This window comes from Qipengyuania sp. MTN3-11, from assembly GCF_042851825.1.
GTDB lineage: Bacteria > Pseudomonadota > Alphaproteobacteria > Sphingomonadales > Sphingomonadaceae > Qipengyuania.
The window spans coordinates 618431-672930 of record NZ_BTGM01000001.1 but is presented as its reverse complement, the minus strand read 5'-3'; the positions used below and the strand labels follow the sequence as shown (position 1 = coordinate 672930).

Genomic DNA, 54500 nt, shown 5'->3' with positions numbered 1-54500 from the left:
AGAAGGTGCTGGAGAGGCCGAGGGGGCGGTAATCCGTGCCCACTTGCGAGACGGATGACGGACTTCGCAAGTATCGACGGGACGACCTCTAGGTCGCCTGGGAGATGACCAGTCGCAGCGGCCCATTGAAAAAGGGCTGCGAACGCAGATGGCCAAATTTCCGATCCCAGCGACCGCTTTCCAGATCGTCCGACAAATGCCGGACGAAACGCTCGACCGCGGCTTCGGGCACAAGGCTCCAACTCGAACATGCCAATCGCGCGTCCGCATCCAGAAACGCTTCGGGTCGGCCGTAATAGGCCTCATTGAAGCCGTCCTTGCAATCCAGGGGAACCGGTACGGGGTCGACCGTGACCGACCCGCCCAGCGCCGCCGTGATGCGCTCGATCGGGGGGAAGCGCTTCGCCTCCATTTCCCTTACCTCGGGGATGTAGTCGCTGAGCCAGTAGTCCATCATCGACGCCGGATCGCAGACAAGCAGAACGACGGGACCGCGCGTAACCCTTCGCATCTCGGCCAGCCCTCTCTCGAGGTCCGACCACTGATGAACCGTGACCGATGCCATTGAGGCGTCAAAACTGTCGTCTTCGAAAGGCAGATCCTCGGCTACCGCGTCGATCGCGACAGCGAGATGAGGCGGACGTTGGGCCCGCATGGAGGCCGATGGTTCCACTGCCGTAACATCCCGGTCCGCCGGTTCGTAGGACCCTGCTCCCGCACCGACGTTCAACACGGCTCTCGCATTGCCCAAGGCGCGGTTGATCTGCGCCGCGATGGCGGGATCGGGCTGACGGAAGCGGCTGTAGGTGCCACCGATCTTGGCGTAGTCGACATCCCCCGCGCTGCCATCGGCGCGCCGTGTTTGGTTCACGGTTCGTCCCTCCGCGCCGACATCGCCTCCCCCTCCTCCGCCATTTCCGGCGACAGCGTCGAGATCGTCTGCGCCGCCACCAAGTCGCCGACCACGTTGAGCGTCGTGCGGCACATGTCGAGGAAGCGGTCGACGCCGAGGATCAGGCCGATGCCTGCCGGATCGACACCCACGCCCACCAGGATCAGCGCGATCACCGGGAGCGAGCCGCCGGGGACGCCTGCGGTGCCGATGCCGGCGAGGATGCAGATCAGCATCACGAAGGCTTGGTCCATCAGCGACAGCTCGATGCCGAAGAACTGGGCGAGGAACAGCACCGTCACCCCTTCGAACATGGCGGTGCCGTTCTGGTTGGCGGTCGCGCCGATGGTGAGGACGAAGCGGGCGATGCGGCGGGGCAGGCCGAGTTCGTTGTCGGCAACTCGCAGCGCGGTGGGCAAGGTGGCGTTGGAGCTGGCGGTGGAGAACGCCATCACGCTCGCCTCGCGCGTCTGGCGGAAGAAGGCGAGCGGGCTCTTCTTCGCGACGAATTTCAGGATCATCGGGAAGACGCCGAACATCTGGATGCCGAGCGCCAGCAGCACCACGCCGACGAAGGCCGCGAGCTTGAAGAGCAAGTCCCAGCCGAACTGCGCGGTGAGATTGAACATGAAGCAGAAGATCGCGATCGGGGCGAGCTGGATGACGAAGCCGATCAGCTTCATCGCCACTTCGAACACGCCCTCGATCGCATCCTTGAGCACGCCGCTCTTGGGGGTCTTCACCAGCAGCAGGCCGATCCCGAAGAACAGCGCGAAGAACATCACCGCGAGGATGTCGTTCGAAGACATCGCCTCGACGATGTTGTTCGGCACGATCGCCACGACCTGGTTGACCCCGGCCTCGCTCTCGGCGCTCGCCGCGACGATGCTCGAAGCGCCTTCCGCGCCCTGTTCGAGCAGTTCCTGCGCGGCGGCAGGATCGATGCCGTCGCCGGGGCGGATGAGGTTCACCAGCGCCAGCGAGATCACCACGGCGATCGACGAGACGACAACGGTGTAACCCAGCGTCTTGAGACCCACCCGGCCCAGCGAGCGCGCCTCGCCCATTTCGGCGATGCCGACCACCAGCGCGCTGAAGAGGAGCGGGATCACCAGCATGAACAGCAGGCGCAGGAAGATCTGCCCGATCGGGTTGGTAACGTAGGCCACCACGCTCTCGACCCAGGCGGCATCGCGGGCGAAGGTGTAGACCAGCAGGCCCGATGCGAGGCCGAGCACGAAGCCCAGCAGGATGCGCCACTGGAGCTTGCCGTAGTCGGCGGAGCTACCTTCTGCGGCGATTTCCGCGGTGTCCTGGCTGGTCATTGGTGTTCCCGTCCCCCCTTTCTGTGCGCCTAGACTTGCGCCAATGCCGCCCGGGCGACGTGTGCGTAGATGCGGCTTAGCGCATAAAGGTCAGCCACCGCCACCGCCTCGTCGGTCTTGTGCATGGTGGCGTTGACCAGGCCGAATTCGATCACCGGGCACAGGCTGCGCAGGAAGCGCGCGTCCGACGTGCCGCCGGTGGTCGAGGGTTCGGGATCGATCCCGGTCTCGGCCTTGACCGCCTCGGCGATGATGGCGCTGAAGGTGCCCGGCGGGGTCAGGAAGGGTTCGCCACTGACGATCGGCAGCGCCGTGCCGCCGTGCTTTTCGGCGATGGCGACGACCCTCTCGGACAGCGAGGCACCGGAATGCGTGTCGTTGAAGCGGATCGAGATGCGCGCCCGGGCGGTGGCGGGAATGACGTTGTGCGCGCGGTTTGGAATGTCGATCTCGGTCATCTCGAGATTGCTCGGCTGGAACCAGTCCGTGCCCCGGTCCAGCTCCAGCGCGTCGAGTTCGGCGAGGATGCGCACCAGCGCGGGGATCGGATTGTCGGCGAGGTGCGGATAGGCGACGTGGCCCTGCGTCCCCTGCACTTCCAGCCAGATGTTGACCGAACCGCGCCGGCCGATCTTCATCATGTCGCCCAGCCGGTTCACCGACGTGGGCTCGCCCACCAGGCACAGGTCGGGTCTCTCGCCGTGCTCGCGCATCCAGTCGATCAAGGCGCGGGTGCCGTGGAGCGCGGGGCCTTCCTCGTCGCCGGTGATGATGAGGCTCACCGTTCCGGCCTCGGCCGGCACTTCGGCAACGGCAGCGACCATGCAAGCGATCGCCCCCTTCATGTCGACCGCGCCGCGGCCGTAGAGCAGATCGCCCCCGGGACTCGCGCGCACTTCGGGATCGAACGCCTCGCTGCTCCAACCGGCACCCGGCGGCACCACGTCGAGATGGCCGGCGAAGGCGAAGTGCCGCGATCCTGGCGGGCCGCTGCGGATGGCGAAGAGGTTCTCGACCGGCTCCTCGTCGCTGCCCTCCTCGCCGTCACCGCGGGTGAAGCGAGTCACTTCGAAGCCGAGCGGGGCCAGCATCGCCTCCATCGCATCGAACACCGCACCCCTGGCCGGAGTGACGCTGGGCGCGGCGATCAGTCGCTTGGCGAGGTCGAGAACGTCGGTCATACAGCGCGCGCTAGCAGGAGAGTTCGCCGATGCCCAAGCTCGATCTCGATGCCATTCCGCAGACCAACGCCACCGGCTATCCCCCGCCCTACGACGCGGACGTTCAGGGGCGCTGGTATCGCCGCCTCGCGCCGGTCGCCGGATTGACGAAGCTCGGCGCGAGCCACGTCACGCTGGAGCCCGGAGCCTATTCCTCGCAGCGTCACTGGCACCGCGAGGAGGACGAGCTGGTGGTGATGATCGCCGGCGAGGCGGTGCTGATCGAGGATGCCGGCGAGACCGCGGTGCGCCCCGGCGACGTCCTCGCCTGGCCCGCGGGGGTTCGGAACGGCCACCGGCTGCACAACCGCTCGGACGCGCCCTGCGTCTTCGTGGCCATCGGCGCGGGGGACCGCGCTGCCGATTCGGGCGAGTATCCCGACATCGACCTCACCTTCGATGCGCAAGGGTATGCCCGCAAGGACGGCGCGCGGTACGACACGACGCGGCCCGCCTAGTCTTCCCCGGGCAGCGGCCCCGGCGCGAAGGCGGCGTCGAGCCCCTCGGCGATGCGCAGCCCCGCCTGGGTCACGCGCCGCTCCGCCACCGGAATCGCCACGACGATGTCCTCCTGCGTCAACGCGGTCTCCTCCGGCACCTCGAGGCAGGGGCGGCAGTCGAAGGCGTTGGGATAGACGAAGTCGCGCGCGGTCTCCCAGCTCTCGCGGCCCCAGTCCGCCGGGCCACCGCCGCCCAGAGCGGCGCGTTCGGCCGCCGTGTAGACCCGCACCAGACCCGGCCGCGCCGCGCTGATCGCGCGTTCGGCGAGCGGACCGTCCCAGATCCAGTGGAGGTTGAGCCCCGGCGCGATCCCGTAGGCCACCGTCCGGTCGTTGCCGCCGCGATCCTCGAGGTCGCCCGAATGGAGCGGCATGTGGATGTCGCCGGCGAAGTGGACGAAGAAGGCCAGCGCCTGCAGCCGCACCGGATCAGGCAGGCTCTCGTCGGCTAGGATGCGCAGGTTGCGGGTCACCTGCGCGCTGACGCAATTGCCGCCCGAGCAGTTCTTGCGATCGGAGTATTCCTCGGTGATCGGCTCGGTCTGGTAGTGCCAGGCGGCGGTGTAGCCCCAGCGCCAGCCCTCGCCGCGGATGCAATCGGGCCAGACCGCGGCATCCTGGATGGTCGCGAGCGGGCAGTCCGGCGTGCCCAGCAGCGGCGCGGCGCGCAGCAGCCGGGCGATCCCGGCGCGCGTTTGCGGGCGCACATTGGCCTCGGCGATGTCCGCCGTGACCGTATGCGCGTAGAAGCCCCAGGCCGACGCCGGGAGCGGCACCGCCAGTGCGAGGAGCGCCAGGGCGGCGGCGATCAGACCGCCGGCGCGCTTTCGTATTGTTCGATGACCCACTCTTCGTTCTCCGAGGCCGCGATCCAGCCCTGCATCCATTCGTGTTCCCACACCGCCTGCATGTAGGCGGCGGCAAAGCCGGGGACGGCGATCTGATAGCTGATGAAACGGCTGACGACGGGGGCGTAGAACACGTCCGCCGCGCCAAAGGTGCCGAACAGGAACGGCCCGCCGCCGCCGAACCGGCTGCGCGCCTCCGCCCACAGGCCGAGGATGCGCAGGATGTCCGCGCGGCAGGGATCGGAAGGCGCGAACCCGTCGAACTTGCGGCGCACGTTCATCGGGCATTCCGAGCGCAGCGCGACGAAGCTCGAGTGCATTTCCGCGGCCAGCGCGCGGGCCATGCCCCGGGCGATCTCGTCCTTGGGCCAGAAGCGCTCGCGCCCGACCTTGTCGGCGAGGTATTCGAGGATCGCCAGGCTGTCCCACACCACCGCCTCGCCGTCCCACAGGATCGGCACCTTGCCATGCGAAGGCTGGGTCCCGCCGCCCGCGGCATCGAGATTGCCGGCCGCAAGCTCGTCCCACGCCTCGCCGCCCATCGGCACGACGATCTCCTCGAATGCGAGGCCCGACTGCTTGGCCGCGAGCCAGGCGCGCAGGCTCCAGCTCGAGTAGTTCTTGTTGCCGATGATCAGCTTCATGGCGCTGCCCCCGTGGTTCGAACCGCGCCCTAGGCGTTCATCCCGGCGCTGTCGACGCTGAACGGTGTTACAGGTGTTACACGGTCCAGGGATCGAATACGCAGCTTCCAGTTCCTGCAGGAGCCGCTCGAATTCACGGCGCGCATCGGAGGGCGTCGGGATAGTCATGGCACCGGTCTGCCACGCGCGATGGCCTGTAGGAAAACGCTCCGGCGCGAGCTATCGCGGCACCATGAGCCTGCGCCCCTTCCATCTCGCCTTCCCCGTCGACGATCTTGCCGCCGCGCGGCGCTTCTATGGCGAGGCGATGGGCTGCGCCGAGGGCCGCTCGTCCGAGGAATGGGTCGATTTCGACTTCTACGGCCACCAGATCGTCGCGCATCTGGCCCCGGGGCAGGCGGGGGACCGGGCCAGCAACCATGTCGACGGCCACGGCGTGCCGGTGCCGCATTTCGGCGTGGTGCTGACGATGCCGGACTGGGAGGCGCTAGCGGACCGCCTCCGCGCCGCCGGCACCGACTTCGCGATCCCGCCGACGATCCGCTTCGCGGGCCAGCCCGGCGAACAGGCGACGATGTTCTTCCGCGACCCCGCCGGCAACGCGCTGGAGATCAAGGCCTTCGCCGACGATTCGATGCTGTTCGCGCGGTAGCGGGCCGAACCTGACGTGTTTCTTCAGAGTCCGAAGGATTGACAGGAACACGACAATTCCATAATTCGATACTTATCGAATCATCGGAGTAATTCATGCAATCCGATCGCGTGATCCGCGCCCTTTCGGCTTTGGCCCAGGAGCATCGCCTCGCGGCGTTCCGCATGCTGGTGCAGGCCGGCGAGCAGGGCCTGGCTGCGGGCATGCTTGCGGAGAAACTGGACGTTCCGCCATCCTCGCTGAGCTTTCATCTGGCCCAGCTCGCCAACGCCGGTCTGGTCACCCAGCGGCGCGAAAGCAGGTCGATCATCTATTCGGCGGATTATGCCGCGATGAACGATCTGATGAGCTATCTCAGCGAAAACTGCTGCGGCGGAATTTCCTGCGAGAGCGCGACCTATGCTTCGCCGCAGGCCCTCGCCAAGACGTCCGGTTGCTGAGGCATCCCATGGCAGATCGGCCGCTCAACGCTTTGTTCCTTTGCACAGGCAATTCCGCTCGCTCGATACTCGGCGAAGCAATCCTCAATCACGATGGTGGCGGACGGTTCCGGGCCTACAGCGCGGGAAGCCAGCCAACCGGCACGGTCAATCCCTGGGCGATCCATACGCTGAAGACGTTGGGGTACCCGGTACAGGGTTACCGGTCGAAAAGCTGGACCGCGTTTGCCGAGGGACCGGAATTCGACCTGATCTTCACCGTCTGCGACAGCGCGGCAGCCGAAAGCTGTCCGGTGTGGCCGGGTCGCCCGACCTCGGCGCACTGGGGGATTCCCGATCCGGCAGCCGTCGAGGGCAGCAATGCAGAAAAGGCGGCCGCTTTCCTCGATGCATTCCGGATGCTGAAACGACGCATCGACCTGATGCTGGCACTGCCCATGACCAGTCTTGGTCAGATCGCTCTTGGCAAACGGCTCGAGACCATCGGCCACGAGGCGGACCGGGAATGAGCGCCGCTGCTGTCGACATCGACGCCCGCGCCGCGGGGTTGGGCCTGTTCGAGAAATGGCTATCGGTATGGGTGGCCGCGGCCATCCTGGCGGGGATCGCGCTTGGAAATCTGGCACCGGGGATGCTCGCATCGCTCGCGGCCGTCGAATTCGCCTCCGTCAATCTGATCGTCGCGGTCCTGATCTGGGCGATGATCTTTCCGATGATGGTGGCCGTCGATTTCGGGGCCATCCGGCGCGTTGGCGGCAAGCCCAAAGGTCTCGTCATCACGCTGGTCGTGAACTGGCTCGTCAAGCCCTTCACCATGGCCGCGCTGGGCGTGCTGTTCTTCGAAATCGTCTTCGCCGACCTCATCGCGCCTGCCGATGCCCAGCAATATATCGCCGGCCTGATCCTGCTGGGCGCAGCCCCCTGTACCGCCATGGTCTTCGTATGGTCGCAGCTCACGAAAGGCGATCCGGCCTATACGCTGGTGCAGGTCGCGGCGAACGACCTCATCATGATCGTCGCTTTCGCGCCTCTTGTCGCGCTGTTGCTCGGCGTGACCGACATCGCCGTGCCATGGGAAACGCTGCTGCTGTCGATAGCGCTCTATGTCGTCTTGCCCCTCGCCGCCGGAGCCATCGTGCGTCATCGGCTGTTGGCGACACATGGCGGCGACGAAGCGGCGGTTTCCGCTTTCACGGGACGCATCAAGCCGCTCTCTATCATCGGCTTGCTCCTGACCGTCCTTCTGCTGTTCGGCTTTCAGGCGGAGGCGATCGTCGCGCGTCCTCTGTTGATCGCACTGATCGCGGTCCCAATCGTCATCCAGAGCTACGGAATATTTCTGATTGCATACGGATGGGCCAAGGCCTGGAAAGTGCCCCACGCGGTCGCCGCACCCTGCGCGCTCATCGGCACGTCGAATTTCTTCGAACTCGCCGTGGCGGTGGCGATCGGTCTGTTCGGACTGGGCAGCGGCGCCGCTCTGGCGACGGTGGTCGGGGTCCTCGTCGAGGTCCCGGTCATGCTTTCGCTCGTCGCGATTGCCAATCGGACGAAGAGCGGCTTTCCGGCAGGCTGATCGGGCGGCGCAAGCTTCGATTTAGGCACTTTTCACTGCCGTCGTGCCGGGGCATATCCGGACGGGGGGACGGGGCTTTCGATTGCGCCTCGCTTTTCCGTTTCGTGATCGATTGCGGGATTGGGGGCCGATCGAAGTGAAGCTGCGGAAGCCGAAGCCTGTGTCATGCGCGGTATCCCTCGCCTTGCTGGGTACGCCGGGTCTGAGCGTCGCACAGGAAGCCGCCGACCTGGCGCAAGACCTGCCGACGGTACGGAACGCCTCCGACGAGGGCGAACAGGAAATTATCGTCTACGGCCGTGCGCTCGATCAGATCGGGATCGCGCAGACCGGATCGCAGGGCACGGTCGGATACGCCGATTTCGACAACCTGCCGATCTCCCGGACCGGCGAGCTGGTCGAGAACGTGCCCGGCGTCATCGCCACCCAGCATTCGGGCAGTGGCAAGGCGAACCAGTATTTCCTGCGCGGGTTCAATCTCGATCACGGAACGGACTTCGCCGGTTTCGTCGATGGCGTGCCGATCAACATGCCGACCCACGGGCAGGGCCAAGGCTATCTCGACTTCAATTTCCTGATCCCCGAAACGATCGAGCGGATCGATTTCCGCAAGGGCCCCTATTTCGCCGACGTCGGCGACTTCTCGTCCGCCGGTACAATTGCCTTCACCACGGTCGACGTGCTCGCGCCCTTTGCCGAAGTGGAAATCGGCGAGTTCGGTTTCCTGAGAGGGGTCGCGGGCGGGAGCGCGAAGGCCGGAAGCGGCGACATACTGATCGCCGCGGAAGCTCAGTCCTATGACGGCCCGTGGGTGCTGGAAGAGGATCTCGAGCGCTTCGTCGGATTGGTTAAATATTCGGGAGAGAGCGGCGCGGCGCGCTATTCGGTGCAATTCAACGCCTACGATGCGCGCTGGACATCGACCGATCAGGTGCCCGAACGCGCGGTCGCAAGCGGGCTGATCGACCGTTTCGGGTTTATTGACGACGATCTGGGCGGACGCATGACGCGCTTCGGCGCCGTGGCGAATGCGACGATCGGCGACACCGCCGTCGACCTGTACCTGACCCATCACGATTTCCGCCTCGTCTCGAACTTCACCTATTTCCTCGAGGACCCTGTCGAGGGCGACGAATTCGTCCAGGTCGACGAACGGACCACCATGGGGGGATCGGTGTCACATACTTTCGATCTCGATCGTGTGGATCTGACGATCGGTGGCGATCTTCGCCACGACGACATCTCCCGGACCGGCCTGTTCCGGAGCGTGGATGCCGTCGCCACCGACGCCGTGCGCCTCGATGCGGTCGATGAAACGCTGGTCGCCGGCTATGTTTCGGCGCAAGCCGCTCTCCTTCCGGGACTGCGCGCCTTCGCGGGGCTGCGCTACGATCACATCTTCTACGACGTGAGCTCGGACCTCGCCGCGAATTCGGGAGACGGGGACGATGGCCTGCTGGCGCCCAACGGCGGCCTCGCCTGGGCCGTGCTGGACAGCCTCGAGCTCTACGCGAGCTACGGGCAATCCTTCCATTCCAACGACGTGCGCGGCGCGACCATCACGCTCGACCCGGTTTCCCTGGCACCCGCGGACCGCGTGCCGGTCTTCGCCCGGTCCGATGGGGCGGAACTGGGCGCGCGCATCGAGCGCGGACGTTTCAACGCATCGCTCGTCGGGTTCTGGCTGGAACTCGATTCCGAACTGGTCTTCGTCGGCGACGGCGGGGCGACCGAGCCCAACGACGGGTCGCAGCGATACGGTGTCGAAGCCACGCTGTTCTGGCAACCGACACCCTGGCTGGTGATCGATGCCGTCTATGCCCGCACCGATGCGAGGTTCATCGGCCCGCCCAGGGGACAGCGCGAGATTCCAGGTGCCGTGCCCGAGGTCGTGTCCGGCGGCATGACGGTGAATGCCAGCGATGCACTGACCTTCACCGCGCAATTGCGGCATTTCGGAAGCGCGCCCCTGATCGAGGATGGATCCGTCACCTCGGATCCGACGACGCTGGTCAATCTCGGCGGATACTGGAAGACCGGCCCGCTGGTCTTGGGCGCCGAAATCTTCAACCTCTTCGACGCGCGGGACGCGGATATCACCTATTTCTACGAATCGCGGCTGGCCTCGGAAACGGCCGGCGTCGAAGATCGCCACTTCCATCCGGTCGAGCCGCTTCAGGTCCGCGCAAGCGTCCGCTACCGGTTCTGACCTTTCGGATTGCGTGACCGCCGGCGACCGGTTCCTTCATACCCCCGTATCGGCCAGCACGGCAGCGCGCAGACCGGCGATGCCCATGCCCTTCTCGCTGCTGGTGACGTGTATCTGAGGATAGGCCGCGACGTGCTTCTTGGCCTCGGCCTCGGTGCGCTCGACCGTCTTGGCCAGATCGCTCGCCTTCAATTTGTCGGCCTTGGTGAGGACCACACGATAGGTGACCGCCGCCTCGTCGAGCATTTTCATCATCTCGCGATCGACATCCTTGAGGCCGTGGCGGGCATCGACCAGCACCAGCGTGCGTTCGAGCACCGCGCGACCGCGCAGATAGGTCTTCACCAGCGCCTTCCACCGCTCGACCACCTTGATCGGGGCCTTGGCGAAGCCGTAGCCGGGCATGTCGACCAGCCGGAACAGCGTCGGCTCCCCGACCTCGAAGAAGTTAAGCTCCTGCGTGCGGCCCGGTGTCACCGAAGCGCGGGCGATCGCCTTTCTGCCGGTGATGGCGTTGAGCAGCGAGGACTTGCCGACGTTGGACCGCCCGCAGAAGGCGATCTCGGGCACAGTCGGTTCGGGCAGGAACTTGAGCTGCGGAGCGGAAAGCAGGAATTCCACCCGACCCGAGAACAGCCGGGCGGCGCGCGCTTCCAGTTCCGCGCGGACCTCGTCCTCGTTCACCCCTTGGCCGCCTCGGCCTTGGCCTTCTCGTGCGCGCGCGCCTTTTCCTCGCGTTCCTTCTCGATCATCGCGCGCATGCCCGGATGCTTGGAGTAGAGGTATTTCTGCTGCGCCAGCGTCAGGATGTTGCTGGTGTTCCAGTAGAGCAGCAGGCCGGCGGCGAAGGGCGCCATCACGAACATCAGCACCCAGGGCATGATGTTGAAGATCTGCTGCTGGATCGGGTCCATCGCGCTCGGGTTGAGCTTGAAGGTCAGCCACATGGTGAAACCGAGCATCACCGCGAGCACGCCGATCGAGAGGAAGCCCGGCGGATCGAAGGGCAACAGGCCGAAGAGGTTGAGGATGGTCGCCGGATCGGGGGCCGACAGGTCCTTGATGTAGAGGAATTCGCGGTGGCGCATCTCCACCGCCAGGATCAGCACCTTGTAGAGCGCGAAGAAGATCGGGATCTGCAGCAGCATCGGCAGACAGCCCGCGAGCGGATTGACCCCCTGATCCTTGAACAGCTTCTGGATCTCCTGCTGCGCCTTGACCTTGTCGTCCTTGTAGCGCTCCTGGATCTTCTTCATGTCGGGCTGGATCGCCTTCATCGCCGCCATCGAGGCGAAGCCGCGCTGGGCGATGGGGAAGACGAAGGCGCGCACGATCACCGTCAACAGGATGATCGCGACGCCGAAATTGCCCACCAATTCGAACAGATTGCGCAACAGCCACAGCAGCGGCTTCTCGATGAACCAGAACCAGCCCCAGGATATCGCCAGACCGAACTGGCTGATCCCGGCGTCCTGATACTGGTCGAGGACCACGCTCTCCTTGGCGCCGACGAACAGACGCGTCTCGCGCTCCAGCGCGCGGCCGCCGGCGAGCGTGGTCGGATCGTAGATGACGTCGGCGCGGAAATCGTCGTTGCCGAGCGAGCGAAAGGCGGTGTCGGCCGCCCCGCCGCCGGGAACGAGGGCGGAGAGCCAGTAGCTGTCGGTGAAGCCGAGCCAGGCCGCGCGGCCCTCAGGCGTGACCGTGCCTTCCTCGGCGACGTCGTCGTAATCCCAGTCGTAGCTGGCGGCATCGTCGAAGACGCCGACCGGGCCGGAATGGGCGATCCAGGTGGAGGGCGTGGCGGTGCGGCTGGTGCGGTTGATCAGCGCGAAGGGCTGGACCACCGCGGCGCCTTCGCCCGTGTTGTCCACTCGCTGCTCGGCGGTGATCATGTATTCGTCGTCGATCGACAGGCGCACGGTATAGACCAGCCCGTTCTCGCCGCGCTTGCGCAGGGTGACGGGTGTCTCGGGGCTCAGCACCGCGCCGTCTGCCTGCCAGGCGCCGCCCTCCGCCCGCTCGCCATTGGCGAGGAAGCCGAACTGGGCGAAGTTCTGTCCCGGCGTGCCTTCCGGCGAGAACAGGCGGACGAAATCGGAATCCTCGGCGGTGCTTTCGCGGTAATCCTTGAGCACGATGTCGTCGACGGTGCCGGTGGCGAGATCGATCGAGCCGGCGACCCGGGGCGCGTCGATCCGCACGCGGTTGCCGCCGGCCAGCGCGGTTTCGACATCGACCGGGGCGACCACGCCGGTGCCCGGCTCCAGCGCTCCGCTGTCGGCCCCCGTGACCGCGGCCATCTCGCCGGGCGTGTCCGCCAATCCTTCGACGGCCGCGCTTTCGGGCGGAGCGGGATAGAGATAGCCGACCGCCGCGTCCCAGCCGAGCAGGAGCAGGGCGGACAGCACCACGGCGAGCAGGAGATTGCGCTGGTTGTTCAAGACGGGTTCCGTCGTTCTTGTCGTGTCGGCCTATGTGGGGCGGTGTGTTGGAATAGCAAGACAGTGCGCCGTCACGGCACCGGATCCCAGCCATGCCCGCCCCAGGGGTGGCAGCGCCCTATACGTTTCAGCGCCAGCCATCCACCCTTGATTGCACCGTGCTTCTCGAGCGCCTCGATCGCGTATTGGGAACAGGACGGGGCATAGCGGCAGGTCGGGGGAAGAACCGCGCTTGGCCCCCATTGCCAGGCTTTGGCGATCCAGATCAGCGGGCGCTTCATGTGCGTTTCGGGCTCCCGCGTCGGCCGCGGCCCCGGCGCGGATCGCCCCGCCCCTCGCCCGCTCGCGCAAGTGCGCGGTCGAGTTCCTCGGCCAGCCGGGCGAAGTCGCGCTCGATCCCGCCGTCGCGGCCGATCAGGACGTGATCGGTATCGGCAAGACCGCGCGCGGGAAGTGCAGCGCGCAGCAATTCGCGGAAGCGCCGCTTCATGCGGTTGCGGACGACGGCGTTGCCGATCTTCCTGGTGACGGTGATGCCGTAGCGGACGCCCTGGCCGCCATTGGGATGGGTCAGCAGCACGAAACCGGGCCCTGCGTTGCGCAGACCCCGGTTGGCGGCGAGAAAATCGGCGCGGCGGGTGAGCACCGCGGGTCTGGTGGGTTCAGCCGTTGCGCTTACGCACAAAGGTTCTTGCGACCGCGCTTGCGGCGGGCGCGGAGGACCTTGCGGCCACCCGGGGTCGCCTTGCGCGCGAAGAAGCCGTGGCGACGGGCGCGCACGAGGTTCGAAGGCTGGAAAGTCCGCTTCATCGGATCGTCCTCAAGTCTAATCTGTTGCCGGGCGGCACCGAATGATCACGGCGCCGCGCCAAATAAAAAGGGCCGCCTGGAAGGCAGGCGACCGTTTGCAGACGCGCCCTTACGCCAGAGCCAGGTTCAGGTCAAGCTGGCGTAGGCGATCCGCGGCGGGGTCGCGGAAACGGGGTTCGGTGCCGCTGCATCCCGCGTCCGTGCCCCGGGGGCGATCCACGGACGCATGTCTTGCGCATCGAGCCACAGGGCCCGGTGATGCGGCACCGAATTGGTGAAATCGTAGAAGGCGCGCGCCTGGTGGGGCGTCATACCCATCTCGGCATAATAGTCGAGATAGGCGCGGTTTTCCGGTGCGTCCGCTGCATAGTCGCCCGCCTCGCGGCCATAGGCGTCGCGCCACGAATGAACGGCGAACTCGGCACCGTCGGCGATCGAGCGGCGGGTTCCGGCAAGGAAGAGCTCGACCGCGCCCGAGCGGACCGATCCCCGGGCCGGGACATGGGTGGCGAGCCCCGCGGCGCGAATCATCCGGCCGAGCCGCATGTTCGCCCGGTCGTCGAGCGTTCCGGGGCATTCGATCATCTCGATCCGGGCAAGCCCGGGATGATCGCGCAGCAACGCCCCGAACCAGCGCGGGCTGTCGGCATCGGTCTCTCCCACCAGCGCCGCACGACTGCCGTCGATCACCTGGAACGGCCCGTAGCGCACCGCGCCGTAGGACACCGGAGGTCGGTGGGCGGTGACGAAGCGGGTCGTGTCGCTGGTCGGCGCGCGCCATTTCGGCAGGTCGGTGGGCACGGCGGCGAAGGTGGGGGCGATGGTGAGGGCCGCCGGAACATAGACCGCGCCAGCCCTGTCCGCCGGGGCGCCCGCACGACCGCGATGGACCTGCTGCACCACCGGCTTGTGAACGTAGACCACCGGCATGGAGACCAGCGCGAAGCTTTGGGCGGCGGCGGGCGCGGCGAGAAGGGACGCCAGCGCAGCGAGGATGAGAGTGGCGAATCGGAGCATGGATACGATGCTGGCGCCGACCCGGTTTCCCGATTGCCAACTGCCGTGCCTAACGGCGCGCTAACCCTGCTACCTTCCCCGGTCCTGTCGAACGGCAAGCGCCTCTCGACACTGACGAAACCAGCGGCCACAAGGCTGGCTCCAAGGGGCGGAAAACAGAGCGGGGGACAGCATGGTCGCGCTGGTGAGAACGGTGGCCTATCTCGGGCTCGAGGCGCGCGCCGTGGAGGTGCAGTGCTCGATCGCGCCCGGCCTCCCCAAGTTCAACATCGTCGGGCTTGCCGACAAGGCGGTGGGCGAGAGCAAGGAGCGGGTGCGCGCCGCGCTTTCCGCCATGGGCCTGGCGCTGCCGCCCAAGCGGATCACCATCAACCTTTCGCCCGCCGACCTGCCCAAGGAGGGCTCGCATTACGATCTGCCGGTGGCGCTCGCGCTGCTCGCCAGCATGGGCGTGACCGATGCCGAGCAACTCACCGACTGGATCGCGGTGGGCGAGCTGGCGCTCGACGGCCGGGTGGTGCCGAGCCCCGGGGTGCTGCTCGCCGCGCTGCATGCGAGCGAGATGGAGGCGGGGCTAATCTGTCCGCGCGCGCAGGGTTCGGAAGCGAAATGGGCGAGCGACGTGCCGGTGATCGCGGCCCCGGACCTGGTGGCGCTGCTCAACCATCTCAAGGGTAGCGCGCAGCTGCCGCCGCCCGAATCGGGAGAAATCGAAACCGCCGCGCCTGGCCCCGACCTCAAGCAGGTGAAGGGTCAGGAGACCGCCAAGCGCGCGCTGGAGATCGCCGCCGCAGGCGGGCACAACCTGCTCTTGATCGCGTCGCCGTCGATTGCGCCGTGCGCAACGGCGCCTTCGCGCCCTAATTTCGGCCGTTCCATTCCTTGCCTGATACGCCCAAGAGGGGACGTCCATTTGGCCTTCACGCTACGGCATGGCGCCCCAGGCTCCCGATGATGTGGCATTCGCCGATCTTGTCCGCCTGGCAGGATCGCAACATTTGTCCGAGCTCATCGCGGAGCGCGGAGAGATCGGCAATCTTGCGCTCGACTTCGACCAGTTGCTGCCGAACCAGCTGGTCGACATCTTGGCATGGCTTTTCGTCGTGATCGGACAGGGCTAGCAATTCACGAACCTGCGCCATGCTAAACCCGAGCTCGCGCGCCCGACGCACGAAGGTGAGCGTCGCCAAATGTTCGTCAGAATAGTCGCGATAATTGCTATCGGTCCGGTCGGCCGCTGGCAGGATGCCCTCGCGCTCGTAATAGCGGATCGTCTCCGCCTTGGTGCCGGTGGCCCTTGCCAGTTCGCCTATACGCATCGCTTGACCTTGTAGTTGCTACAAGGTGCATATGTCTCTGCGACTCGAACGTTGCAAGGAGAGCGACATGGGCAAGTCGTGCTGCCAGACGCCCGAATCCGATGACAATGCGCACAATAATCCGCGCTGGCGCCTTATCCTCTGGATCGCGCTGATCGCGAATGCGACAATGTTCGTGGTTGAGATCATCGCCGGGGTCGCAGCCGATTCCCGTGCGCTCCAGGCTGACGCGCTGGATTTCTTCGGCGATGCGACCAACTACGCAATCAGTCTTGGCGTTGCGGGCCTCGCGCTTTCCTGGCGGGCTAAGGCCGCGCTCGTGAAGGCCGCGACCATGCTCGTTTTCGGCCTTTGGGTGATCGGCTACGCTGTCTACGGCTTCGTCGCCGGATCGAACCCGGAGCCCCAGACCATGGGCGTGATCGGCACACTGGCGCTGGTGGTCAATGTGACCGTCGCGTTGATGCTGTTCGGTTACCGCGAGGGCGATGCCAACATGCGATCCGTGTGGATCTGCTCGCGTAACGATGCGATCGGCAACATCGCGGTGCTGGGCGCAGCGCTAGGGGTGTTCGGCACCGGCCAGGCATGGCCCGATCTGCTGGTGGCAGCGATCATGGCGGGGCTGGCGATCTGGGGCAGCGTCGAAGTGTTTGGGCAAGCCCGAAAGGAGCTGGCCCATGGCTGACGTGAGTCCGCACCGCCTCGCGGTCCTTCTCGCAGAGGAATATCGCGCAGCCGACGAGGCAGAACGTGCGGGACGGATCGCCATGGCATGGCACCATCTGGAACGCGCGCACATCCTCGCCCAGACGCGGTTCTGGCCGCATCTTGAGACGCATAGCAAGATGCTGCGCTTGGCTTTGCGCCGTCGCGACTGGCGAGAGGTGGTTGGCCAGCTGTTCCGGCTCGCACTCGCACCGCTCGGCAACCTCACTGGTCGGCTTCCGCTGGGCAATACCGGCCGGTCAAATGTCAGCGTGTTTGCGCCGATGGAACTGCCGCCCGACCTTCATGCCATTCTTGATCCGCACGCGGATTGAGCGGCGACCTTAATCGACCACCTACTTCAGAAAGACCGACTGATTGTGAAGAACGGTATGTATGCAAGCCTGCTCCTTAGCACGACCTCGTCGCTGGCTTTGACTATCCCTGCATTTGCCCAGGATACCGATCAGCAGGCAACTGCCCCTGAGGAAGAGGCGCACGAGGATGACCAGGGCGAGAACGTCATCATCGTCCAGGGCACCAGGCTCGGGCGGCGCCTACAGGACGAGCCAATCCGGGTCGAGGTGATCGCGGGCGAGGAGATCGAGGAAAAGGCCATCATGCGTCCCGGCAACATCGCCATGCTGGTCAACGAGACCGGCGGCGTGCGCGTGCAGGTGACCTCGCCGGCGCTGGGGGCTGCAAACATCCGCATCCAGGGCCTTGAGGGCCGCTACACGCAGCTGCTGGCCGACAACGTTCCGCTTTACGGCGGGCAGGCCGCATCGCTCGGCCTGTTGCAGATCCCGCCGACAGATCTGGCGCAGATCGAGGTCATCAAGGGATCGGCCTCGGCGCTCTATGGCGCGTCGGCATTGGGCGGCGTGATCAATCTCATCTCCAAACGCCCTGGCGACGAGTTCGAAGCCGAGGTGCTCGCCAATGCGACCACCCGCGACGGGTAGGACCTGACCGTATATGCCGCCGGGCCGATCGCCTCGAACGCAGGCCTGTCCCTGACCGCTGGGGCATACCGACAGAGCGGACAGGATCTCGATGACGACGGCTGGTTCGACATTGGGGCCTACGAGCGCGTGACCGCCCGGCTACGCTTCCAGTGGGAGGGAGCCGACGGATCGTCGATTTACCTCACGCTCGGCGCGATGGCCGAGGACCGGTTGGGAGGCACCTTGCCGGGTCGCACCGTGCCGGATGGCACCTCCTACGTGCAGGCACAGGACACGCAGCGGCTCGATGCGGGCATCGTCGCCCAGACGCCGATTTCCGACGCCGCCGAGCTCAGCCTGCGCGCCTCCGCGATGCAGCAGGACCATCTGCACCGATACGGAGGTGTGATCGAGGACGACCGGCACACCAGTCTGTTCGGCGAGGCTTCGATCGCGGGCAGCAGCGGCGCCACTTCATGGGTCGGCGGGATTGCTTTCCAGCACGACGGCTTCCGGTCGAATACCTTCCAGGCATTTGACTACACCTACGATGTGCCCGCCATCTTCGCCCAGATCGAGCAGGAGGCTTCGCTCGACCTGACCTTGGCGGCAAGCGCGCGCGTCGATTTCCATAGCGAGTTCGGCACGCAATTCAGTCCCCGCCTGTCCGCGCTCTATCGCCCGGGCAACTGGACCATTCGCGGCTCCTTCGGCGGCGGCTTCTTTGCTCCCACGCCGTTCGTGGACGAGATCGAGGCGGCGGGACTTTCGCGGCTGGAGCCGTTGGGCAATCTGGAAGCCGAAACCGCGCGCACCGCTTCGCTCGATGTGGGATATTCCGACGGCCCATGGGAAGCCAATGTCACCCTGTTCGGCGCGAATATCGAGAACGCCACGCGGCTGACGGAAATCGCGCCCGACAGGGTCGCACTCGTAAATATCGAAGGGATGACGCGGGTGCGCGGGAGCGAGCTTCTGCTGCGCTTCAAGCAGAACGGTTTTACCGTGACCGGAAGCTACGTCTTCGTCGATTCAAGCGAACCCGATCAGTCCGGCATCGGAAGGCGCGAGGTCTCACTCACGCCTAAGCACACCGCGGGCCTGGTCGGCATGTGGGAGGAGCACGGTAAGGGGCGTATCGGGGTGGAAGCCTACTACACCGGCACCCAGGCCCTCGACGACAACCCCTACCGAACCCGATCGCGGCCCTATTTGCATCTCGGAATTCTTGGAGAGATCACCCTCGGGAGTGTAAGCCTGTTCGTCAACGCGGAGAACCTTCTAGATGTGCGTCAGACGAAATACGATCCGCTGCTACTGCCGCGACGCGCCGCAAGCGGGCAGTGGACCGTCGATGCCTGGGCACCTCTCGAAGGATTTATCCTGAACGGCGGCATAAGGCTACGCTTCGGCGGACACTGATTTGCTCTACTCCTCTGGCTTTGCGAGCTTAGATACCCTCCGAACTTCGAGCGTGCAGTGGCCGAGCTGCAAAGCTAGGCTGCCCGGTCCGTCCTTTCCGGCTGTCGCACTTCGACGATCCGCAGGCAGCGTTCCTTACCAGAACGGTCGGGCCAGTTGATCGCAGAACCGGCTTGCATTCCGATAAGACCGGCGCCCACCAGGGTCAGCACGGAGAGACGGTTCTGGTCCAGGTTCGCATCGCGCGGCCATACCAGTTGAACCTTGCGCCGGTCACCCGATCGCTCGTCGACGAATTCGACCTCGGATTGCATGGTCACAACGTCATGAGGCAGGTCTTCGGCTGCCACGACATTAGCGCGATCCAGTTCCTCGCACAGTTTTCCAGCTACATCCGGACTGCGCTCCTCGATGGACATCGCCAGTTCGTAGAGCGCGTCCGCTTCGGTATCGATAACATGAATGATCGGCTTTTGGCCGTTTTGGGAAGTGGTCATTTTTCGTAACTCGCTAGAGAGCCGCAAGAGAATCTCGGCTGGGCTGAAGATCGTCCGGGAGCCTCGTCCCGGACCGGATCACGGCCGTCGAGACGAGGCGTGCGCCCGTGCGGGCAGCTGACCTGCGTGCGCGAAATGTCGGTCGATGTGTTGCGAAAAGACCATGAGCCACATGTGGGCGCGATCTTCGGTTTAGTCAAATGGCATAAGACCAATCGCCTCATCGACTATTTCGAGACTTTCATGTCCGGAAGGCCTATCTGAAGGAAATGATGAACTTTCCTTCTTTCGGCTCCAGGCGCGGACCAGATCTCGCCATCGATCTCGGCACTGCCAACATGCGTATCATGGTGCGAAGCGAAGGCGTGGTCTTCGACGAACCATCCCTGTGCTATTACGAGAAGACGGCCGGTCAGATGAAACTGATTGCAGCTGGCCGGGACGTTCTGGCGATGGTCGATCGGGTTCCCGGAACCCATGTGGTCCGCCGTCCCCTTGCCCGCGGTGTTTTGCAGGATATGGACGCAGCTTCCGCACTGCTTGCTCATGGTCTCTCGTCGGTCGTTGGCAGGAAGCGTAGAGGACGCCCCCCAGCCATGATCGGTATTCCGGCGGACGCCACTAAGGCAGAGGCGAATGCATTGCTCGCTGCCGCGGACGATGCCGGCTTCGGAAGGATCGAACTGGTGCGCGAGCCTTTTGCAGCGGCTATTGGGGCAGACCTGCCCGTCCGCGAAGCTCGCGCGTCCATGGTCGTCGAATGCGGCGCCGGAACGACCGAGGTTGCGGTCTTCTCGATCGACGGACAATGTCGTTCGCGCTCCGTGCGTTTGGGCGGTCTCGGCCTCGACGAGGCGATTACCGAACATCTTCATCTCCGGCATCACTTCCTCATAGGCAAAATCACCGCCGAGACGCTGAAGAAGCATCTCGCCCAAGAAGGTGCCGAGGACGCGGAAGTGGAAATCAGAGGTCGATCACTGCACAATGGTCTTCCAGGAACGTTGACCTTGCCAGTTTCCGAGTTTCACCCCGTGCTGCAGCGACACTTCGGTCGTTTTGCAGATGCCGCCAGGCTTGTGGTCGGCGAAATATCTCCCGATCTTGCCGCCGACCTGTTGAGCGAGCGCGTTGTCGCCACGGGCGGTGGAATCTGCGCCAGATTCCTGGCTGAGGCGATCACCGCGGAATGCGGTGTTCCCGTGACCATCGCCAACGATCCCTCCGGTTGCGTTTCGCGCGGCCTGATGCGGTTGATGGAGGAGCGCGCTGCCTAACTCTCGACGGCAGCGTTTCGTCCGGGTCGAACATGCAAAACAAGTCCCGCTTCTTTGCAAGCCTGTGGTCGCGCGCTTACGTGCTCCTTACGTTCACCGCCCTGTTTTGGGCCGGTAATGCAATCGTTGCGCGCGCGGCGCGTGAGCTGGTCCCTCCCGTCGCCTTGGCGTTCTGGAGATGGACGATTGCCCTGGCCATCATCCTGCCATTTGCATGGCGCCACTTGCGGCGGAATGCTCCCGTCATCCGCAGGAACTGGAGGATGCTGCTGGTGCTTGGCGCACTCGGCATCGGCGCCTTCAACACCCTGCTCTACAGCGGATTGCAACAGACCACAGCGCTCAACGCCATGTTGCTGCAGTCGGGCCAACCCGCCCTAATTCTGTTTCTTGGCGCGATTTTCATGGGCGACAGCACGGCACTGCGCCAGATCGTCGGTGCCGCCATCGCGCTGGCTGGTGTGCTCTGGATCATCGCTCGCGGGAACTTTGGTGTTCTCGGCACCCTGAATTTCAACGAAGGCAACCTCATCATCGGCCTCGCCGTGTGTCTGTGGGCGGTCTATGCGGTAATGCTCAGGCGCCGCCCTGCGATCCATCCCCTAAGCCTGTTTGCAGTGACCTTGATCGTCGGCATAATCGTGATCGCGCCGTTCTATGCGCTGGAGCTCAATTCGGGGCGCTATATCGTTTTACAGGAGAAAAGCCTGCTGGCGATCGGATATGTTTCGGTTTTTCCTTCCATCCTCGCCTACCTCTTCTTCAACAGGGGCGTAGAACTCATCGGGTCTGCAGGAACCGGGATGTATATGAACGTCATGCCAGTTATGGGCGCGGGGCTTGCGATTATCTTTCTAGGCGAACATCTGCGAGGCTTTCATGCGATCGGAATGGCGCTGATACTTGGCGGCATTCTTCTCGCTGGCCGAGGTAGCAAGCCTCTGGCGGGAGCTGTCGTTTCTTCGAAGACAGACAATATCGAACGACGAAATGAAAGTGAGTGACCGTTTCCCGACACACGCGAAGGATCCCGCATTGGGGCCGACGATCTGGGTTACACGCACGTCGCCGGATAACGAAAAGACTGCGGGCGCCTTGCGGCGGTTAGGGTTCGATGCGCTGGCTGTGCCCGTTCTGCGAGTGGAAGGCCTCCCTGAGAAAGCTTTGGACGAGCCGCCCGATGCGATCGTGTTCACGTCGGTAAATGGCGTGCGCCATCATTCTATCTGCCCGGCACTTCTCGATATTCCAGCGTTCGCGGTGGGCGACAGGACAGCGGCGAGTGCCGCCCACGCTGGATATACCCATGTTGTTTCGGCGGCTGGGGATGTTCTCGATCTGGAGCGCCTGATCGTTCAGTCCCTCCCGCGAGGGAGTCGGCTTCTGCACTTTTCCGTCCACCGGCCGGCTGGAGACCTGACCGGCAACCTTCGCCGCAAGGGTTATCTCGCCACGAGAAAGCCGGTGTATGAGACCCGCGATGTCGCTGTCGCGAAGCTATTGGCATCCCTTCCAGCACCGCACGAGATAAACGGAATTCTGATCCACTCGCCGCGCTGGTCATGTGGTGAAGCGCTGCCTGGAACGGACATCCCGGCCTTTCAGAGGCATCGTCTATTGCATCTCCGATGCAGCCGCGGCTCCTTTCGAGGGGAAGCAAGGAATGGATATTCGTGTCGCCGCACGGCCCGACGAAGCCTCGATGCTGGCGCTCATCGCGAACCCTTAACGGAACACAGGAGCAGCCGCGTCCGTTAGCGTGACGGATAGATAATAATGGAGATCAACATGAACAAGTTCGCCCCCCTGCTTCTCGGATCCGCTCTCCTCCTCTCCGCCTGCAATGATCAGGAAGCCCAGATCGAAGACCGTATTGAAGAACGAGCCGAGCAGAGCGCGCAGGAGTCCGGCGACACCCCGGTGGCACTCGGTCTGACCGAACGCCAGTTGCTCGATGCTGAAATCCTGGCCGCCGACGGAACCGAATTGGGTGACGTGGAAGCCGTGACGAAAGATGCCTACGGCAATGCGACCGAACTTCTTATAGAAGTCGAGGACAGCGATCCTGATCGTTACGTCGAGATACCGATTGACGGTCTGACCGTGACGACCCGCGGCAATGACACCGATCTTTCGTCGGAGATGACGATGGAAGATATCGGTTCGCTTCCGGATGCGCAGATTCTGTGACGATCGAGCGAAGCAAGCCAGCAAGTCAGCTTCCGACTGCTTCAACGCCCGGCGAAGCCGATGTAATTGAAGAAACAATGTCCAATATGTCCTGCCGCGGCAATGCGGACAGGCCGGTCGAAGTCATCCAGTATCGCCACATCGCCATTTCGAAATCTGAGCGCGGCGAGCGTCGCCGTGTGGGCGCCATCGGTTGGCGAACTTCCGATGATGAGCCTGTCCGACAGATCGACAGAGATCTTTACCAGATCGTCTCGTCGGAGGAGCTGCTCGAGCGGGTAGACTGATCCGCGTGACGGGCACGAAGTTCGTTCTCGCGGGTCGCGAGCCTTTCGTATCGGCATAATGGAATATGCTCGTTCGGCTCCTCACGGTATTCCGAACTTGGATAGACGACTCCGGTTGATCCGCTGACAACGGCTCCATCCGTCAACTTTGCCCGTTCCTGACGATCGGGAGCCATCAAATGGATAACTTCATGACCGCGAGCCATGAGATGATCGGCGATGATACGCCTATGGCATCGCCACCAGACCGCCTCGGAACACATCAACGCCACGCGACAATTATCCGCTAGGTTAACGAGGTCCTTGATCGCCGACTGGAAGTCGCCGCTCAACGCATAGTCGGCGTAGTTATGGAAGCTCTGGACGCGCCAGTATCCGTTCAGCGCCGGATCCACATCATCTTGTCGTTTCCTTCTGCCGCCGAGTTTATCGAAGTGTCCGTAGGCGATGTCGTGCTCATCGAGCAGATCGGGGAAGGAATCGATGTTGAATGCGGGATTGGCGCGGGAGCGGGGGAAAGCCCGAACATCGGCCAGCATGTCCACTCCTGCTGTTTTCAGCATGGCAATGACAGTGTCCGCATCCCGATTGGAATGGCCGATCGTGAAAACGGTTGGCATCAGCTTTTCAGCTTTGTCAGCGCATCTTCCTTGTGGGCTGCCACATGATCGGTCTTGTCGCTTTCGATCTCGTATTGAGGCTCGTCCTTCGAGGCACGCCGCGTATGACCCCTGTAGTCGAAATCCGATTCGTGAACCTTGGAGATTGTTCCGCTGACTCTTCCTGCCTCGGAATTCCAGCTGACATGATCTCCGACCGCGTATTTCGCCATGATGCGCTCCTGCGTTGGGACGATGTCGTTCTTCCTATCAAACGGGGCATAGACAGGAACGTTTCGCAAGGGGCTGCAATGGCTTGTTAGCTGGCAGGATCTGGCGACGGGGTATGAGCCCGGAACGAAGGGATTCTCGCTTCGGGCCCTTCCACATATCAACTACCCAGATCACCGATACCGCCGATGATGGCGCACATCGCCGACCAGAACAGCAGCATGAAGACGATATCGGGCATCGCGAACCGATCGAGTTCGTCGCGCTTCAACAATGCATATTGCTGCGACACCTCGTCATCCATCGAAATCAATCCGACATCGAGCGCGCTTGCCTCCTTGCGGAACCATCGCAGAAGATCGTCGAGCTGATCAATCGGCAGGTCGGGGTATCGGGCCAACAAGGCCTTGGCGTATGCACGCCGTTCGTCGCGGATCGCACCGCGTTGCATTTCGGTTTCCATTGAATGTCCTGACTGTTGGATGCGGACGAAAGTCCGCTAAAAAGGTCCAGAATGTCAGGAAAATGGAGGGCCGGTCGGAGGGGGAAGCGACCATTCCGCAGGTGCGTCGGCCATCCGGTGGTAGGATTGCCGGACCTCCTCATTGCGTTCCCATGCGTGCGCCTGACGAACCAAGGCCAGCACTCCGCACGGTCCGGCGGGTCCATCGGCGGAAGCGCCCAGTTCGGCATCTGCCGAGAGTTCGGCACCACGCCCAGGACCGGTATCGTAACAGGCGGTAGCTTGCGATATGTTCCATGCGGTCGAATCCCGCGCGGTGCCACCTTGATCCGCTGCGGCACCCTGCGAGTGAAGAAGGGCTGCAAGAACAGCCGTCAGAATATGGAAAATCAGTTTCACGCTGCCAGCTCGAACCGGTCGGCGCGTGCGAGTTTCCAGGCGGCGCTGTAGAAATCCCGGTCATGCGTTCCTGAAAGCAGCTCGCCATCCTCGAGGAAAATATGAAGCTGGGAGAAGACCCGGATTTCGGTCAGAGAGACACGTCTTACCAGATGGTGCGGTCCAAGCTCGGATGGGTGCGAGAGACCGGCAGCAGCAGTCATTTCCGCGAGCGCTCGCAACGTATTGCGATGAAAGCGCCGGACCCGCTCTGCCTTGTCAGGCACGACCAGGGCCCGCTGGCGCAAGGGGTCCTGCGTGGCAACGCCGACCGGACAGCGGTTCGTATGGCAGGAAAGCGATTGGATGCATCCGAGCGCGAACATGAAGCCGCGCCCCGCATTGGTCCAGTCGGCACCCAGCCCTAGGACCGCAGCGATGTCGAACGCACTGACGATTTTGCCGGCCGCGCCGATTTTTATCCGGTCACGAACCCCGGCACCTACGAGTGTATTGTGGACGAACAGGAGGCTCTCGCGCATCGGCATGCCGAGGTTGTCGGCGAACTCGACCGGGGCCGCCCCGGTTCCGCCTTCTGCGCCATCGACGACGATGAAGTCTGGAAAGATCCCCGTTTCGCGCATCGCCTTGACCATTCCCATGAACTCCCATGGGTGTCCGACGCACAGCTTGAAACCGACTGGCTTGCCTTTCGATGAGGTTCGGAGCTGAGCGAGAAACTGCATCATCTCAAGCGGTGTGGAAAATGCCGAGTGCTCGGCAGGGGAAATGCAATCGACGCCTACCGGAATACCGCGTGTAGCAGCGATCTCAGGGCTGACTTTCTCGTCGGGAAGGATGCCGCCGTGACCGGGCTTGGCACCCTGGCTCAGCTTCAGTTCGATCATCTTGACCTGCGGGTCGGCAGCATTGTCAGCGAAGCGCACCGGGTCAAAGCGTCCCTTTTCGGTTCGACAACCGAAATAGCCGCTGCCAATTTCCCAGATAAGGTCGCCGCCATTCTCACGGTGGTAGGGGCTGATCCCTCCCTCGCCAGTGTCATGCGCAAAATCGCCGAGTTTGGCTCCCTTGTTGAGCGCCCGGATAGCGTTGGCGCTCAGGGAGCCGAAGCTCATCGCGGAGATGTTGAAGATCGAGGCCATGTAGGGGTCGCGCGCGTCGCTTCCCCCGATCGGCACTCTGAAGCTGTCGGGATCTGCCAACGGCTTGGGCTTTGTGGAATGCGAAATGAATTCGTAGCCGTTCTTGTAGACGTCAGAGAGCGTTCCGAACGGACGGTCGCTAACCTCGTCCTTTGCGCGAGCATAGACCAAGGAGCGCTGCGCCCTCGAGAAGGGCGTCTGATCGTCATCGCCTTCGATCAGGTATTGACGAATTTCTGGTCTTATCTTCTCGAAAGCCCATCGCAGGCGTCCGATGATCGGATAGTTCCGGCGCACCGCATGCCGCGTTTGGATAAGGTCGATGACGCCCAAGAGACATAGACACGAGAAAATTGCGAGAACTGGCAATGCCCATGCGTCGCTAAGCCTCGTGAGAGCAAACAGGAGGCCAGCCAGACAGAGGCCGAGCGCGGTAAAGCGGGAGAAGAACACTGTTGGCTCCGGTCTCGCAAATGAAGCGAGCATGCCTCGGGCTCGTTGTCGCCTTGGGCTTGGAAAACATCGATGCTGGAAGTTGCAGCGTGGCGCACATCCCTAGAACGCCCGAAGCGCTCTAGGGATACAGGCGCGCGGTGCTGCTGCCTGCCGGAACCATCACCCCGAGCCCATGATCGACCAGTGTCATAAAAAGGTAGTGCGATTTCGACATGGTAATTTCAAGTGGCGCGACTTCGGAATTTCTTCAACATCGGATAATCCTTAGTTGAGGACTGCGACAAGGCGCTGGCCATTGCCGGAGAGGACGAGAAAACCCCCAGCTTCGAGCGATGCGCTCTCGATCAGAGAAAGGGCATCGAGGAAACGGCGCTCTTGCTGCACCAATCCGGCTTCACAGGCGCGCTTCGTCGCAGCGACATTGCCAACCTCGAGCGAGTTGCCATCGAGGCCATATGAACTGCTGAAGCGGTTGCAGCTGGTGGAACCATACAAGCGACCATCGGCCGTGAAGGTCATCGTGGGAGCGGAGATCTGCGCCACGACATCGCCGCCGATCTGGTTACACGCCATTCGCCGTCCTGCAGGTCAGGAATACCGGCAAGGCCGGGATCGTCTGGCGATGTCATCGATACCCTTATGTCGCCGATATCGACGGTGTCGCTGCGAAGATCGAGCAGGAAAGGTTCACTGGTGCGGAACAGGATTGTGCCATCGGGCTCGCGGATGAAGGCTCGCAGGCCGTAGAGCGGGCCGTCGCTCAAATTCAGCTTCGACACGTCAATCGAGAACGGGATCGGCGGCGATGCCTGTCCGATCGTGTTCATCGTGCGCGAGAGGATGAGCTCCTGATTGCGACCGAGGGTGATGTCGGACACAACGATTTCCACCTGCGCTTCGGGGGGCAGCGCGATGCGCTCGCGATAGGACAGTGCGCCGGTAATTCTTTCTACCAGGACGACCTCACTGCTTTCTGCAGCGGGCTGAATGGTGGCACAGGCACTCAGGCTCATGGCGAGGGCAGCCGATGCTAACAGCAAGTTACATTTCACCGCCATTCTCCTTGTTACCCTCCTGATTTGGGCGGGCGGTTGAGATCGGCGCCGAGCGGCCGTTGGCCGAGCCGTAAGCGTCGATGTGAAGCGTGCGAGTGGGGAAGGCGATTTCCACGTCGAGTTCTTTCAGTTTCCGCATCAGCGCGAGGAGCAGAACCTCCTGCATCTCGAGTGACTCCGCGAACGATGCAGTCCGAAAATATGCGAAGATCTCGATGTTGAGTGCGCTTTCGCCGAAACCTATGAAGCGTGCGCGAGCATCTTCTTCGAGGACATGATCGTTTTCCGCCAGGATTGTCCGGAACGCGGCCAGAACCTCGCTCATCTTCTCGGCATCCGTGTCGTAGCTGACTCCGACCACGTGTTTGAAGAGGAACTGGTCGCGAGCGGAAAAATTCTCGATCTTCTCGCCGGCAAGAAATCCGTTGGGGATCGTTACCAGCGTCCGGTTGATCGTGCGCACACGGGTCGAGCGCATGCCGACATCCTCGACCGTGCCGAACGTATCGCCGATCTGGGCAGCGTCGCCTACCTGCACCGGATGATCTCCGATGATCGTGACAGACCCGACCAGATTCTCGATCGTTTTCTGCGCGCCGAGCGCCAAGGCGAGCCCGCCGATGCCTAGAGCAGCGATACCGGTGGTTACGTCGACACCGAACGTGTCGAGCACACCGATGAAGATCATGACCAGCAATGTGAGCTTGGCGATCCGCCGCAACAGCGTGATGACCGATGCGGCCTGGCGCCGCTCCGCGCGGTTCATCCGTTCGCTCGCCATCCGCGCGACAGCATCGATCAGCCTGAACAAAAACCAGCCAAGGGAAAGCCAGGCCGCGATACCTGCGCCGCGCAGCAGCTGCTGGCGAGCGATGATCGAGGCCTCCATGGTGCCTGCAACATAGAAGAAGGCGATTGTCGCCACGTAGAGCGCGAGCGGTGGGAGAGCGGCGTGGATCAAACGAAAGACGGTGCTGCTGCTGTGTTCGGGAATGAGTCGCCGCAGGACCGAGATAATTGCAGCAGCGAGCAGGCGTAGCGCTGCGAAAAGCGCGACCGCTACGCCGACCAACAAAAGCCAGTCGAGGACTGGCGCGCCGGCGACTTCGATCGCCTTTTCCTCGTTTTGTTCCGCGACCTCAGGCGAAGGTGTCCAATCTTCGAGAGCCGACACTGTTTCCGGCGAAATTCGCCATTGCAGTAAGTCCCGTTCCCCTACGGCGACGCGCTGCAGGATAATGGGCTGCTCGGAATCTTCGAGCTGGAACGTGCCGACTTGCTCCAGGAGAGGATCTAGTCCGTCTTCCAAGTCGCCATCGGGAGCGTTGGAAAGCACGGCAAAGGGTCGAAGCATCCCCCCGCTGTCGAGCGCGAGTTTCAATTTTCGAGCGAGATCTGCACCTTGAGCCAGTCCTTCCGACGCGTCGGTCGCTTGCGAGCCTTCATTGTCTAGGGGCAGCGTGGCCGGATCGGGAGTGCCGGCAAAGTAGCGCGCGGCCCGTTCGTAGTCCTCGGCGGCAAGCGCATTCAGCAGCGCTGTTACGCTGGAGCGCGGAGTTTGCCTTTCGAATGTGTCTACGGGAGCTTCGGTTTGCGCTGTTTCGGAAGGCTCAGGCGTCGGAAGCTGGGCTTGCGCGACTGTCGCCCCGACAAGAAGAGCCATGACCGCGACTGCGTGAACAAGGAAACGCCGCAAGATCGAACAAATTGGGTTGGATTTCATGGTCGTCTCTTGTGGGATTGCGCCAAAACCCATGGCTGGTTGCCGTCCTGCAACACGAGGGCACCCGTCGGGTCGAAGCGGTAGCTATCGATCGACTCAATGGCTCCTAGGAAGACCCGTTCCTGATACATCAGCGCTTCAGGACAGACTTTACGCGTCGTCATTGCGACGTCGATCGTCATGGCCGAGCCATCGACGCGGTATCGGCCGAGAAGGAGATTGCATCCTGTCGAGCCAGAAAGCTGCTCGTCATATTCCAGGACCAGTTCGATACGCGAATAATCGATGATCCCGCGCCCGGCGATGTCTTCGACGATCAAGGCTCCGACGAGCGGCTCCGTTGACCTCGGGACGCCCGCGCACCCCGAGACATAAAACATCGCTGTGATGCCGACCATTCTCACAGACGAGATCATGGCGAGGTTTCCGTCATGGGCCGATCGGCCAATCGAACAGGCGTCCTGACCGGTCTGCGCATAAGAAGCCTGTCCACCAGCCGTGGCAATGAAGCGATGATCACGCCGGCCAGGATAACGAGCGCACCGACCACGTCGGACAGGCCGAAGATTTCGCCCGCCGCATAGCCAAACAGCCCACCGAAGACTGGTTCGAGCGCGTAGATAATTGCGGCACGCGAGGAATCGACCCGGGCCTGGGCCCAGCTCATCGCGAACTGGATGTAGGCGGTAGCGATACCATAGCCCACGACCACCCAGAACAGTGTCGGCGAAGCAACCGGCATTGGCTCCCCTGTGGCGAGCGCGAAGGCAGCACACAGCAGCGTGGTGGTGACCATCATCACGAACGCGATCCGCAGAGGATCGGCCCGGCGCACGTAATATCCAAGGATGACAACCTCTACCGCGATTGCAACGGCGCCACCGATCGAAAGTGTATCGCCGTAGCTAAGGGTGATGTCGGCTGGCGACAGGCCCGACATGATGGCTACACCGAGACAGGCAAGGACAACTCCGATCCAGATCCCGGCAGCTGCGCGTTGGCGAAAAAACAGCAGCTGAAGCACAGGAACAAGTGGCACGTAGAGTGCAGAAAGAAATGCTACGCGCCCAGTGTCCGTGGTTTGCAGCGCATAGGCCTGTGCGCCATATGCGATGCACGCAGTGGCAGCGACGACGATACCGGCAACCATTTCGGTGGCACCAATTCCGCGGGTCGCACGCGGCAGGACCAGCGCAAAGGCAACGGTTGCCATCAGATAGCGTAGGGCGACAAAGCCGAGCGGCCCTGTAAATTCCATGCCGATCTTGGTCGCGAGAAAGCTCGCGCCCCAAAGCACCGATGCAGCAAGCAGAGCGAGCTCGGGAACGATACGACGGGGGATGTGCAGTCGCTGCATGCCGACTTCCTGTCTCGCTAGCCAAAAAAACGAGCGCCGCAGATCTTGCGGCGCTTCGACTGCAGATATAGAGGCTGGAAAGCCGTATTTCCCTTCGAAGTTTTTCCCCTGCACAATAGAATCTGCGGAAAGGAGACGAGCGTGCCGCAGAAACCCTCGCTTGACCGAATCGACCGCAAAATCCTCGATATCCTTCAGCGCGATGGCCGGATTTCCAATCAGCGTCTTTCCGAGGCGGTGGCTCTTTCACCGAGTGCTTGTCTCGCGCGTCTTCGCAGGCTGGAGAAAGAAGAAGTCATCACGGGCTACAAGGCCCAGGTCGATGCAGCCAAGCTGGGTCCTAATCTTACCGTGTTCGCAGAGATTGTTGCTTCGGCACACGATCCTGCAAGCACGCGAAGGATCGAACAGGCGCTTGCCGACATCCCCGAAGCAATCGAGGCTTATCAGGTGAGCGGGAGCTACGATTTTCTTGTTCGTTTCTTGGTTCCGGACATGGAGTTCTGGACCAATCTGGCAGACGAGTTGGCCGATGGAGAACTCAAGATCGAGACCGTAAGAACCGTGGCCGTAATGCGCCGGATAAAAGGATGGGTGGGGGTTCCTCTAGGAGCGACCTGATCCTCGCGTCTGAAACCAGTGCAGGCTCCGAAATGAATGGCACCGCCAGTTCAACCATGTTCCGTTGGTCCCGGAGCCCGAGAGGCACGCCCTGGCGCTTAGAACATATTTCCTTGCGTATGATCGTGGCGCGGAACCTCTTCGCTGATTTTGATTAAGTTCCTAAAATGCTGCGGAGTTTGGGATGTTTGAACAGTTTCTGGGGCCTGACCATTTCGACATCATGCCTCACCTGGTCGCGATTGGCCTGGCCTATCTTCTGGCATTCCCGATCGGCTGGAACAGGGAAAAATCGGAAAGGAGTGCGGGGCTTCGGACCTTCCCGCTCGTCGCTGTTGCCAGTTGCGGGTTTATCCAGGCATCGGAATCCATGACTGCAGATACTCCGGAGGCGATGGCCCGCATTGTCGAAGGTCTGATAACCGGCATGGGGTTTATCGGTGGGGGGGCCATTCTGCGCCTCAAGGATTCGGTCAAGGGCACCGCCACGGCCGCCAGCCTCTGGATTACCGGTGCTATCGGCGCGGCGGTTGGTCTTGGCAGCCTTGATGTTGCGATCATGCTTTCTGTCATAACCGTCGCGACGCTGTGGATCATGGCGCCGCTGAAGCATTTCGGTCATCTTGAACAGGAGGATGGCAGCGACGAAGTTTGCAAGGAGAAGTAACAGCAGGCAGTGGTTTTTTGCGATGCGTCGGCTGATATTCCTACATTACGACCGCACTGATGACGCTGATACCTATCCCGAAAAAGGCGACGGCTGCCGGAACTATGAGCACTTGGCCATAAACTTCCTTGCGCGCCAGCGGTCCGTAGGCAGTTTGCAGGACAGTGCCCGGACGATCGAGAACGCTGCGCGGTTGCGACGATGCTTGCCGTAGCATCACACGCGCGGTTCCGAAGAACATGGTGACGTAGATCGCCGAGATTGCGATCGCGAACGCGGCGTGAGCGCCGCCGGTCGCACCAAGTAGGGCAATCAGGAAGATCGCGTAGCAGGCAATCATCGCCCGCCATACCGATGCGGGCAGTTCGAACATTCGGGATTCGGGCTGCTGTGCTTGCCTCGGCGCTTCGTTGTCGTTGGCCTCGAGCGCGGGAATCGGAACCAGCACATCGGGCAGTGCATCGAGAGACTCCGGCAGTGGCGCCGCGGATTGCGTGCGAAGAACGGTATCAGGCATGGGGTAGGTCCTTTCCTGCGCGCCCTCCGGCAAGTCCATTTCGGCGCATTTCTGTGGCAGTCAGCAAGCTGTCGGCGATCATCCTCGCCCTTGCGCCGACGAGATCGGTCGCGGCAGGATTACCTTCTGCTTCCCGAAGCGTTTCGTAGAAGAGGTCGAGCCAACGCGAGAAATGCCGGAGTTCGAGGCCCGGAATAGCAAGGTGCTTGAACATGGGATTGCCCGAGAACTCGCCGCTATTGTGGAGCACCGAGCGCCAGAAACCCTTCATTCTGGCTAGGTGCGGCGACCAATCCGCAATGCGTTCGGCGAAGATCGGGCCGAGAAGGTCATCCTCACGGATTTTAGCGTAGAATGCTTCGACCAGGCGATCGATAAACGCCGCGTCAATCCCAATTTCCTCGGCCGCTGCGCGCTTTTCAGCGCGTTTTTGCTGCGCGAAGGAACGGGTGTCGGGATCGGCCGGATGCGAACGGATGTTAGCGCTGGTCATGAGCGTCTCCCTCGTCTTTGTCGGCGAAAGGTGTTGCGTCTGCAACGCGCAGGAACTGCACATGAAACCGCACCGCTCCGACCGGCTCGACACGGTGAAGGATTGTCGGTTCGACTACGCCGGGTTCGCATTCGGGCGTGAGCAGCACTTCGGTCGAGGCGCGGCGCGGATCGGTGACGACGTATCGCAACTTGCCTTCCTCGATTCGGATGAGACCCCAGACGCCGTCCTTGGTGGAATGCTCAGCCAGCAGACCTGCCGGCACGGTGTCTTCGCTGAAAGTTGCCGTGCGCTTGTATGGCTTGATGCCGTCGGGAAGATCGGTGGTCACGTCAGGCCGCCTTTCGTGTTTCGAAGATGGCGCGGATCGCACTGCTCAGCTCGTCGCCCAGAAGCGGCTTTTCGATCAGCTCGGCGTTTGCGGCGGCGACACGGGCTCGCAGCTTGACAGTAGGATTGGTCGCAAGGATTATTGCGGGCGCGCAGCAGCCCTGTCTCTTCAACCCATCGAGAGCGACAAGACCGTTTCCGGCGTAGCATTCGTCGATGACCAGTGCGGCCGCCGTGGAAAGGTCGCCCTCCTTCGCAATCCCCTCGGCGATTTCGAACCCTTCGACCGAGAGCGAGAAACGCAGCGCGGAAAGGACGGAGATATCTTCGACCAGCAACAGGATCTTGGCTTGATCGACCATCTTCCGTCCTCCTCGCCAGCAGCCTGGATCAGGCGGCCTTCTTCCAGTTGGGTTCAAGCGTCACGTGCGGCGGGCATTCGGCGACTTGGCCGACCGGCAGACCCGCAAGCTCGTTGGCGAAACCGTGGTTGACGTCGCGATGGTGGGCCTCGTCGGCGCGCACCACCAGCACGACGTCGCGCAGCGTGGCATCCTCAGGGAGACCCCAGTAGCGCTTGGCGATTTCGGGCGCGGGCACGTTCGGGCTGCGACCCTCATCGATCTCGGCCAGATAGTGCGTGTAGCTGATCACCGCCTCTTCCTCGAAGTAGCCCACGACACGGTGCGCGGTCTTCGAGCTGATCAGATAGAGCGCGAAGAAGAACAGGTAGAACACCCATTGCACGCCGATGATCACCGCGCGTTCGAACCAGGTGGGCTGCGAGACCTCGATGAAGGTCATCAGGTGCATGCGCTCGTTTTCGGCTTCGTCCATGAGCGTCTTTATCCAGCCCTTGTCGTCGCACATGCGGCGCAGGCAGGCGAGATGGTTGATCGTCGCCCCGACCATGCCCGGCACAGCCGCAACCGTTTCCAGCACGACGGCACGGTGACCATAACGCTCCGCAAAGAAGGTATCGGCGCACCAGCGCAGCGCCTTGGTGAAACCGAAGGCAATCCGGTCCGAAATTCCGCGGGGGTTGTGGTGAACGCCCAGATCGATGAAGGGTGCAGTCATTGAAATTTCTCCGCTTGCGGCAGATGTTGTTGGAGCGCCGCTGATGACCTCCTTCTATGCCGATGCACGGAACCGCGAAATTTGGATGATCACCCTACGCCAAGCACCCTAAGGGCCTTACCGGAGGCAGGGCGCACCAATTTTGTCAGCCGCTTCCTGCCGCGCCTGTCGTTTTCGACCGCGCTGTTACTGGCACTGCTCGCTTTAGCAGCGGGTGTGACGGTCCGTCTGCTCGCCGCAGAGGAACTCGGTCAGCGCGCCACTTTCATTTTCTTTGTTCCCGGGGTGGTTGTTGCCAGCGCACTCTCCGGGATCCGGGCAGGTAGCCTTGCGGCCGTGACGGGCGCGGCCGCCGGTCTCTGGTGCGACGCGCTGAGCGGTCCGATCGAGAGCGGAAGCCTGATTGCCGCCGCGGCCTTCGTGCTCATCGGCCTGGCCGTCGCCATCGGCGGCGAATGGTTTCAACGCGCGCGGATCGAAACAGAAACCGCTGCCGTCGCTCTCGCGCGGCGTGAAGCCCATCTGCAATCGATCCTCGACACCGTGCCAGATGCGATGATCGTCATCGACGAAGCCGGCGTGATCCGCGATTTCAGTCCTGCGGCCGAACGGATGTTCGGATGGCATGCGGCAGAGGTGGCCGGAGAGAACGTCAAGGTGTTGATGCCCGATCCCTACCGCAGCGCGCATGACGGCTATCTCGAGCGCTACTATCGCACCGGCGAGAGGAGGATCATTGGCAAGGGTCGCGTGGTCGTCGGCGAGCGCAAGGACGGTTCGACCTTCCCGCTCGAACTCGCGGTGGGCGAGATGCAGGCGGAAGGGCAGCGCTTCTTCACCGGGTTCATCCGGGACCTGACCGAGCGCCAGCAGGCCGAGGCAAGATTGCAGGAATTACAAAGCGAGCTGGTGCACGTCTCGCGGCTTACCGCTTTGGGTGAAATGGCGTCTGCGCTCGCGCACGAGATCAACCAGCCGCTCTCGGCGATCGCTAATTACCTCAAGGGTAGCCGGTTGCTGCTCATGCGAGAGGAGGTCCAGCACGAGCGCGTAGCGGAAGCCGTTGAGCGGGCCGCCGCGGAAGCGCTCAGGGCGGGCGACATCATCCGCCGGCTGCGGGATTTCGTAGCCCGCGGCGAAACCGAACGCACGATCGAGAGCCTGCCGAAGCTCGTCGAGGAGGCCAGCGCTCTCGCGCTCGTGGGTGCCAAGGAGCATGGCATCCGGGTGCAGTATGAGTTCAGCCCTGCAATCGATCTGGTGCTGGTCGACAAGGTTCAGATCCAGCAGGTCGTGCTCAACCTCGTGCGAAATGCTGTCGATGCGATGGCGGAATCAGAGTTTTCGAAACGTAATCTGACGATTGTGATCGAACAAGCCGACGACGAGGACATGGCACAGGTATCGGTGACCGACACCGGTCCCGGCATCGATCCCGAAGTCGCCGACCGGCTTTTTCAGCCCTTCATCTCCACCAAGCGCACGGGTATGGGCGTCGGACTGTCGATTTCGCGCACGATCGTCGAGGCGCATGGCGGGCGTATTTGGGTCCGGCCAGCTCCCGGCAGCGGGGCGGAGTTCGGCTTTACGGTCCAGCGTGTCGCAAGCGAGGAACTATACGATGGCGAGTAGAGGTGCGAGTGATCCGATCGTCTACGTAATCGACGACGACGAGAGCGCACGGCACTCGTTGGAGTTTCTTCTCGACGTCGCCGAAATCCGAGTTCGCTCGTTCGCCTCGGCCGATGCTTTCCTGAAATCCGCACCTCCGCTTTCCGGCGCCTGCGTGGTGACCGACGTGCGCATGCCCGGCACGAACGGTGTCGAACTGGCCGGTAAGCTGAAGGAGCGCGATGATACTGTGCCGGTGATCGTCATTACCGGTCACGCCGACGTGCCGTTGGCGATCCAGGCGATGAAGGCAGGCGCTGCGGACTTTATCGAGAAGCCGTTCGACGACGAGGCCATACTAGCGGCAATCCGCAAGGCGCTGAACGAGAGCACCGACGATGAGCAGAAACAGAACGAACGTCGCGAAGTGCTCGACCGTCTCGCTCTGCTCTCCGCGCGGGAGCGCCAGGTGGTCGATGGCCTTGTGGACGGGAAAGCCAACAAGGTGATCGCCTTCGATCTCGACATCAGCCCCCGAACTGTCGAAGTCTACCGCGCGAATGCGATGATGAAGATGCAGGCGAAGACCCTCTCCGATCTCGTGCGCATGGTGACGATTGCCCGGCTGGGCTAGCTGGTTCGTCTGCTTTCACCGAATTTTAGATGAAAGCGGAGGATCCGTAACCGGCCAAGTTTCTGCCGTTCCCGCATCTTTCCACAACGAGTATAGGGCAAGTGTAGCCGGACACAACCTGCTCAACAATGTGCCGCCGCCAATTGCAATTCGCGCAAGAGCAGGTTTGCGCCCTAATTCCGGACGATCGAGCGCCGTGTGGCAAACGCTGAAAGAGGCCGTTCTGGCCACTCAACGTTAAGGATAGGTCCGTCGCCGATGCCGAATGTGATCCGCGTCTAGAGGGGACTGGCTTCGGAGAGATGGCTGCACAGCAGAGAACTGGTCATCAGGCGCGCGCAATTGCCGCGCTAATGGTGTTCGCCGCCCTCGTGCAATTGAGCACGCCGCTGATGGGCTCAGGCTTAGGATCGCTCGTCACCAGCACCTTCTGCGTCGGCCTGCTAGGCGCGGCGATCTTGTTCCGGAACACAGAGCAAGAGAATGGCGAAGCTTAACGGCCTGTTACCTATCAAGTTCAGGCGTTGACCCGGGGGCCAACCGAGCGGACCGGCGGCTATTTACCCGTCGGCGGTGCGGCCGACCAGCGCGTATTCCCTCTGGTTGCTGCGTCGTGCGAATTGCGGCGCATCGTCCCTGCCGCCCTGATGGCGGCGCGAGAGGGCTGCACCGAAGGCCGCAACCCCCAGCGCGACCCCTGCGGCCGCGACATTTCCAGCAATGCCGATTTGTCGGGTCTGTTTCATAGTCGCGTCCTTTCCCATCAGTCCTGCTTCACGCTTTCGCGATCCCAGAAACGCAGCTTGCCGCACTTTTCGATGAAGTCGCTCGCGGCATCCTTGCCCGTGGAAACGTCGATAAAGCCGTTGTCCATCCAGTTCCACACGCCCGCCGTTTCGAAGAGCGGCTGCACCGCGGGGACGTAAGCGACGAATTTCGCATGGGCGAAAGCGTCATTGACGAAGTCGATGCTCGGCTTGTCGGTGTTGTAGCGCTTTGCGGAAGCCTCGCTCATCACCACCGCGATGGCATCATAGGTGACGGACGGACCGCCATCGATCTTTTCGTCGGCTTCCATCATCGTGCCGTCTGAGAGCTTGGCTCCGCTGACATGCGGCGCGACGATCTCGACCATGCCGCCCGCAGCTTCTGCCGCGCCCTTGAGCGCCTTCACCACGCTCGCATCGCCGCCTTCGGCGATGTAGATGCCCAGCTTTCGGCCCTTGAAGCTGTCGGGCCCGTTCTTGACGATCGAGAGCGCCGGGCTTTCCGGCAGGTCGGTGATCGGTTCGCGCGCGGTGGGGACCTTTTCGGGCAGTTCGGTGAGCCCGAGACCATCCGCAACCTCCTGTGCCAGGCCATCGTCGATATGCCGCAGGTGGCCGACCATCCGCTTGCGGATGCTCATGCGTTCCACCTTGGAAAGCTCGAAAGTCAGCGCGTTGGCCATGTGCGTCTGCTCGACCGGGGTCTGGCTGATGTAAAACTGGCGCGCCTGGCTGTAGTGATCGGCGAAGGTTTCGCTGCGGGTGCGGACCTTGGGGCCGGACACTTCGGCCGGGTAGCTTTCGAACCCTCGCATCGGGCAGGCGCGCGGACCGCGATCCTCTTCCTTCCCGTCGCCATCACCCCAGCTGTTGGGCTCGTAATTCACCCGGCCCTTGGGATTGCTCATGGCCATGTGCCCGTCCTGTTGGAAGTGGCGTACGGGGCACTTTGGCGCATTGATCGGCAGATGCGTGAAGTTCGGACCGCCCAGCCGCTTCAGCTGCGTGTCGAGATAGCTGAAATTACGACCTTGCAGCAGCGGATCGTCCGAGTGGTCGATCCCCGGCACGATGTTCTGCGTGCAGAAGGCAACCTGCTCGGTCTCGGCGAAGAAATTGTCGACATTGGCGTCGAGCGTCAGTGTGCCGATGATCTCGACTGGGATTTGTTCCTCGGGAATGATCTTGGTCGCGTCGAGCACATCGAACTCGAACTCCTCCGCGAAATCCTCGTCGAACACCTGGATGCCCAGATCCCACTGCGGGAAGTCGCCCGCGTCGATCGCATCCCACATGTCGCGGCGATGGAAGTCGGGATCCATCCCGTTGACCTTCAGCGCTTCGTTCCAGACCACCGACTGGAGGCCCAGCTTCGGCTTCCAGTGGAACTTGACGAAGTGGCTCTCGCCCTTGTCGTTCACCAGCCGGAAGGTATGGACGCCAAAGCCTTCCATGAATCGGAACGAGCGCGGGATCGTGCGATCGGACATGATCCACATGACCATGTTCATCGCTTCGGGGCTGAGCGAGATGAAGTCCCAGAAATTGTCGTGCGCGGTCTGTGCCTGGGGGAAGCCGCGATCGGGCGCGGGCTTGGCGGCGTGGATGAGGTCGGGGAACTTGATGGCGTCCTGGATGAAAAACACAGGGATATTGTTGCCCACGAGGTCCCAGTTGCCTTCTTGTGTGTAGAACTTGGTCGCAAATCCCCGCACGTCGCGCGCCAGATCGGGCGAACCCTTGTTGCCCGCCACGGTCGAGAAGCGTGTGAAGGTGGGCACCTTGACGCCCTCTTCATTAAAAATCCGCGCCCGCGAATATTGCGGGATCGCCTTCTTCAGCTTGAAATGACCGTGCACGCCATATCCGCGTGCGTGAACCACGCGCTCGGGAATGCGCTCGTGGTCGAAGTGGAAGATTTTCTCGCGCGCAATGTGGTCTTCGAGCAGTTGCGGCCCGCGTGGACCGGCAGTGAGCCAATTCTGATCATCAGCGACCGGATGCCCTTGCGCGGTGGTCATCAGATCATCGTCGCCTTTGGGCTTCTGATGGTTTACGCCCTCATCGGACAATTCGAATTGGTCGGCCATTCACAGCTCCTCGTAATCCTGGTGATGTCGCCTTCAACGGAGGAGGAGCTATATCGTTGCACCGATATCCTAAAAAAAACACTCAGGGTGGGACGAATTCTAACTTATGTTACTTACAGGCATCTCCTTTTAAACTATCAAATGACAATAACCATCATTTGTGTGTAGCGTTCGGTTTCTTTGGAACTGGTTTTTCCTTTCTTTATTTAACGGAGACAGCCGTCCAATGTGCCGATACGGGAATCGAACCAAGGAGCCTTCACAATGACTGCCCCCAAAAACTTGAAAGATTGCTACGTGGAGGAGCTGGCCGATCTGTGGTCCGCGAACGACCAGATGGAGAAGGTCGTGCGCGACCTTGCGCACAAGGCAGGCGACGACGCGCTGGCGCAGCGCTTACGTAGGTCGGCCGATGGTATTGCCGAACATACCGACAGTTTAAGGTCATTGCTCGACGAATGTGGCGAGCAAGAAAAGGAACACTGTAAAGGCATGGAAGGCCTCGTAAAGGAGGCGCGCAAGCATGTGATTGATGCCGAGTTAGAGGATGCGGACGTTCGCGATGTGCTAATCGTCGCGCAGTATCAACGGATGTGCCACTACGGCATTGCCGGCTTCGGGACCGCCAAGGCTTTTGCCGAGGCACTGGGTATGGGCGATCATGCCAAGACGCTCGATACGATCACCGAAGACATATACGACGCCGATGAGAACATGAGCGATCTGGCCGAGCGTAGCGTTAACCTGGCGGCGAAGTGACCGTACGCGTCGGGGCCGGGCACCATGATGACCGGCCCCCGCTCCCCTTACACAGCCTGTCCTCGAACGGAACCGGCCATAGGGGTCCTCGATCGCAAGCTAGAACCGATCTGGCGGCGATCTTGGTACGCCCTCCCTTCGTTGGGCTGACAAAAATATGTCGGTGCCGGGATGCGCTCGACCGCGGTGGCGACTTCGCGGTGGCGGTCCCGGTCCGCGACGAGGAACGCCGGCTGTCTTCCACACTCGATGGGATTTCCGCCGCCATGAATTGCGTTTCCGCCAAAGGCTGCGCGGTCTTTGTCGTAAATGACACCAGCGATGCTTCGGCCGAGACGATCGAACGATGGGCAATGCGCGCGGGTATATCTTTCCTCGCGCTTGAGGTGTCCTTCGACCGAACGATTCGTAACGCTCCGCATGCCCGCCGGCTTGCGCTAGATATTGCGGCGCGCGCGGTGCCGGGCGGCGCCCTGTTTACTACCGATGCCGACACGATCGTGGGCAGGAGCTGGATCGACACGGGACTCCGCACCCTTTCGGACGGTTACGACCTCGTCTGTGAGGATGTTCTCCTCGACGAGGAAGAGCTTTCGGCCCTGCCGGTGCAGGTTCGTCAGGTGGGCGATGCCGAGCGTGCCTATCTGGACCTGTGCGATCGCTTGTGGCGGCACTGGACCGGCGGACGAGGGGGGACCTTGAGCTTTCGCCCCTCCGGTGCCAGCCTTGCCATCAAGGGTTCGAGCTACCTCGCGCTCAGTGGCTTGCCGACGCCTCCGTTCGGGGAGGACCGCGCCTTATGCGACGCGATGCTCGGCGCGGGATATGCTGTGAAGGCCATGAAGAATTTCGGCACACGCACCTCGGCTCGCCTCACCGGACGAGCAGCAGGCGGATGCGGTGATGCCCTGGCCGAAAGGGCCGCTTCCGCCGATCCGCAATGCGATTCCCGCCTCAAGCCGGTCTGGCTGCTCTACGATGAAGCATTGCTGTGGATGGAGATAACCGGCGGACGGAACCGTAATTTTCATGCCATCCTGAAGACCGGCGAACCGTTGACCTTCAGCGCGGTGCAGCGCGAGCTGGAGATCGCGCGCAAGCTCGCCGCTGCCTACGGTCTGGACGATGGCTGAACTGGCTGAACCGGAAAAGATCGAAGCGATCCTTCGTGAGTTGGCTCCCGCATCGGATTGTCAAGGTGGTTCGCTTACCCAAGAGGCCGCGCTGCTGTGCGAACGAGGCTGGCTGCGCGCCTGTCTGCCCAAGCGTAGGGGCGGTGAGGGCTGGGGTTGCGAACCTGCCGGCACGCGTGATGCCTTCAATGCGCTGCGCACCCTTGGCCGCGCCAATCTATCCGTCGCACGATTATTCGAAGGCCATATGAACGCGGTCAAGCTGATCACCCTGTATGGGAACGAGGAAAGCGCGCGTGAAGTGGCGGACGCGATCAATGCGGGCATGCTTCTCGGCGTATGGGGGGCGGACGATCCTGCCGAACCTCTAGCATTTGTGCAGCGTGACGGGATGCTCAGGCTCGCCGGAGCCAAGTGTTTCGCGTCCGGTCTCGGGCTGGTGGGCCGGGCGGTAATCACCGCCACCACGCCGACAGGCCAGCAGTTGCTGTTCGTTTCAGCGGATGAACCGGAGCGCTGCGATTATTCGGCCTGGTCGATGGGGGGGATGCGCGCGACCCAGTCGGGCCGGTACGATTTCACCGGGGTCGAGGTAGGCGACGACGCGCTGATCGGCGCGTCGGGCGACTACCAGCGCGAGCCTTACTTCGAAGGCGGGATCTGGCGTTACTGCGCGGCGCATCTGGGTGCTGCAGAGGCGCTGTATCATGCCATGCTGGCGCAACTGACCGACCGCGGGCGTGCCGATGATCCGAACCAGCAACGCCGCATCGTCGCCAGCGCGATCGCTATCGAAAGCGCCCGGCTATGGCTGCTGCGCGCCGCCGACGAAGTCGAGGCGAGCGGAGCCGAAGCCGCTAAAGCCACGCTGTCCCTGCTCGCGCGCGAGGCAACGGAGGATGCGTGCCGACTGGTTATGGAGCATGCGGAGCGCGCGCTCGGCATGGCGGCACATGGAGAGAACTCGTTTGTACATCGCATGATTCGAGACCTGCGCCTGTTCCTATGCCAGGCTAAGCCCGACGCGAAGCGCGGCACAGCGGCCGCGACCCTGACGTCGATGGCCGCACGGCCCGAACAGCTGTGAGCGTTCCCACCGTTCCTGAAGGCTCGGTGCTGCGCGCCGCGCAGTTCGCCCGGCACATGTCGCTCGATGCGCTGGCAGCGCCGGGCCGGCTGCTGGTCGTAGCCCCCCACCCGGACGACGAGACGCTGGGTTGCGGTATGGCACTGGCAGCGGCCTCGGCCGGAGGACGTCAGGTTGCCATCCTGCTGCTGACCGATGGAGAGGGTTCGCACCCCAAATCCCGCGCCTTCGACACCGCACGGCGTGTGGCGATGCGAGCGCACGAGTTCGACACTGCACTGGCGACGCTCGTTCCGGAAAGACCCACCCCCGTGGTCCGCGCGCACCTACCCGACGGGCAGACCTCGGACAAAAGCGCCGCGCAGGTTTGCAATCGCCTATTAGAACACCGCTGCATCGCGCACGCGGACACGATTTGGACGACATGGGTCCACGATCCCCATTGCGATCATCGCACCGCCGCCATTCTGGCGCGCATGCTGTCCGATCGGTCGGGCGCCGCCCTGTGGAGCTTCGCGGTCTGGGGCCGCTTCGGAGATTGCCCGGTGCCCGAAAACATTGGCCTATTCTTCGACAGCCGGTTTTATCGCGCCAAGCGCGACGCGATGGACGCCTATGCCTCCCAGATGACCGACCTGATCGACGACGATCCGGCAGGGTTCACGATGCCGCCCGCATTGTTCGAGCACTTTGCAAGCCATCCCGAGGTGTTCTTCCATGAACGATGATACATCGGATCGGCAGCAAACGTTCGATGCACTGTTCGCGAGCGAACCCGACCCGTGGGGTTTGGAGACCACCGCCTACGAAGCGACCAAGCGGCGCGAGACGCTCGCGATGCTGTTTCCCGATCGGTTCGGGCGGGCGTTGGAAGTCGGATGCGCCATCGGCGTGTTGACGGTGGAGCTGGCGGACGTGTGCGATAGCGTTCTCGCCATCGATGTCTCGACCGAGGCCTTGCAGCTGGCAGCATCGCGCCTCGCCGATCTCGCAAACGTCTCGCTCGCGCAAGCTGAGGTCCCCCGCCATTGGCCGCAGGGAACCTTCGACCTTATCGTGTTCTCTGAAATCCTCTATTTCCTTTCGAGCGAGGAAATTGCGCAGGTCTCGCAACTCGCCTGGCGAAGCCTCGCCGACGGGGGCGTATGCCTCTTGGTCAATTGGATCGGCCCGAACGATTTGCCGGTGGACGGAGATAATGCCCGCACCATTTTTGCCGAGGAAATGCCTTGGCTGACCGCAGCAAGCGCGGCCCGGCCCATGTATTGCATCCATCGCCTACATAAGATCTTGCCCCAGAAGAATGCATCGTCGGACTGAGAAGCGATCATCGAATTGGCGCTTTTGTCCAGGGATGGCGACAGTCCGCAATAGGCCTAGTTACAATCAGGCAGCATGCGCCCCTATCCGAGTCATCAGTACCCAAACATTTCGCAAAAAAACCTGACTTCGGTTTCTTGTCCTCTCATGATCTGTCATTTTACGGGTTCGGAAAGGCGCTGCCTATATATACACTGCCGAAACCCCGGGAACGCCTTCTTGATAATCATAAAAAAAGAATTTGAAGTTTCGAACGTTCACGCGCCAATGGACAACTCGGGTGTGCATATGAATTTGGAAAACGTAGTGACTATCGACAATATGTGGTCGTCTGTCGAGAGATTAGCGGATGTTGTGTTGTCTGCTGTATTATTCTATATATTGATTGTCGCAATGGTCCGGATAAGTGGTAAGCGAACAACAGGCGAACTCAATAATTTCGATTGGATAATAACCGTGGCTGTCGGTAGCCTGGCGGCGAGTGGCATCCTATTGAGGGATGTCTCAACTCTCGATGCGAGTGCGGCGATCTTGGCACTCGGCGCATTGCAATATCTAACCACTCGCTGGGTTCGACAGAGCGACCTAGCCAGCCGAATTTTCAAGGCAGAACCAACATTGCTCACCCATCGCGGCGAGTTTCTCGAGGATGCTATGGCTCGCACTCGCATATCGCGAGAAGAGATCCTGGGTGCGCTCCGGGCGAACGGCTGCCTCAAACTCGACGATGCCAATTGGGTGGTACTGGAGACAAATGGCCAGCTGAGCGTGATTCCGAAATCCGATAGAACCTATGAGGAGGTCGATACGGTCAGTGATGTACCCGCACCTGACAAGGTTGAATAAAAAGCTTAACGTTGACGCTTTCTCTCCGATTTGGTCAGGCAAAGCCGATCGAAAGCCAAGAGCTTCCTGCCGCCCTCGGCATCAGCCTTCGGCCTCTAATGCCTCCCTATAATTTAGACTGAGCCGATCCGTTTTGAGGACTTGGACTTGGACGCGGCCCGCTCCCGGGGAAGATCAGATGTCGAGCATTTCGCCTCGACCAGGCGATATCCGGCTCGGCGAAGAGCCCGGAGAGCCACATCAGCCAAGTCAATTTCAAGTTGCGTCGGCTTCCGAAGGCGGCCTTCGCCGACAGGTCTACGGTCATTGTGAAAATCAGTGAATGCTTTCGCCATAACCTCTTGCAAACCCATAATTCCGCTCCCTACGGCCCTGAAAAACTCCTGTTTTTGCGGCGGGAAGCATCCCCGGGTTGGCGCTGTTCCTCGTCCGCGGCATATGTTTGACGCAGTCAGTGTACGGATGGTTCCCCGCACAGAATTTAACCCTCGAGACGACGCAGAACGTCGTTCACTTTTCCGATACTGTCTTCCGCTTCTTGATCCGTATTCCAATAGTAACGAGGCCTGCCTTCTGCACAGCGGGAAAACTATGTAATCAGATCTGCTTATTTAGGATTTTCGACGATCTTGGCCGGAGTAGGCACGAATCCGCTTGGCAAGGCTTTCACTAGCCCAAAGGGTCAGCCCAAAGACGGCAAAAACGATTATTGAAAGGACCATGTAGAGCATAGTGCCTCTCCTCGTGATGAGTCTGCGATCCAGCCGGTTGTCCCGGCCGTGTTAATACGTTAACACAGTTGCTCTGTTGGCCTCTACCCTTCGAGGCAGCTTACATTCGGGGATTGCTAATGAGAGCCAGCCGTCTGGGCGTAACAGCCCTTCTTCTCTTAAGCGCCAGCGGCGTGCAGGCGCAGCAAGAAGCGGAGCTTCGGGTAGGAACCCCGGTCTCCGCCAGGCTGGCTACGGATGGCACGCTCCGATATTTACTGGATCTGCCGGCCGGCCACTTCGTTGCTGGCCGCGTGGAACAGGACGGGGTCGATGCAGCCGTTACAATCACGGACCCGTCCGGCACGCAGATGCTCGAAGCGGGTCGTGTTGGGCGCGGCGGCCCAGAGACATTCGCGTTCGCAACAGAAACGGCGGGGCTATACCTAGTCGAAGTAAAGCCGGCAGCGGAAGGCGAGGGGGGCGCCGTACGCGTCCAGCTTACCCGTTCGGAGCCCGTCGCAACGACACCTGCTGGCAAGGTAGACCAGGCAGCATCCCAATTGTATTCGGATACGCCGGGTGCCGTCGTGGGAGTTATCGAGGGCGGTAAGCTGGTATTCGCAAAGGGCTATGGCGCCGCGAACCTGACCTACGGAATCCCGTTCACGCCCGAGACGCCCACTAACATCGGCTCCACTTCGAAGCAGTTTACCGGCTTTGCGATCGCCCTTCTGGCCTCGCGCGGCCAGCTTTCGATGGACGACGATGTGCGTAAGTACATTCCCGAACTCAAGGACTTCGGAAAAACGATAACTCTGCGCAACCTGGTGACCCACACCACCGGCTTCCGCGAGTACTTGAACACGCTTCTCATCGAAGGGCGCCAGGTACTCGAGGGCGACTACATCGCCCCTGGCGAGGTCATTGATGTAATCAATCGCCAGCCGAAGCTGCAGAACGAGCCCGGTGCCGAATTCAATTACAACAACAGCGCATTCTCTTTGGCCACGCTTGTCATCGAACGGGTCACCGGTCGTCCGTTCGCAGATTGGATGCGCGACGAGGTTTTTCTGCCTCTGGGCATGACGAACACCCGGGTACGCACGAACCCGGGGCAGATCATTCCCGGGCGAGCCGCCGGGTACATACCCGCAGAGGACGGTTTCCGCGAAGTTCGGGATCTCCATAGCTCGGCGGGTGCGGGCGGCATCTATACGACGCCGGGCGACGTGGCGAAATGGATGCACAATTTCAAAACCGGAGAGCTCGGCGGGAAGGCGGTCATAGACGAGGTGACGACTTCCTTCGTGCTCAATGACGGCGAAAAGACGGACTATGGTTACGGCCTATATGCCAGCACGTCCCGTGGCCTGCGACGCTGGCAACATGGCGGCAACGACATCGCGCACAGTTCCACCTTCGTGTATTATCCCGACTTGGACGCCGGCTACGTCGTGTTTAGTAACTATCGAGGCGTCCCTGGCGGTATTGCCGGTGTCACCGCGGATGCTTTCTTTGGCCAGCACATGACAGCGCCCGAGGATGAGACTGTAGCCTCTGGAGAGGCATTCGATGTCCCCACGATGACGTTACAGCGCTATGCCGGCAGATACGAGATGCCGACCCTCGCCGGCATGGTGGTAACGCTGGAACTGGACGACGACGCGCTCCTCCTCCAGATTCCGGGTCAGCCGACGCTGCCGCTGCAGCCCATGACCATGACCGACTTCGAAGTAGTCGGCGCGCCGGCGAGCATCACCTTCCTAACGGAGGACGATGGGCCTGCAGAAGAAATCACCTTCACTCAGGGCGGCGCAAAACACTCGGGCAAGCGCATTGCAGAGGAAGTGATTTCGCCAGACCTGGACGACTATGTGGGGCGCTATTTCAGTGAGGAACTGGAAACGTTCTACAATCTGAGCGTGGAGGATGGAGAGCTCGTCATCCGGCATCGCCGGTTCGGCCCGGCTGTTCTGACGCACACCAAGGGGGACACCTTTTCTGGAACGATGCCGGTCAGCCAGATCGTTTTCCGCCGCGATGGGCAAGGCCATGTGGTCGGATTCGACGCCGGCAATGGTCGCGCCCGCGACATCGGGTTCGAGAAGGTTGACACCTAGCGTGGATTGATGAGGCGTTTCGAGGGGCAATTTTCTGACGCTCTAGCGAGGCGCTCGATACTGTCGCCACAAGGTCAGCCTTTGCGAACCTTAGCGCAGAAGCCGTCTGTCAGAAACTGGCCCCGAAGACGAACTACGGATTGATGCCGGGATGCGGTCCGTGCCATCGCTTCTGGGTGATAGGAGAGAGATGGATGGCAGCGCTGACGGTGGACCTCGTTCGGCGAGGCGCGTGTAGATGGGGCGATAGGACAGCAGTCGAATACGGCGACACTTCGCTCAGCTTCACCGAAGTCGACCTGCTGTCGAACCGTTTGGCGCAGGCCATGATTGCCGCAGGGATCGTGCCGCAGGACAGGGTTGCCCTCCTGGTCGAAAACGGGCCGTTCTCCATCCCCCTCGACTTTGCTTGTCTGAAGGCGCGTGCGGTTCGTGTTCCTCTGAACGCGCGGCTTGCAGAAGCAGAACACACCGCGATGCTGGAGCAAGCTCGACCGAAGGCAATTATAGCCAGCGAAGTGCTCCGCGAACGCGCCGAATCCCTGGGGCACACTTTCGGAATGCACGCGCTGATCTTGCCGGAAGCCTTTGACGGCCAGGCGCAGTGGTTTTCGGGAGCCAGTGATACCGATCCCATGCTCGACACTCCGCCCGACGACATTGTGCTGGCGCTGTTTACCTCCGGCACCACCGGAACACTCAAAGCAGCTCAGCACACGCAAGCGAGCTACGCCGCCATCTGTACCAATATTCTGGCCAACCTTTGCTCCCCCGCGCGGGACGATGCGATGCTTCACGCGGCCAGCCTCATCCACGCGAGCGGAACCTTCGTCCTTCCATTCTGGATCAACGGTGGGAGATCGATTGTTCTGCCTGGTTTCGATCCGAGTACGTATTGGGACGAGGCGCGCAGACACGGTGCCACGCACGTCAATCTGGTGCCAACCATGCTGCAGATGCTGCTCGAGAATGGCAGTCACGCACCCGATTGTGTGCGGAGCGTCATCTATGGCGCCAGCCCCATGCCACGGCCGGTGATCACCGCAGCGATCGAGCGGATGGGCCCGATATTCACGCAGTATTACGGACAGACCGAAGCACCGCTCGCTCTCGCCGTGCTGAACGCGGAAGATCATTTGGGAAGCGATGCACCCCTGGGCTCGTGCGGGCAGGTGAGCGTCGATGTCGCAATCAAGCTGGTCGACGAACGCGGCGCGAGCGTGGCGACCGGCGACATCGGCGAAATCGCGGTAGCCGGGCCGATGCTGCATGCCGGATATCTTGGGGCTCCTGATCTTGATCGCGAAACCCGCCTACCGGATGGGTATATGCGTACGCGCGACCTGGGGCGGTTCGATGAGCACGCCTTTCTCCACCTGGTCGATCGAACCAGCGATATGATCGTAAGCGGCGGGTACAATATCTATCCCCGCGAGGTCGAAGATGCGCTCCTGTCTCATCCGAGTGTGATCGAGGCTGCGGTGGTAGGCATCCCCGACGACAAATGGGTCGAGGCCGTATGCGCGTGCATTGTCCTCAGAGAAGAGATTTCCGACGAAGCTCTCAAATCGCATCTGCGTGGACGACTGGCTTCATACAAGGTGCCCAAGCGCTTCGAGCGCACCGACACGCTTCCCAAGAGCCCTGTCGGCAAGATCCTCAGACGCGTTCTACGTGAGCGGTTCGTGGTTGCTTCATGAGCATCCTTGTCGAAAGGGATGGCCCGGTCACGATCGTCACGATCAACCGTCCCGAACGTCGCAATGCTGTCGATCGCGATACAGCCCAGGCGCTGGCTGAAGCCTTCCGCGCGATAGAACGAGATCCTGCGGTGCTGGTGGCGGTGCTGGCAGGTGCAGGCGGAACCTTCTGCTCAGGTGCCAATCTGGTCGCCTTTGCGGAAGGCAGGGGAAACCGGGTCGATCCTGAAGGGGATGGGCCGATGGGCCCAACCCGCATGGCTCTTTCGAAGCCAGTCATTGCGGCAGTGGACGGTCACGCGGTTGCCGGAGGTCTGGAACTCGCTTGCTGGTGCGACCTTCGGGTGATGGAAGAAAACGCTATCTTGGGGGTCTTCTGCCGGCGGTGGGGCGTGCCGCTTATCGATGGGGGAACGGTGCGCCTGCCGCGCATCGTGGGGCGCGGCGTAGCGCTTGATCTCATACTGACAGGACGTCCCGTCGACGCGCAAGAAGCCTTGCGCATCGGTCTGGCTAACCGCGTCGTTCCACCCGGTGGCGCGCGCACAGCGGCCATCGCACTTGCGAAGGAGATCGCTGCCTTTCCGCAGGCGACGATGCTCGTCGATCGCGCGTCCGTCTACCGCGGCGAGGATTTGGACATGGAGACTGCACTGCGGATGGAAACCCGGGACGGAATGGGGACCTTAAGCGAGGGGCGTGTCGGTGCTGCCCGCTTTGCTGACGGCAAAGGGCGAGGCGGTCGGTTCGACGATCACTCCGAGGGATCGTAGATCCAATCCTAATCTTACGTGCGGAAGGGTCGAGCGCGTCCGCATTGCTGACCGCCCAGGCATAAGCGATGGCGCAAGCTGCTCGCTGCTGGTTAGCTATTCAGGGTATCGCCGAACCTCAGTTCAGCGGTCCAGCGGGCGTAGACAGAAGCTCCTCGCTCTTCTTCATGATGGCTATGAAGGTCCGCCTGCCTGCAAGGTCCCCGCGATCCAGAAGTTCGTCTGCACGCATCGCGAGGCGGATCGGTGCATCCTCGCCGTGTCTGGCAACTTAGTGATGCGCGACCGCCCACTGCTCCCACGACGTTACCATCGGAAGAGCTCGACGATGACCCATACCAGGCCAATCACGAGGAAAAGCATCAGCCCTGCAAACTCGATACGGACGACCGCATGCTTACTGTGGGGCTCGTTCCGGTCGTGCATCTCGTTGGAGTAGCAATCGCGGCGATCGGCAAAAAGCATTTTCCTACTCGAAACATTTGCGGAACATAGAGCGCTCCCTCGAATCGGAGTGCTCTAGATGATCATCCTCGACCCTGCCGCCATTGCGGCAATGGCAGCCCTTGTCACGGCCGTCTCGGCCCTCGTCTGGTCCGTGCGGCGCAGGCCGTGAGCAACAAGCGGCTCGACGTTGTCGGCGACTTCATCCGACATGGATATACCCTGCGCGTTGACTGCCGCGGATGTGGCCGGTTGAGGGTGTTCGATCCGATCAGGATCGTGGAACTCTGCCAGCGCAACGGCTGGTCCCGTCAGACTGCATCGGTCGAGCAGCGGTTCGTCTGCGCAAAGTGCGGCTCAAAGGATGTCCGTCTCGGTCCCGGCTTTCAGGAAAAACCTGGCGGACCGTGAAAGGTGCAGGTTATCTTCTCTCAACCCTTGCAGCCTATGATCGGGGGCATGAAGAGATTTGTGTTCTCGATCCTGGCTCTTCTCGCTTCTCCGCAGGTTGCCTCAGCACAGGCCATCGAGGGGACTGCCAGGGTAATCGATGGCGATACGATCGACATGACCGGAATGCGGGTTCGGCTCCTGCATATCGATGCGCCCGAAGCGGCACAGAACTGCAGCCGGGGAGGCGAGCCGTGGGCATGCGGGACGGACGCGACCGCAGCGCTCACCTCGCTTCTGAACAGCCAGACCGTGTCGTGCATCGCCACCAGCCGCGACATGTATGATCGGTACCTAGCCATCTGCCGCACCCGGATCATGGACATTGGCGAGCAGATGGTCGCCCTGGGGCTGGCGGTCGCAGACGACGACGCACCTGAGGAGTACCAGACGGCCGCGCAGCGCGCGAAGGCCATGAAGCTGGGTCTGTGGAACTCCGACTTCCAAATGCCTCGGGAATGGAGAGCGGCCAATCTTCCTGCATACCAGCCCGTGCGGGCTCCACGATCATCAACCAGTACCCGGACCCCGTCCTCGCGCTCCTATCGCAACGAGGCAGGCTGCGCGATCAAGGGCAATCGCAGTCGGCGTGGGGAATGGATCTATCACCTACCCGGCCAGCAATACTACAATCAGACCCGGCCCGAGCAGCTGTTCTGTTCAGAAGCCGAAGCACAGGCAGCAGGATACCGGCGCTCGAAGGTTTGAAACGTTGATTATCCGCTCGGTTTACGCGTTCAACGGATTGCGAACCGTCGGTTCATGTTTGGGCAGTGGCAAAGCCAATCGGGGGTCAATCATTCATAACCGGCGGTATTTAATTACGCCAACCGTAAGCCTGCAAACGCACGTGTCGGTTTTTGAGCCGGAAGCGGAATGTCTGCTCTGATCGATGGCTTTGTCTAAACCGGACAGTCAGCAATCGGCCCAATTGCCGCCAGACCGCTACCAAGGACAGCTGCCGGTCAGCAAAGCGCCCCATTTTCGGCCGTTCGAATGGTCCAAGACGAATCCCGAAAGCTGCCGCTCGATCAGGTAGTGCCGATGGACGTTATGCGCCTTCAAATCTCGCAGATTCAACAGATCGCGGCGGTGCCTTCAAAGCCGCTATTCGTTCACGTGCCTGCATAACACTGTCGCTTCCATGCCGCACTCGACGTAGCAAAAAATTGAATGCCAAATCAGAACCTTGCGAATATGGAACCGCAAGGTTCTGCGCCGATTGAATAATGATGAACGTGGGCGGAATATCCATTGCCGTTTCGGCACCTTCCTGACCTCCCCTGCGAGACCAGATGATTGTTACAAGTTAGGATATCGGCCGATGGGCATAAACGACCAATTCCATGCCCGGCGCAAGCGGATGGTCCGTAAACAGATCGCGGCACGTGGTATTCGCGACGAGGCGATCCTGTCCGCCTTTGCCGAAGTCCCGCGCGAGATCTTCATCGACACCGGGATGGAAGAGTTTGCCTATGAGGATACCGCGCTGCCCATCCTCTCGGGCCAGACGATCAGCCAACCCTATATCGTCGCCTGCATGATGGAGGCGGGGGAAGTCGGGGCGGGCGACCGCGTGCTCGAGGTCGGGGCCGGATCGGGCTATGCCGCCGCCGTCCTCTCCCGCATTGCCGGACAGGTCCATGCGATCGAGCGACACGAGGTGCTTGCGCGGCAGGCGGCGGCGCGGATTGAGCAGATCGGCTACGACAATTGCGAGATCATCGCGGGTGACGGGCTGAAGGGCCTGCCGGAGGAGGCGCCGTTCGATGCAATCCTGGTTGCCGCGCGGTTCGATAGCGTGCCCGAGGCGCTCAAGCGACAGCTGAAGGTCGGCGGGCGGCTGGTCATTCCGGTGGGCGAGGAGGACTTCCAGCAGCTCACCGCGATCACGCGGACCGCCGAGGACGAATGGACCAGCCAGGATATCACTCCGGTGCGCTTCGTTCCGTTGCTCGAAGGCGTGGTGGCGGAGGACGAGTCGCGCTCGGCCAGCGATCATCGCAGCATGCGGACTCTGCCGCTGCCCGAGGCGATCGCGCAGGCCTGCGAGCCGCTCCCCGAAATCGACGACGAGGATTTCGCCGCCGCCTTCGATCGCTATGCGGACAGGCGCGTCGTTTTGCTGGGCGAATGCAGCCACGGTACGGATGAATTTTACGCGGCGCGCGCGGCGATCACGCAGCGGCTTGTCGAACGTCACGGTTTCACCATTGTTGCGGTCGAAGGCGACTGGCCCGATGCTGCCGCCTACCACCGTTTCATCCGTGGAGAGGAGCAAGCCGAGAGCGCGCAGCCGCCCTTCCGGCGCTTCCCGACCTGGATGTGGCGCAACACCGTCATGCCGCCATTCCTGCGCGACTTGCGCGCCATCAATGCCGAGCTGCCCGAGGTCCGGAAAGCCGGGTTTTACGGTCTGGACATTTACAACATGTCGGGATCGATCGAGGCGATCCTGGCCTTTCTCGATGAGAATGATCCGGAGGCAGCGCAGGTCGCGCGCGAGCGTTACGGCTGCCTCCATCCCTGGCAGTCCGAGCCGGCGGTCTATGGCCGGATGGCGCTGCGCGAGGGTTTCGCCGAATGCGAGGAGGCGGTGGTGCGGCAATGTCGCGACCTGCTCGACAAGGCCCTCGATAGCGACAGTTTCTCGGCGGCGATGAATGCGCGGCTGGTCGCCTCGGCGGAGCGCTATTACCGCGTCATGTATTACGGCGGGGCGGAAAGCTGGAATCTGCGCGACAGCCACATGACCAACACGCTGGAACACCTGCTCGAACAGTGCGGGCCCGGCAGCAAGGCGGTGGTATGGGCGCATAACAGCCATATCGGCGATGCGCGCGCCACCGATATGGGCGCGGTGCGCGGCGAGCACAATCTCGGCCAGCTGGCGCGCGAGCGCTGGGGCGAGGATGTCGCGCTGGTCGGTTTCGGTACGCATAGCGGCACCGTCAGCGCAGCGAGCGACTGGGGCGGCGAGCGCGAGGTGAAGGATGTCGTCCCTTCGCGCCGCGACAGTTACGAGCGATTGTGCCACGATAGCGGGGTGGAGCGCTTCCTGCTCGACCTCGCCGCCGATCCCGCGCTGTCGCAGGGGCTCGCCGAACCGCTTCTCGAACGCTTCATCGGCGTCATCTATCGCCCGGAGACCGAGCGCTGGAGCCATTACAGCGAAGCCGTTTTGCCGCGCCAGTTCGACGCCTATTGCTGGTTCGACGAGACCCGCGCGCTCGAACCGCTGGAAGACCATGAGGAGCATGAAGGCGCGGCGGATACCTTTCCCTTCGGCCTGTGAGCCGAACGCGATAAGGGTGCAGCCGAGGATGAAAGCCATGACGCAAACCCGCACAGAAACCGATTCCATGGGCGAAATCCGCGTCCCCGCCGACCGGCTGTGGGGCGCGCAGACGCAGCGATCGACAGAGAATTTCCGCATCGGCGAGGAGCGAATTCCGCGCGAACTGGTCCATGCCTTGGGCCGGGTAAAACGCGCTGCGGCGATCGCCAACCGCAAGCTGGGCGTTCTCGACAAGACGCTGGCCGATGCGATCAAACAGGCCGCCAGCAGGATCGCCGCGGGCGAGCTCGATCGGGAATTCCCGCTTTTGGTCTGGCAGACCGGATCGGGCACGCAGACGAACATGAACGCCAACGAGGTGATCGCCAATCTGGCCAACCGGGCGCTTGGCGGCGAGG

Annotated in this window: 62 protein-coding genes and 1 pseudogene (2 of these 63 running past the window's edge); 34 read left to right on the top strand and 29 right to left on the bottom strand. The window is 62.2% G+C overall.

The features are described 5' to 3' along the window. Positions 1-32 carry the 3' end of an endonuclease III gene (nth, locus tag ACGHN1_RS03270; RefSeq protein ID WP_390548282.1) on the top strand. The gene continues 619 nt to the left of window position 1, outside the view, so only the last 32 of its 651 coding nucleotides appear in the window; the start codon falls outside the window, past its left edge; it ends in the stop codon at positions 30-32. A gap of 56 nt (positions 33-88) precedes the next feature. Here the strand turns inward: nth and ACGHN1_RS03265 are convergent, their stop codons facing one another. The 3 genes from ACGHN1_RS03265 to dapE are packed head-to-tail and all read right to left on the bottom strand — an operon-like array spanning position 89 to position 3398. Further along, complete coding sequence (locus ACGHN1_RS03265; RefSeq protein ID WP_390548280.1) at positions 89-871, bottom strand: class I SAM-dependent methyltransferase; 783 nt, start codon at positions 869-871, stop codon at positions 89-91. Continuing rightward, positions 868-2217: a dicarboxylate/amino acid:cation symporter gene (locus tag ACGHN1_RS03260; protein WP_390548279.1), complete on the bottom strand. Its 1350-nt coding sequence runs from the start codon at positions 2215-2217 to the stop codon at positions 868-870. The genes ACGHN1_RS03265 and ACGHN1_RS03260 overlap by 4 nt, the downstream gene beginning before the upstream one ends. Before the next feature lie 29 nt (positions 2218-2246). Continuing rightward, positions 2247-3398 (bottom strand): succinyl-diaminopimelate desuccinylase, encoded by a 1152-nt coding sequence (gene dapE, locus ACGHN1_RS03255; RefSeq protein ID WP_390548277.1) that lies wholly within the window; start codon positions 3396-3398, stop codon positions 2247-2249. Between the two features lie 29 nt (positions 3399-3427). On the opposite strand from dapE, the gene ACGHN1_RS03250 reads away from it, so the two are divergent. Further along, positions 3428-3895 (top strand): cupin domain-containing protein, encoded by a 468-nt coding sequence (locus ACGHN1_RS03250; RefSeq protein WP_390548275.1) that lies wholly within the window; start codon positions 3428-3430, stop codon positions 3893-3895. Here ACGHN1_RS03250 and ACGHN1_RS03245 read toward each other — a convergent pair. Continuing rightward, a complete protein-coding gene (locus ACGHN1_RS03245) occupies positions 3892-4785 on the bottom strand; it encodes a S1/P1 nuclease (RefSeq protein ID WP_390548273.1) in 894 nt (297 codons plus the stop codon). The two genes, ACGHN1_RS03250 and ACGHN1_RS03245, sit on opposite strands and share 4 nt — an antisense overlap. Next, complete coding sequence (locus tag ACGHN1_RS03240) at positions 4746-5429, bottom strand: glutathione S-transferase family protein (protein ID WP_390548271.1); 684 nt, start codon at positions 5427-5429, stop codon at positions 4746-4748. The genes ACGHN1_RS03245 and ACGHN1_RS03240 overlap by 40 nt, the downstream gene beginning before the upstream one ends. 232 nt (positions 5430-5661) lie before the next feature. Here ACGHN1_RS03240 and ACGHN1_RS03235 point away from each other — a divergent pair, with 232 nt between their 5' ends. From ACGHN1_RS03235 to ACGHN1_RS03215, 5 genes are all read left to right on the top strand, one after another. After that, positions 5662-6081 (top strand): VOC family protein, encoded by a 420-nt coding sequence (locus tag ACGHN1_RS03235; RefSeq protein ID WP_390548269.1) that lies wholly within the window; start codon positions 5662-5664, stop codon positions 6079-6081. A 95-nt stretch (positions 6082-6176) separates the two neighbouring features. After that, positions 6177-6521 (top strand): ArsR/SmtB family transcription factor, encoded by a 345-nt coding sequence (locus ACGHN1_RS03230; protein WP_390548267.1) that lies wholly within the window; start codon positions 6177-6179, stop codon positions 6519-6521. Between the two features lie 8 nt (positions 6522-6529). After that, on the top strand, positions 6530-7030 hold the full coding sequence (locus ACGHN1_RS03225) for an arsenate reductase ArsC (RefSeq protein ID WP_390548265.1): 501 nt from the start codon (positions 6530-6532) through the stop codon (positions 7028-7030). Continuing rightward, positions 7027-8097, top strand: a complete 1071-nt coding sequence (arsB, locus tag ACGHN1_RS03220; protein WP_390548263.1) for an ACR3 family arsenite efflux transporter — start codon at positions 7027-7029, stop codon at positions 8095-8097. Before ACGHN1_RS03225 ends, arsB begins: the two co-directional genes overlap by 4 nt. A gap of 184 nt (positions 8098-8281) precedes the next feature. Next, positions 8282-10306, top strand: coding sequence for a TonB-dependent receptor (locus ACGHN1_RS03215; RefSeq protein WP_390548262.1), 2025 nt, complete (start codon positions 8282-8284; stop codon positions 10304-10306). A gap of 36 nt (positions 10307-10342) precedes the next feature. On the opposite strand, the gene yihA is transcribed toward ACGHN1_RS03215, so the two are convergent. From yihA to ACGHN1_RS03185, 6 genes are all read right to left on the bottom strand, one after another. Further along, positions 10343-10990 carry a ribosome biogenesis GTP-binding protein YihA/YsxC gene (gene yihA, locus ACGHN1_RS03210; RefSeq protein ID WP_390548260.1) on the bottom strand — a complete coding sequence of 216 codons (648 nt, stop codon included), beginning with the start codon at positions 10988-10990 and terminating at the stop codon, positions 10343-10345. Then, positions 10987-12750, bottom strand: a complete 1764-nt coding sequence (gene yidC / locus ACGHN1_RS03205; RefSeq protein WP_390548258.1) for a membrane protein insertase YidC — start codon at positions 12748-12750, stop codon at positions 10987-10989. The genes yihA and yidC overlap by 4 nt, the downstream gene beginning before the upstream one ends. A 71-nt stretch (positions 12751-12821) precedes the next feature. Beyond that, a complete protein-coding gene (yidD, locus tag ACGHN1_RS03200; protein ID WP_390548256.1) occupies positions 12822-13031 on the bottom strand; it encodes a membrane protein insertion efficiency factor YidD in 210 nt (69 codons plus the stop codon). Continuing rightward, positions 13028-13396, bottom strand: a complete 369-nt coding sequence (gene rnpA / locus ACGHN1_RS03195) for a ribonuclease P protein component (RefSeq protein WP_390548254.1) — start codon at positions 13394-13396, stop codon at positions 13028-13030. The genes yidD and rnpA overlap by 4 nt, the downstream gene beginning before the upstream one ends. A 29-nt stretch (positions 13397-13425) precedes the next feature. Continuing rightward, positions 13426-13560 carry a 50S ribosomal protein L34 gene (rpmH, locus tag ACGHN1_RS03190; RefSeq protein ID WP_067678623.1) on the bottom strand — a complete coding sequence of 45 codons (135 nt, stop codon included), beginning with the start codon at positions 13558-13560 and terminating at the stop codon, positions 13426-13428. Positions 13561-13686: 126 nt separating this feature from the next. Next, positions 13687-14577, bottom strand: a complete 891-nt coding sequence (locus ACGHN1_RS03185; RefSeq protein ID WP_390548252.1) for an alpha/beta hydrolase — start codon at positions 14575-14577, stop codon at positions 13687-13689. A gap of 172 nt (positions 14578-14749) precedes the next feature. Here ACGHN1_RS03185 and ACGHN1_RS03180 point away from each other — a divergent pair. Further along, positions 14750-15439, top strand: a pseudogene (locus ACGHN1_RS03180) (magnesium chelatase domain-containing protein); the annotation flags it as partial. 58 nt (positions 15440-15497) lie between these two features. Here ACGHN1_RS03180 and ACGHN1_RS03175 read toward each other — a convergent pair. Continuing rightward, positions 15498-15896 (bottom strand): helix-turn-helix domain-containing protein, encoded by a 399-nt coding sequence (locus ACGHN1_RS03175; RefSeq protein WP_390548250.1) that lies wholly within the window; start codon positions 15894-15896, stop codon positions 15498-15500. Positions 15897-15963: 67 nt separating this feature from the next. Here ACGHN1_RS03175 and ACGHN1_RS03170 point away from each other — a divergent pair, with 67 nt between their 5' ends. From ACGHN1_RS03170 to ACGHN1_RS03155, 4 genes are all read left to right on the top strand, one after another. Continuing rightward, a complete protein-coding gene (locus ACGHN1_RS03170) occupies positions 15964-16584 on the top strand; it encodes a cation transporter (RefSeq protein WP_390549751.1) in 621 nt (206 codons plus the stop codon). Continuing rightward, the gene (locus ACGHN1_RS03165; protein WP_390548248.1) at positions 16577-16939 is read left to right on the top strand and encodes a DUF3703 domain-containing protein; all 363 of its coding nucleotides are present in this window, start codon (positions 16577-16579) and stop codon (positions 16937-16939) included. Before ACGHN1_RS03170 ends, ACGHN1_RS03165 begins: the two co-directional genes overlap by 8 nt. 99 nt (positions 16940-17038) lie before the next feature. Next, positions 17039-17569, top strand: a complete 531-nt coding sequence (locus ACGHN1_RS03160) for a TonB-dependent receptor plug domain-containing protein (protein WP_390548247.1) — start codon at positions 17039-17041, stop codon at positions 17567-17569. A gap of 3 nt (positions 17570-17572) precedes the next feature. Beyond that, complete coding sequence (locus ACGHN1_RS03155; RefSeq protein ID WP_390549749.1) at positions 17573-18973, top strand: TonB-dependent receptor plug domain-containing protein; 1401 nt, start codon at positions 17573-17575, stop codon at positions 18971-18973. Between the two features lie 74 nt (positions 18974-19047). Here the strand turns inward: ACGHN1_RS03155 and rnk are convergent, their stop codons facing one another. Continuing rightward, the gene (gene rnk, locus ACGHN1_RS03150; protein WP_390548245.1) at positions 19048-19470 is read right to left on the bottom strand and encodes a nucleoside diphosphate kinase regulator; all 423 of its coding nucleotides are present in this window, start codon (positions 19468-19470) and stop codon (positions 19048-19050) included. A gap of 269 nt (positions 19471-19739) precedes the next feature. Here rnk and ACGHN1_RS03145 point away from each other — a divergent pair, with 269 nt between their 5' ends. Genes ACGHN1_RS03145 through ACGHN1_RS03125 form a run of 5 tightly spaced genes read left to right on the top strand, consistent with a single transcriptional unit; the run spans position 19740 to position 23224 of the window. Further along, entirely contained in the window at positions 19740-20747 is a 1008-nt protein-coding gene (locus tag ACGHN1_RS03145; RefSeq protein WP_390548243.1) for a rod shape-determining protein, read from the top strand. A gap of 32 nt (positions 20748-20779) precedes the next feature. After that, entirely contained in the window at positions 20780-21751 is a 972-nt protein-coding gene (locus tag ACGHN1_RS03140) for a DMT family transporter (RefSeq protein WP_390548241.1), read from the top strand. Continuing rightward, on the top strand, positions 21651-22505 hold the full coding sequence (locus ACGHN1_RS03135) for a uroporphyrinogen-III synthase (RefSeq protein WP_390548240.1): 855 nt from the start codon (positions 21651-21653) through the stop codon (positions 22503-22505). Before ACGHN1_RS03140 ends, ACGHN1_RS03135 begins: the two co-directional genes overlap by 101 nt. Before the next feature lie 30 nt (positions 22506-22535). Next, positions 22536-22937 carry a PRC-barrel domain containing protein gene (locus tag ACGHN1_RS03130; protein WP_390548238.1) on the top strand — a complete coding sequence of 134 codons (402 nt, stop codon included), beginning with the start codon at positions 22536-22538 and terminating at the stop codon, positions 22935-22937. After that, positions 22934-23224 carry a hypothetical protein gene (locus ACGHN1_RS03125; RefSeq protein ID WP_390548236.1) on the top strand — a complete coding sequence of 97 codons (291 nt, stop codon included), beginning with the start codon at positions 22934-22936 and terminating at the stop codon, positions 23222-23224. The genes ACGHN1_RS03130 and ACGHN1_RS03125 overlap by 4 nt, the downstream gene beginning before the upstream one ends. Here the strand turns inward: ACGHN1_RS03125 and ACGHN1_RS03120 are convergent. The 9 genes from ACGHN1_RS03120 to ACGHN1_RS03080 all read right to left on the bottom strand — a co-directional run bounded on the left by ACGHN1_RS03120 (position 23179) and on the right by ACGHN1_RS03080 (position 30649). Beyond that, the gene (locus tag ACGHN1_RS03120) at positions 23179-23844 is read right to left on the bottom strand and encodes a DUF488 family protein (protein ID WP_390548234.1); all 666 of its coding nucleotides are present in this window, start codon (positions 23842-23844) and stop codon (positions 23179-23181) included. The genes ACGHN1_RS03125 and ACGHN1_RS03120 overlap by 46 nt on opposite strands. Continuing rightward, the gene (locus ACGHN1_RS03115) at positions 23844-24056 is read right to left on the bottom strand and encodes a DUF2945 domain-containing protein (RefSeq protein WP_390548232.1); all 213 of its coding nucleotides are present in this window, start codon (positions 24054-24056) and stop codon (positions 23844-23846) included. The genes ACGHN1_RS03120 and ACGHN1_RS03115 overlap by 1 nt, the downstream gene beginning before the upstream one ends. Before the next feature lie 158 nt (positions 24057-24214). Further along, a complete protein-coding gene (locus ACGHN1_RS03110) occupies positions 24215-24517 on the bottom strand; it encodes a hypothetical protein (protein WP_390548230.1) in 303 nt (100 codons plus the stop codon). Between the two features lie 395 nt (positions 24518-24912). Beyond that, positions 24913-26544, bottom strand: a complete 1632-nt coding sequence (locus tag ACGHN1_RS03105; RefSeq protein ID WP_390548228.1) for an FMN-binding glutamate synthase family protein — start codon at positions 26542-26544, stop codon at positions 24913-24915. A gap of 234 nt (positions 26545-26778) precedes the next feature. Beyond that, complete coding sequence (locus tag ACGHN1_RS03100; RefSeq protein ID WP_390548226.1) at positions 26779-27033, bottom strand: META domain-containing protein; 255 nt, start codon at positions 27031-27033, stop codon at positions 26779-26781. Beyond that, a complete protein-coding gene (locus ACGHN1_RS03095; protein ID WP_390548224.1) occupies positions 27030-27527 on the bottom strand; it encodes a YbaY family lipoprotein in 498 nt (165 codons plus the stop codon). Before ACGHN1_RS03095 ends, ACGHN1_RS03100 begins: the two co-directional genes overlap by 4 nt. 28 nt (positions 27528-27555) lie before the next feature. Next, positions 27556-29292, bottom strand: coding sequence for a mechanosensitive ion channel family protein (locus tag ACGHN1_RS03090; RefSeq protein WP_390548222.1), 1737 nt, complete (start codon positions 29290-29292; stop codon positions 27556-27558). Beyond that, on the bottom strand, positions 29289-29690 hold the full coding sequence (locus tag ACGHN1_RS03085) for an META domain-containing protein (protein ID WP_390548220.1): 402 nt from the start codon (positions 29688-29690) through the stop codon (positions 29289-29291). The genes ACGHN1_RS03090 and ACGHN1_RS03085 overlap by 4 nt, the downstream gene beginning before the upstream one ends. A 14-nt stretch (positions 29691-29704) precedes the next feature. Continuing rightward, a complete protein-coding gene (locus tag ACGHN1_RS03080) occupies positions 29705-30649 on the bottom strand; it encodes a DMT family transporter (protein ID WP_390548218.1) in 945 nt (314 codons plus the stop codon). Between the two features lie 141 nt (positions 30650-30790). Between ACGHN1_RS03080 and ACGHN1_RS03075 the strand changes: the two genes are divergently transcribed. Then, on the top strand, positions 30791-31270 hold the full coding sequence (locus ACGHN1_RS03075) for an Lrp/AsnC family transcriptional regulator (protein ID WP_146029793.1): 480 nt from the start codon (positions 30791-30793) through the stop codon (positions 31268-31270). Positions 31271-31454: 184 nt separating this feature from the next. Continuing rightward, entirely contained in the window at positions 31455-31937 is a 483-nt protein-coding gene (locus tag ACGHN1_RS03070; RefSeq protein WP_390548216.1) for an MgtC/SapB family protein, read from the top strand. A 40-nt stretch (positions 31938-31977) separates the two neighbouring features. Here the strand turns inward: ACGHN1_RS03070 and ACGHN1_RS03065 are convergent, their stop codons facing one another. Genes ACGHN1_RS03065 through ACGHN1_RS03045 form a run of 5 tightly spaced genes read right to left on the bottom strand, consistent with a single transcriptional unit; the run spans position 31978 to position 34357 of the window. Further along, on the bottom strand, positions 31978-32454 hold the full coding sequence (locus ACGHN1_RS03065) for a hypothetical protein (protein WP_278327700.1): 477 nt from the start codon (positions 32452-32454) through the stop codon (positions 31978-31980). After that, entirely contained in the window at positions 32447-32947 is a 501-nt protein-coding gene (locus ACGHN1_RS03060) for a group III truncated hemoglobin (protein WP_390548215.1), read from the bottom strand. The genes ACGHN1_RS03065 and ACGHN1_RS03060 overlap by 8 nt, the downstream gene beginning before the upstream one ends. Next, a complete protein-coding gene (locus ACGHN1_RS03055) occupies positions 32934-33278 on the bottom strand; it encodes a DUF1971 domain-containing protein (RefSeq protein WP_390548214.1) in 345 nt (114 codons plus the stop codon). The genes ACGHN1_RS03060 and ACGHN1_RS03055 overlap by 14 nt, the downstream gene beginning before the upstream one ends. Before the next feature lies 1 nt (position 33279). Further along, on the bottom strand, positions 33280-33639 hold the full coding sequence (locus ACGHN1_RS03050) for a histidine kinase (RefSeq protein WP_230832945.1): 360 nt from the start codon (positions 33637-33639) through the stop codon (positions 33280-33282). Between the two features lie 28 nt (positions 33640-33667). After that, the gene (locus tag ACGHN1_RS03045) at positions 33668-34357 is read right to left on the bottom strand and encodes an alternative oxidase (protein ID WP_390548212.1); all 690 of its coding nucleotides are present in this window, start codon (positions 34355-34357) and stop codon (positions 33668-33670) included. A gap of 216 nt (positions 34358-34573) precedes the next feature. On the opposite strand from ACGHN1_RS03045, the gene ACGHN1_RS03040 reads away from it, so the two are divergent. From ACGHN1_RS03040 to ACGHN1_RS03030, 3 genes are all read left to right on the top strand, one after another. Then, the gene (locus ACGHN1_RS03040) at positions 34574-35989 is read left to right on the top strand and encodes a nitrogen regulation protein NR(II) (RefSeq protein ID WP_390548210.1); all 1416 of its coding nucleotides are present in this window, start codon (positions 34574-34576) and stop codon (positions 35987-35989) included. Then, positions 35979-36602 (top strand): response regulator FixJ, encoded by a 624-nt coding sequence (fixJ, locus tag ACGHN1_RS03035; RefSeq protein ID WP_103022816.1) that lies wholly within the window; start codon positions 35979-35981, stop codon positions 36600-36602. The genes ACGHN1_RS03040 and fixJ overlap by 11 nt, the downstream gene beginning before the upstream one ends. Positions 36603-36904: 302 nt before the next feature. Further along, positions 36905-37099: a hypothetical protein gene (locus tag ACGHN1_RS03030; RefSeq protein ID WP_390548207.1), complete on the top strand. Its 195-nt coding sequence runs from the start codon at positions 36905-36907 to the stop codon at positions 37097-37099. A 63-nt stretch (positions 37100-37162) separates the two neighbouring features. Here the strand turns inward: ACGHN1_RS03030 and ACGHN1_RS03025 are convergent, their stop codons facing one another. After that, complete coding sequence (locus ACGHN1_RS03025) at positions 37163-37348, bottom strand: hypothetical protein (RefSeq protein WP_390548205.1); 186 nt, start codon at positions 37346-37348, stop codon at positions 37163-37165. A 17-nt stretch (positions 37349-37365) separates the two neighbouring features. Beyond that, the gene (locus ACGHN1_RS03020; RefSeq protein WP_390548204.1) at positions 37366-39459 is read right to left on the bottom strand and encodes a catalase; all 2094 of its coding nucleotides are present in this window, start codon (positions 39457-39459) and stop codon (positions 37366-37368) included. A gap of 264 nt (positions 39460-39723) precedes the next feature. Between ACGHN1_RS03020 and ACGHN1_RS03015 the strand changes: the two genes are divergently transcribed. The 12 genes from ACGHN1_RS03015 to fumC form a co-directional block, all read left to right on the top strand. Further along, positions 39724-40218: a ferritin-like domain-containing protein gene (locus ACGHN1_RS03015; RefSeq protein ID WP_390548202.1), complete on the top strand. Its 495-nt coding sequence runs from the start codon at positions 39724-39726 to the stop codon at positions 40216-40218. A 200-nt stretch (positions 40219-40418) separates the two neighbouring features. Further along, positions 40419-41351, top strand: coding sequence for a hypothetical protein (locus tag ACGHN1_RS03010; RefSeq protein WP_390548200.1), 933 nt, complete (start codon positions 40419-40421; stop codon positions 41349-41351). Further along, a complete protein-coding gene (locus tag ACGHN1_RS03005) occupies positions 41344-42438 on the top strand; it encodes an acyl-CoA dehydrogenase family protein (RefSeq protein WP_390548198.1) in 1095 nt (364 codons plus the stop codon). The genes ACGHN1_RS03010 and ACGHN1_RS03005 overlap by 8 nt, the downstream gene beginning before the upstream one ends. Continuing rightward, positions 42435-43166 (top strand): PIG-L deacetylase family protein, encoded by a 732-nt coding sequence (locus ACGHN1_RS03000; RefSeq protein WP_390548196.1) that lies wholly within the window; start codon positions 42435-42437, stop codon positions 43164-43166. Before ACGHN1_RS03005 ends, ACGHN1_RS03000 begins: the two co-directional genes overlap by 4 nt. Next, positions 43156-43758, top strand: a complete 603-nt coding sequence (locus ACGHN1_RS02995) for a class I SAM-dependent DNA methyltransferase (protein WP_390548195.1) — start codon at positions 43156-43158, stop codon at positions 43756-43758. The genes ACGHN1_RS03000 and ACGHN1_RS02995 overlap by 11 nt, the downstream gene beginning before the upstream one ends. 219 nt (positions 43759-43977) lie before the next feature. After that, a complete protein-coding gene (locus ACGHN1_RS02990) occupies positions 43978-44604 on the top strand; it encodes a DUF421 domain-containing protein (RefSeq protein WP_390548193.1) in 627 nt (208 codons plus the stop codon). 850 nt (positions 44605-45454) lie between these two features. Continuing rightward, positions 45455-47437: a serine hydrolase domain-containing protein gene (locus tag ACGHN1_RS02985; RefSeq protein WP_390548191.1), complete on the top strand. Its 1983-nt coding sequence runs from the start codon at positions 45455-45457 to the stop codon at positions 47435-47437. Positions 47438-47631: 194 nt separating this feature from the next. Then, the gene (locus tag ACGHN1_RS02980; protein WP_390548189.1) at positions 47632-49137 is read left to right on the top strand and encodes a class I adenylate-forming enzyme family protein; all 1506 of its coding nucleotides are present in this window, start codon (positions 47632-47634) and stop codon (positions 49135-49137) included. Then, positions 49134-49910, top strand: coding sequence for a crotonase/enoyl-CoA hydratase family protein (locus ACGHN1_RS02975; protein ID WP_390548187.1), 777 nt, complete (start codon positions 49134-49136; stop codon positions 49908-49910). Before ACGHN1_RS02980 ends, ACGHN1_RS02975 begins: the two co-directional genes overlap by 4 nt. A gap of 903 nt (positions 49911-50813) precedes the next feature. Beyond that, positions 50814-51512, top strand: a complete 699-nt coding sequence (locus ACGHN1_RS02970; RefSeq protein ID WP_390548185.1) for a thermonuclease family protein — start codon at positions 50814-50816, stop codon at positions 51510-51512. A gap of 616 nt (positions 51513-52128) precedes the next feature. Continuing rightward, the gene (locus ACGHN1_RS02965) at positions 52129-54099 is read left to right on the top strand and encodes a protein-L-isoaspartate(D-aspartate) O-methyltransferase (RefSeq protein WP_390548183.1); all 1971 of its coding nucleotides are present in this window, start codon (positions 52129-52131) and stop codon (positions 54097-54099) included. A gap of 37 nt (positions 54100-54136) precedes the next feature. Continuing rightward, a protein-coding gene (gene fumC / locus ACGHN1_RS02960) for a class II fumarate hydratase (RefSeq protein WP_390548181.1) crosses the window boundary here: on the top strand, positions 54137-54500 show its 5' end (the start). The gene runs 1031 nt beyond the window's last position; the window shows 364 of its 1395 coding nt (coding positions 1-364); the start codon lies at positions 54137-54139; its stop codon lies beyond the right edge, outside the window.

Bases quoted from the DNA above. Each gene is read 5' to 3' on its own strand.
- ACGHN1_RS03080 (WP_390548218.1), bottom strand. From the start codon at position 30,649: ATGCAGCGACTGCACATCCCCCGTCGTATCGTTCCCGAGCTCGCTCTG.
- ACGHN1_RS03070 (WP_390548216.1), top strand. From the start codon at position 31,455: ATGTTTGAACAGTTTCTGGGGCCTGACCATTTCGACATCATGCCTCAC.
- ACGHN1_RS03130 (WP_390548238.1), top strand. From the start codon at position 22,536: ATGAACAAGTTCGCCCCCCTGCTTCTCGGATCCGCTCTCCTCCTCTCC.
- ACGHN1_RS03005 (WP_390548198.1), top strand. From the start codon at position 41,344: ATGGCTGAACTGGCTGAACCGGAAAAGATCGAAGCGATCCTTCGTGAG.
- ACGHN1_RS03065 (WP_278327700.1), bottom strand. From the start codon at position 32,454: ATGCCTGATACCGTTCTTCGCACGCAATCCGCGGCGCCACTGCCGGAG.
- ACGHN1_RS03260 (WP_390548279.1), bottom strand. From the start codon at position 2,217: ATGACCAGCCAGGACACCGCGGAAATCGCCGCAGAAGGTAGCTCCGCC.
- ACGHN1_RS02965 (WP_390548183.1), top strand. From the start codon at position 52,129: ATGGGCATAAACGACCAATTCCATGCCCGGCGCAAGCGGATGGTCCGT.
- ACGHN1_RS03110 (WP_390548230.1), bottom strand. From the start codon at position 24,517: ATGGAAACCGAAATGCAACGCGGTGCGATCCGCGACGAACGGCGTGCA.
- ACGHN1_RS03225 (WP_390548265.1), top strand. From the start codon at position 6,530: ATGGCAGATCGGCCGCTCAACGCTTTGTTCCTTTGCACAGGCAATTCC.
- ACGHN1_RS03050 (WP_230832945.1), bottom strand. From the start codon at position 33,639: ATGGTCGATCAAGCCAAGATCCTGTTGCTGGTCGAAGATATCTCCGTC.
- ACGHN1_RS03085 (WP_390548220.1), bottom strand. From the start codon at position 29,690: ATGGTCGGCATCACAGCGATGTTTTATGTCTCGGGGTGCGCGGGCGTC.
- ACGHN1_RS03090 (WP_390548222.1), bottom strand. From the start codon at position 29,292: ATGAAATCCAACCCAATTTGTTCGATCTTGCGGCGTTTCCTTGTTCAC.
- ACGHN1_RS03105 (WP_390548228.1), bottom strand. From the start codon at position 26,544: ATGCTCGCTTCATTTGCGAGACCGGAGCCAACAGTGTTCTTCTCCCGC.
- ACGHN1_RS03165 (WP_390548248.1), top strand. From the start codon at position 16,577: ATGGCTGACGTGAGTCCGCACCGCCTCGCGGTCCTTCTCGCAGAGGAA.
- ACGHN1_RS03030 (WP_390548207.1), top strand. From the start codon at position 36,905: ATGGCTGCACAGCAGAGAACTGGTCATCAGGCGCGCGCAATTGCCGCG.
- ACGHN1_RS02985 (WP_390548191.1), top strand. From the start codon at position 45,455: ATGAGAGCCAGCCGTCTGGGCGTAACAGCCCTTCTTCTCTTAAGCGCC.
- ACGHN1_RS03060 (WP_390548215.1), bottom strand. From the start codon at position 32,947: ATGACCAGCGCTAACATCCGTTCGCATCCGGCCGATCCCGACACCCGT.
- fixJ (WP_103022816.1), top strand. From the start codon at position 35,979: ATGGCGAGTAGAGGTGCGAGTGATCCGATCGTCTACGTAATCGACGAC.
- ACGHN1_RS03015 (WP_390548202.1), top strand. From the start codon at position 39,724: ATGACTGCCCCCAAAAACTTGAAAGATTGCTACGTGGAGGAGCTGGCC.
- dapE (WP_390548277.1), bottom strand. From the start codon at position 3,398: ATGACCGACGTTCTCGACCTCGCCAAGCGACTGATCGCCGCGCCCAGC.
- ACGHN1_RS03120 (WP_390548234.1), bottom strand. From the start codon at position 23,844: ATGCCAACCGTTTTCACGATCGGCCATTCCAATCGGGATGCGGACACT.
- ACGHN1_RS02975 (WP_390548187.1), top strand. From the start codon at position 49,134: ATGAGCATCCTTGTCGAAAGGGATGGCCCGGTCACGATCGTCACGATC.
- ACGHN1_RS03145 (WP_390548243.1), top strand. From the start codon at position 19,740: ATGATGAACTTTCCTTCTTTCGGCTCCAGGCGCGGACCAGATCTCGCC.
- ACGHN1_RS03230 (WP_390548267.1), top strand. From the start codon at position 6,177: ATGCAATCCGATCGCGTGATCCGCGCCCTTTCGGCTTTGGCCCAGGAG.
- arsB (WP_390548263.1), top strand. From the start codon at position 7,027: ATGAGCGCCGCTGCTGTCGACATCGACGCCCGCGCCGCGGGGTTGGGC.
- ACGHN1_RS03185 (WP_390548252.1), bottom strand. From the start codon at position 14,577: ATGCTCCGATTCGCCACTCTCATCCTCGCTGCGCTGGCGTCCCTTCTC.
- ACGHN1_RS03170 (WP_390549751.1), top strand. From the start codon at position 15,964: ATGGGCAAGTCGTGCTGCCAGACGCCCGAATCCGATGACAATGCGCAC.
- ACGHN1_RS02980 (WP_390548189.1), top strand. From the start codon at position 47,632: ATGGCAGCGCTGACGGTGGACCTCGTTCGGCGAGGCGCGTGTAGATGG.
- ACGHN1_RS03235 (WP_390548269.1), top strand. From the start codon at position 5,662: ATGAGCCTGCGCCCCTTCCATCTCGCCTTCCCCGTCGACGATCTTGCC.
- ACGHN1_RS03250 (WP_390548275.1), top strand. From the start codon at position 3,428: ATGCCCAAGCTCGATCTCGATGCCATTCCGCAGACCAACGCCACCGGC.
- ACGHN1_RS03115 (WP_390548232.1), bottom strand. From the start codon at position 24,056: ATGGCGAAATACGCGGTCGGAGATCATGTCAGCTGGAATTCCGAGGCA.
- ACGHN1_RS03175 (WP_390548250.1), bottom strand. From the start codon at position 15,896: ATGCGTATAGGCGAACTGGCAAGGGCCACCGGCACCAAGGCGGAGACG.
- ACGHN1_RS03095 (WP_390548224.1), bottom strand. From the start codon at position 27,527: ATGAGCCTGAGTGCCTGTGCCACCATTCAGCCCGCTGCAGAAAGCAGT.
- ACGHN1_RS03020 (WP_390548204.1), bottom strand. From the start codon at position 39,459: ATGGCCGACCAATTCGAATTGTCCGATGAGGGCGTAAACCATCAGAAG.
- yidD (WP_390548256.1), bottom strand. From the start codon at position 13,031: ATGAAGCGCCCGCTGATCTGGATCGCCAAAGCCTGGCAATGGGGGCCA.
- ACGHN1_RS03100 (WP_390548226.1), bottom strand. From the start codon at position 27,033: ATGACCTTCACGGCCGATGGTCGCTTGTATGGTTCCACCAGCTGCAAC.
- ACGHN1_RS03025 (WP_390548205.1), bottom strand. From the start codon at position 37,348: ATGAAACAGACCCGACAAATCGGCATTGCTGGAAATGTCGCGGCCGCA.
- ACGHN1_RS02970 (WP_390548185.1), top strand. From the start codon at position 50,814: ATGAAGAGATTTGTGTTCTCGATCCTGGCTCTTCTCGCTTCTCCGCAG.
- ACGHN1_RS02995 (WP_390548195.1), top strand. From the start codon at position 43,156: ATGAACGATGATACATCGGATCGGCAGCAAACGTTCGATGCACTGTTC.
- rpmH (WP_067678623.1), bottom strand. From the start codon at position 13,560: ATGAAGCGGACTTTCCAGCCTTCGAACCTCGTGCGCGCCCGTCGCCAC.
- ACGHN1_RS03240 (WP_390548271.1), bottom strand. From the start codon at position 5,429: ATGAAGCTGATCATCGGCAACAAGAACTACTCGAGCTGGAGCCTGCGC.
- rnk (WP_390548245.1), bottom strand. From the start codon at position 19,470: ATGACCACTTCCCAAAACGGCCAAAAGCCGATCATTCATGTTATCGAT.
- ACGHN1_RS03140 (WP_390548241.1), top strand. From the start codon at position 20,780: ATGCAAAACAAGTCCCGCTTCTTTGCAAGCCTGTGGTCGCGCGCTTAC.
- ACGHN1_RS03045 (WP_390548212.1), bottom strand. From the start codon at position 34,357: ATGACTGCACCCTTCATCGATCTGGGCGTTCACCACAACCCCCGCGGA.